The 45,405-nt window shown below is 38.4% G+C and carries 32 protein-coding genes and 1 pseudogene; 18 read left to right on the forward strand and 15 right to left on the reverse strand.

The annotated features are described in order from the left end of the window. Positions 1 to 558: 558 nt before the first annotated feature. Complete coding sequence (locus SAGCYANO_RS12595) at positions 559 to 1,134, reverse strand: hypothetical protein (protein ID WP_202220400.1); 576 nt, start codon at positions 1,132 to 1,134, stop codon at positions 559 to 561. A gap of 715 nt (positions 1,135 to 1,849) precedes the next feature. Between SAGCYANO_RS12595 and SAGCYANO_RS12600 the strand changes: the two genes are divergently transcribed. The 3 genes from SAGCYANO_RS12600 to SAGCYANO_RS12610 all read left to right on the forward strand — a co-directional run bounded on the left by SAGCYANO_RS12600 (position 1,850) and on the right by SAGCYANO_RS12610 (position 2,949). Next, complete coding sequence (locus SAGCYANO_RS12600; protein WP_202220401.1) at positions 1,850 to 2,089, forward strand: transposase family protein; 240 nt, start codon at positions 1,850 to 1,852, stop codon at positions 2,087 to 2,089. Next, entirely contained in the window at positions 2,076 to 2,303 is a 228-nt protein-coding gene (locus tag SAGCYANO_RS12605; protein WP_202220402.1) for a hypothetical protein, read from the forward strand. The genes SAGCYANO_RS12600 and SAGCYANO_RS12605 overlap by 14 nt, the downstream gene beginning before the upstream one ends. Positions 2,304 to 2,412: 109 nt before the next feature. Next, positions 2,413 to 2,949, forward strand: a complete 537-nt coding sequence (locus SAGCYANO_RS12610; protein WP_202220403.1) for an ISAs1 family transposase — start codon at positions 2,413 to 2,415, stop codon at positions 2,947 to 2,949. A gap of 58 nt (positions 2,950 to 3,007) precedes the next feature. Here the strand turns inward: SAGCYANO_RS12610 and SAGCYANO_RS12615 are convergent, their stop codons facing one another. Next, positions 3,008 to 3,169 (reverse strand): hypothetical protein, encoded by a 162-nt coding sequence (locus SAGCYANO_RS12615; protein ID WP_202220404.1) that lies wholly within the window; start codon positions 3,167 to 3,169, stop codon positions 3,008 to 3,010. A 326-nt stretch (positions 3,170 to 3,495) separates the two neighbouring features. On the opposite strand from SAGCYANO_RS12615, the gene glgB reads away from it, so the two are divergent. Then, positions 3,496 to 5,823, forward strand: a complete 2,328-nt coding sequence (gene glgB / locus SAGCYANO_RS12620) for a 1,4-alpha-glucan branching enzyme (protein ID WP_202220405.1) — start codon at positions 3,496 to 3,498, stop codon at positions 5,821 to 5,823. Positions 5,824 to 6,042: 219 nt separating this feature from the next. On the opposite strand, the gene SAGCYANO_RS44630 is transcribed toward glgB, so the two are convergent. Next, the gene (locus tag SAGCYANO_RS44630; RefSeq protein WP_307785879.1) at positions 6,043 to 6,903 is read right to left on the reverse strand and encodes a transposase; all 861 of its coding nucleotides are present in this window, start codon (positions 6,901 to 6,903) and stop codon (positions 6,043 to 6,045) included. 22 nt (positions 6,904 to 6,925) lie between these two features. Next, positions 6,926 to 7,312 carry a helix-turn-helix domain-containing protein gene (locus SAGCYANO_RS44635; RefSeq protein WP_237396111.1) on the reverse strand — a complete coding sequence of 129 codons (387 nt, stop codon included), beginning with the start codon at positions 7,310 to 7,312 and terminating at the stop codon, positions 6,926 to 6,928. 258 nt (positions 7,313 to 7,570) lie between these two features. Between SAGCYANO_RS44635 and SAGCYANO_RS12630 the strand changes: the two genes are divergently transcribed. Then, complete coding sequence (locus tag SAGCYANO_RS12630) at positions 7,571 to 8,725, forward strand: NB-ARC domain-containing protein (RefSeq protein WP_202220406.1); 1,155 nt, start codon at positions 7,571 to 7,573, stop codon at positions 8,723 to 8,725. 91 nt (positions 8,726 to 8,816) lie between these two features. Here the strand turns inward: SAGCYANO_RS12630 and ltrA are convergent, their stop codons facing one another. Beyond that, positions 8,817 to 10,505 (reverse strand): group II intron reverse transcriptase/maturase, encoded by a 1,689-nt coding sequence (gene ltrA, locus SAGCYANO_RS12635; RefSeq protein ID WP_307785878.1) that lies wholly within the window; start codon positions 10,503 to 10,505, stop codon positions 8,817 to 8,819. A 697-nt stretch (positions 10,506 to 11,202) separates the two neighbouring features. Between ltrA and SAGCYANO_RS12640 the strand changes: the two genes are divergently transcribed. Next, entirely contained in the window at positions 11,203 to 14,961 is a 3,759-nt protein-coding gene (locus tag SAGCYANO_RS12640) for a hypothetical protein (RefSeq protein ID WP_202220408.1), read from the forward strand. A gap of 657 nt (positions 14,962 to 15,618) precedes the next feature. After that, positions 15,619 to 15,768, forward strand: a pseudogene (locus tag SAGCYANO_RS44640) (UPF0175 family protein); the annotation flags it as partial. A 473-nt stretch (positions 15,769 to 16,241) separates the two neighbouring features. Here SAGCYANO_RS44640 and SAGCYANO_RS12650 read toward each other — a convergent pair. Further along, complete coding sequence (locus SAGCYANO_RS12650) at positions 16,242 to 16,382, reverse strand: hypothetical protein (RefSeq protein WP_202220409.1); 141 nt, start codon at positions 16,380 to 16,382, stop codon at positions 16,242 to 16,244. 69 nt (positions 16,383 to 16,451) lie between these two features. On the opposite strand from SAGCYANO_RS12650, the gene SAGCYANO_RS12655 reads away from it, so the two are divergent. Beyond that, complete coding sequence (locus SAGCYANO_RS12655) at positions 16,452 to 16,844, forward strand: hypothetical protein (protein ID WP_237396113.1); 393 nt, start codon at positions 16,452 to 16,454, stop codon at positions 16,842 to 16,844. Continuing rightward, positions 16,792 to 17,553, forward strand: a complete 762-nt coding sequence (locus SAGCYANO_RS12660; protein ID WP_202220410.1) for an IS4 family transposase — start codon at positions 16,792 to 16,794, stop codon at positions 17,551 to 17,553. Before SAGCYANO_RS12655 ends, SAGCYANO_RS12660 begins: the two co-directional genes overlap by 53 nt. A gap of 125 nt (positions 17,554 to 17,678) precedes the next feature. Here SAGCYANO_RS12660 and SAGCYANO_RS47525 read toward each other — a convergent pair whose 3' ends face one another. After that, a complete protein-coding gene (locus tag SAGCYANO_RS47525; protein WP_255502554.1) occupies positions 17,679 to 17,810 on the reverse strand; it encodes a hypothetical protein in 132 nt (43 codons plus the stop codon). A gap of 125 nt (positions 17,811 to 17,935) precedes the next feature. Here SAGCYANO_RS47525 and SAGCYANO_RS12665 point away from each other — a divergent pair, with 125 nt between their 5' ends. From SAGCYANO_RS12665 to SAGCYANO_RS12675, 3 genes are all read left to right on the forward strand, one after another. Continuing rightward, positions 17,936 to 21,517 carry an NB-ARC domain-containing protein gene (locus SAGCYANO_RS12665; protein ID WP_237396115.1) on the forward strand — a complete coding sequence of 1,194 codons (3,582 nt, stop codon included), beginning with the start codon at positions 17,936 to 17,938 and terminating at the stop codon, positions 21,515 to 21,517. A gap of 131 nt (positions 21,518 to 21,648) precedes the next feature. After that, positions 21,649 to 22,371: a matrixin family metalloprotease gene (locus SAGCYANO_RS12670; RefSeq protein ID WP_237396116.1), complete on the forward strand. Its 723-nt coding sequence runs from the start codon at positions 21,649 to 21,651 to the stop codon at positions 22,369 to 22,371. 987 nt (positions 22,372 to 23,358) lie between these two features. After that, positions 23,359 to 23,943: a DJ-1/PfpI family protein gene (locus SAGCYANO_RS12675; protein ID WP_202220412.1), complete on the forward strand. Its 585-nt coding sequence runs from the start codon at positions 23,359 to 23,361 to the stop codon at positions 23,941 to 23,943. A gap of 1,016 nt (positions 23,944 to 24,959) precedes the next feature. On the opposite strand, the gene rpoD is transcribed toward SAGCYANO_RS12675, so the two are convergent. After that, on the reverse strand, positions 24,960 to 26,126 hold the full coding sequence (rpoD, locus tag SAGCYANO_RS12685) for an RNA polymerase sigma factor RpoD (RefSeq protein ID WP_202220414.1): 1,167 nt from the start codon (positions 26,124 to 26,126) through the stop codon (positions 24,960 to 24,962). A 2,265-nt stretch (positions 26,127 to 28,391) separates the two neighbouring features. Beyond that, positions 28,392 to 28,973 (reverse strand): M23 family metallopeptidase, encoded by a 582-nt coding sequence (locus SAGCYANO_RS12690; protein ID WP_202220415.1) that lies wholly within the window; start codon positions 28,971 to 28,973, stop codon positions 28,392 to 28,394. Between the two features lie 1,719 nt (positions 28,974 to 30,692). Between SAGCYANO_RS12690 and SAGCYANO_RS12695 the strand changes: the two genes are divergently transcribed. After that, positions 30,693 to 30,896, forward strand: coding sequence for a hypothetical protein (locus tag SAGCYANO_RS12695; protein WP_237396117.1), 204 nt, complete (start codon positions 30,693 to 30,695; stop codon positions 30,894 to 30,896). A gap of 139 nt (positions 30,897 to 31,035) precedes the next feature. Here SAGCYANO_RS12695 and SAGCYANO_RS12700 read toward each other — a convergent pair whose 3' ends face one another. From SAGCYANO_RS12700 to SAGCYANO_RS12715, 4 genes are all read right to left on the reverse strand, one after another. Next, positions 31,036 to 31,422 carry a hypothetical protein gene (locus SAGCYANO_RS12700; RefSeq protein ID WP_202220417.1) on the reverse strand — a complete coding sequence of 129 codons (387 nt, stop codon included), beginning with the start codon at positions 31,420 to 31,422 and terminating at the stop codon, positions 31,036 to 31,038. 429 nt (positions 31,423 to 31,851) lie between these two features. Beyond that, on the reverse strand, positions 31,852 to 32,838 hold the full coding sequence (gene secF, locus SAGCYANO_RS12705; protein WP_202220418.1) for a protein translocase subunit SecF: 987 nt from the start codon (positions 32,836 to 32,838) through the stop codon (positions 31,852 to 31,854). A gap of 934 nt (positions 32,839 to 33,772) precedes the next feature. After that, positions 33,773 to 35,158 carry a protein translocase subunit SecD gene (secD, locus tag SAGCYANO_RS12710; RefSeq protein WP_202220419.1) on the reverse strand — a complete coding sequence of 462 codons (1,386 nt, stop codon included), beginning with the start codon at positions 35,156 to 35,158 and terminating at the stop codon, positions 33,773 to 33,775. 1,559 nt (positions 35,159 to 36,717) lie between these two features. Beyond that, positions 36,718 to 37,701 carry an alpha-ketoacid dehydrogenase subunit beta gene (locus tag SAGCYANO_RS12715; RefSeq protein ID WP_202220420.1) on the reverse strand — a complete coding sequence of 328 codons (984 nt, stop codon included), beginning with the start codon at positions 37,699 to 37,701 and terminating at the stop codon, positions 36,718 to 36,720. Positions 37,702 to 37,938: 237 nt separating this feature from the next. Here SAGCYANO_RS12715 and SAGCYANO_RS12720 point away from each other — a divergent pair, with 237 nt between their 5' ends. The 4 genes from SAGCYANO_RS12720 to dnaA all read left to right on the forward strand — a co-directional run bounded on the left by SAGCYANO_RS12720 (position 37,939) and on the right by dnaA (position 40,839). Next, positions 37,939 to 38,256, forward strand: coding sequence for a helix-turn-helix domain-containing protein (locus SAGCYANO_RS12720; protein WP_237396118.1), 318 nt, complete (start codon positions 37,939 to 37,941; stop codon positions 38,254 to 38,256). A gap of 218 nt (positions 38,257 to 38,474) precedes the next feature. Continuing rightward, on the forward strand, positions 38,475 to 39,017 hold the full coding sequence (locus SAGCYANO_RS12725) for an RNA-guided endonuclease TnpB family protein (protein WP_202220422.1): 543 nt from the start codon (positions 38,475 to 38,477) through the stop codon (positions 39,015 to 39,017). Further along, positions 38,995 to 39,456 carry a zinc ribbon domain-containing protein gene (locus SAGCYANO_RS12730; RefSeq protein WP_202220423.1) on the forward strand — a complete coding sequence of 154 codons (462 nt, stop codon included), beginning with the start codon at positions 38,995 to 38,997 and terminating at the stop codon, positions 39,454 to 39,456. The genes SAGCYANO_RS12725 and SAGCYANO_RS12730 overlap by 23 nt, the downstream gene beginning before the upstream one ends. An 18-nt stretch (positions 39,457 to 39,474) precedes the next feature. Next, a complete protein-coding gene (gene dnaA / locus SAGCYANO_RS12735) occupies positions 39,475 to 40,839 on the forward strand; it encodes a chromosomal replication initiator protein DnaA (protein ID WP_202220424.1) in 1,365 nt (454 codons plus the stop codon). A gap of 955 nt (positions 40,840 to 41,794) precedes the next feature. Here the strand turns inward: dnaA and SAGCYANO_RS12740 are convergent. Next, positions 41,795 to 42,325 carry a transposase gene (locus SAGCYANO_RS12740; protein ID WP_307785880.1) on the reverse strand — a complete coding sequence of 177 codons (531 nt, stop codon included), beginning with the start codon at positions 42,323 to 42,325 and terminating at the stop codon, positions 41,795 to 41,797. Next, on the reverse strand, positions 42,289 to 43,215 hold the full coding sequence (locus SAGCYANO_RS12745; RefSeq protein ID WP_202220426.1) for a helix-turn-helix domain-containing protein: 927 nt from the start codon (positions 43,213 to 43,215) through the stop codon (positions 42,289 to 42,291). The genes SAGCYANO_RS12740 and SAGCYANO_RS12745 overlap by 37 nt, the downstream gene beginning before the upstream one ends. 497 nt (positions 43,216 to 43,712) lie before the next feature. Here SAGCYANO_RS12745 and dnaN point away from each other — a divergent pair, with 497 nt between their 5' ends. Further along, entirely contained in the window at positions 43,713 to 44,867 is a 1,155-nt protein-coding gene (gene dnaN, locus SAGCYANO_RS12750) for a DNA polymerase III subunit beta (protein ID WP_202220427.1), read from the forward strand. Positions 44,868 to 45,405 lie beyond the last annotated feature (538 nt).

A 45,405-nucleotide genomic window follows, 5' to 3' on the forward strand; every position in this document is an offset into this window, starting at 1 on the left:
GTTTGCTGAAAAAGTCTTTTTGCTGGGGTAGGAGACAGGAGACAACCCATTCCCTAACCCCTCCGGTGGAGGGGAAGACAGGAGACAGGAGGAACGGGGAATGTAGAGGAGGTAGAAGTAAGAATTGTCTCTCAATTTTTCTACCATAATCATCCCAAAATACTAGCTTTATGCAGCTCTTTCCACCGAAAAGCTGGTACTTTTTTCAACTCTAAAACGCTAAAACCAATATCAGTCAATACTTTTAGAATTAATCAGTAAGCCCTAAGTAAGTAGAAAAGAAGAAGTACTAAGTTGCGTTTAAATCTCTAAATTATTGTTTTTATAAGTGCTTTAAGAAGTAATAAGTAGTAGACTGAAACCCCCAAAATGGTGCAATAGTAGGGGCGGGTTCCGCGTTAAGTTAATGGTGTCACCCACGACCAGTTTAACCCGCCCCCATCCCAATAATCTAATGCATAAAATTAGCTATGTTGGTCTAGTAGTGGACTATTTCAACTACAATGATGCAATAGAAAATTGGTGCTTAGATTGCTTTCCGAAGAAATACTATTCAATTCAATATCCCACTGGTGTTTTGAGGAGATATTTATGACTAGAAGTAGATTCTAGATAAGGTTTAGGAGGATTAGGAGCAGGACGTGGAGGTGCTGGGTCTAAAAATATCCGCTTTACAGAATTTTGTGAAACTAAACCAGTATCAGAAGTTGAAGCTTGTTCAGCTATTTGATTTTTTAATAACTCATTAGCTACACTTATCTGTCGCTCTTTTTGCCTAAGCTTTTGTAATTCTTGATATTCTGTCGTCCATTTTGACTGACCATAAATTGTCCAGCCATAAATTGCCACACTGGTACTTGCTAATAATACTGCGACCATGGATGAAGTTAGTTGTGTCGCCATCAAAGATTTTAACCACAGTGGTTTAGACTTAGGCAAGGATATGACTTGAGCCAAATTCTGTTCTGGAATTGTTTGTGAGTCCCCACTATCTTCTGAAGCATAGTTAGCATCAGATAAATTTTTTTCATCTGTTAGTTTTTGTCGGCGAGCTGATTTTTTTGAGACTACGGACAAATTCGTTTTTGGGGACTTCTTCTTTGGGGCCAAAAATGTACTTCTAACTGCAACCATATAATTTACCTATACTGACATCTCATTTATAAGAATACAAAATATAACAGTATCTAATCTTCAGTATATTTAAGCATTCAGCTATTAGCAGTCAGCTCTCAGCAATAAAAATGAATGAAGCAAGCACTTGTTTCACTTCTACTACATTTTCAAATATTAAGTAAATCAGGACTTACGCAAAATATCAATTTATAGAACCCCTAACCGTATCTTCATAAAGATGCGCGTTAGCTAGGAGACAGGAGACAGGAGACAGGAGGGAAGATGTGGGGATAAATAATACAAAAAATTCAACACTCCTTCAGATGATTTTTCCTCAAAATTGATGCGTGAAAAGGCTTAATTACCATAATTATATAGACCTCAAATGGGTTCTATACGCCACCTGTAGGGGCGCTTCGCGTTTGCGGAGCATTCCGGAAGAAAGCGCCTCTACTAGATATGGTGGTTCTGCGTAAGTCCTGTAAACAACTAATTTGTATACTTAATATTAAAAGTTTAAAATCAAACATCCTTTTATCAAACAGGATTGGGTCGCGCAACCCCGCCTTTTCAGGCGAAATATTTTTGGAGCGTAGCTCAAATCCCCTACTTCCACTCCCCTCCTGGGAGCAGGGCTAATTCATTGTCGCCAGAGAAAAATATTGAGGAGTACAATGATTGGTGTCAAGTATTGAGTTAAGCCAACTATTCTCTATTTAGGGCTTAGATAGAAATGAACTTGTTACAAATATTGGCCCAGTTACCAGATTTTCGAGCTGCCAGAGGGAGACGTTATCCATTATGGTTAGTATTACTGTTAGTAATTATGGGTACAATGAGCGGTTGTTTCTCCTATTGTGCCCTAGAAGATTTTGCTCGTCGTCATCACCAGGCCTTACACCAACAACTAGAGCTATCACCTTTGAGTTTTCCAACTGAAGTCTACATTTCGGCGAATTATGACGAGAATTGACTTTACTGAGTTGGCTCAAGTATTCAATCAATGGGCTAAACAGCAAATAACAATTCAAGAGGCCGAATGGTTAGCAGTAGATGGTAAGAGTATTAGGTCTACTGTGAGTGATTGTAATAGTTCTTACCAAAACTTTGTCAATGTTGTTTCTGTGTTCAGTAATTGCCAAGGAGTACCTGTAGCCATAGAACAATTTCACGTGGGAAGAAAGTAGTGAAATCGCTGTTGTCCAAACCATATTGACTAGCTTAAACCTCAAAGGAGTGGTTTTTACTTGTGATGCCTTACATTGTCAAAAAAAACAGTCAAGTTAATCATTGACAGTGACAATCATTACAAGGGTAGCAGTCAAAGGTAATCAAAAAAAATTGTACCAACAGGTACAACTAACGACTGAACAAACACAACCAAGTAGTGTTGATATATCAGAAGATAGATCTAGAAATCGTGTGGTTTCTAGAACAGTGTCTGTGTTTAATAATCTGTTGGGAATTAGCTCTGAGTGGGAAGGAATTAAGTCTGTGATTAGAGTTGAGCGTCAGGGTACACGAGCAAGTGTTAACTATTATCAAACAGCTTACTACATTAGCAGTCTGAAATTAAGTGCAGCAGAATTTGCAGTAGGAATTCAGGGACATTGGGGAATTGAGAATCGACTACATTGGGTTAAGGATGTAGTGTTTAGAGAGGACACAAGTCTAATTCGGCACTCTCAAGCTGCGGCTAATTTTTCTGTTATTCGTCAGCTAGCGATCGCTATCTGTCGCCTCCATGGTTATTCTTCCCTAACTACTGCAATTCGTAGCATTGCTCATGATCTGGAGCAGATTTTTCTGATGATTATAAATCCAGAACTGTAGTCATTGAGAATTGAAATTGGCCCAGACACAGAACCTCACTCCCCCCTAGTTTTCGATTTCAATAGTTCTGGTATTGGCGATCGCGACTGATATTAGCGATCACGACTGAGTCTGTGACATAAATTTTTCCTGTATAAGTATGATAATTTAGGGAAAAGACTATGAAATACTTGACAATATGGCCAAACTTGTACTCCTCAATATTTTTCTCTGGCGACAATGAATTAGCCCTGCCTCCTGGGAGGGGTTAGGGGTGGGTTGGGAGGGAGGGGCGAGGGGTGGGTTGGGAGGGGTTAAGGGTGGGTTAACTTCTGACTTCTGACTTCTGACTTCTGACTTCTGACTTCTGACTTCGTTAAAACTATTGAGCGTATCAGAAGCACTTGTCATGGTAAAAAGGTGAAAGTTGAATAATTGTTTAACCCTTAGACATTAACTGTGTACGCCCAATATTGGAGAATCTTTGCTAATCAACCACCGACTAGCATATCCTTCCCCATCCTAGAGCCTTCCTAATCAATTGTTAACAAAATTATATTGACAAAAATGACAATTTCTGTAGACCAAGTCAACCAAATAGTTTGGAACCATCACCACGACCCTTTTCAAGTCCTTGGTGCCCATCAGATAGAACAAGATGGCAAAACTGTAACAGTAATCCGAGCCTACCAACCAAGTGCTGAAGCTGTTTCAGTCATTTCACCAGTAGACCGGAAAGAATACCCAATGGAGTCAGTCCATAATCCACATTTCTTTGAATGTGTAATAGACGCTCCAGAACTGGCCAACTATCAACTCAAAATCAAAGAAGGAGAACACGAACGAGTCATCAATGACCCCTACGCTTTCCGCTCTCCGAAACTCACAGACTTCGACCTCCAACTATTTGGAGAAGGAAACCATCACCGCATCTACGAAAAACTAGGAGCGCATATCGCCGAAATTAACGGAGTCAAAGGAGTCTACTTTGCTGTATGGGCACCCAATGCTCGTAATGTTTCAATTTTAGGAAACTTCAACTATTGGGATGGTCGTAAACATCAAATGCGGAAAGGCCACACAGGTATCTGGGAATTATTCATTCCTGATATTGGCCCTGGAGAACACTATAAGTATGAGGTTAAAAACTGGGAAGGACACATCTATGAAAAAAGTGACCCTTATGGATATCAACAGGAAGTAAGACCCAAAACAGCTTCTATTGTTGTTGACTTAGACTCCTATACCTGGAACGACCAAGATTGGATGGAGAAACGTCGCCACACCGATCCTCTCACTCAACCTATTTCTGTCTATGAATGCCACCTTGGTTCCTGGATTCATGCTGCTTCTGCCGAACCTGCTAAACTACCTAATGGTGAAACTGAGCCTGTAGTTCAAGTCTCAGAACTCAGACCTGATGCTCGTTTTCTTACCTACCGAGAATTAGCAGATCGTCTAGTTCCCTATGTTAAAGATTTAGGCTACACCCATATTGAAATGTTACCTGTAGCAGAACATCCTTTTGATGGTTCTTGGGGTTATCAGGTTACAGGATTTTTTGCCCCTACCTCTCGCTACGGTAATGCTGAAGACTTCATGTATTTTGTGGACAAATGCCATGAAAATGATATTGGTGTAATTGTAGACTGGGTACCGGGACATTTTCCCAAAGATGGACATGGTTTGGCTTTCTTTGATGGTACTCATCTCTATGAACATCCAGACCCCCGCAAAGGCGAACACAAGCAATGGGGTACTTTAGTATTTGACTATGGTCGTAATGAAGTTCGTAACTTCCTAGTTTCAAATGCCCTTTTCTGGTTTGAAAAGTATCACATTGATGGTTTTAGGGTAGATGCGGTTGCTTCTATGGTCTACCACAACTATATGAGACCTGATGGTGAATGGGTTGCTAACCAATACGGAGGTGTGGAATATATCGAAGCTGCTGACTTCCTCCGTCAGGTTAATCATTTGATTTTTGGTTACTATCCTGGTACTCTCTGCATTGCAGAAGAATCTACTGCCTGGCCAATGGTAACTTGGCCTACTTATGTCGGCGGTTTGGGCTTCAACCTCAAGTGGAACATGGGTTGGATGCACGATATGCTGGACTATTTTGAAATGGACCCTTGGTTCCGACAGTTCCACCAGAACAATGTTACTTTCAGTATTTGGTATCACCACAGTGAGAACTATATGTTGGCTTTGTCTCACGATGAGGTGGTACATTGCAAGAGTAATATGTTGGGTAAGATGCCTGGAGATGATTGGCAGAAGTTTGCTAATGTTCGGGCGTTGTTTGCTTATATGTTTACTCACCCTGGTAAGAAAACTATGTTTATGGGGATGGAATTTCCTCAATGGGGTGAATGGGATGTTTGGGGCGATTTAGAATGGCATTTGCTCCAACATGATGCTCACCAAGGAATGAAGCGATTTTTCCGGGATGTGAATCACCTCTATCGTTCTCAACCTGCGTTGTATGAACAAGATTGTAATGAGGAAGGATTCCAGTGGATAGATTGTAGTGATAATAATCATAGTGTGGTGTCGTTTCTTCGTCGCGCCAAAGATGGGAAAGAATTTGTGGTAGCGGTTTGCAATTTTACTCCTCAACCTCATAGTCACTATCGCATCGGTGTACCTGAACCAGGGTTCTATACTGAAATATTTAATAGTGATGCTGGTAATTATGGTGGCAGCAATATGGGTAATTTGGGTGGTAAGTGGACTGATGATTGGTACTTCCATAATTATCAACAGTCTTTAGATTTATGTTTGCCTCCTTTGGGTATTTTGGTGTTGAAGTTAGATAAGGAGAAAACGTTAGCAGTGATGGAGCAGTCTCAGGAGGTGGAAGCTGAAACGGAAACTGTTTCTGAAGGTTAATGACTGAGAGCAATTAAGGCAAAATAGTCTTGTGGAATGGGCATCTTGCCCTTTCCCGTTCCCGTTCCCAGGAATTAAGGATGTCAAACCTGTTGCTATTCCATCAGACCACAATTCTATTGGTGACTTACCTACACAGACGCATCCGCTTTCTGTGTAAGCTTCTGATGCCTTTTAAAGACGGTCAGAACTTCCTGAGAAACAGAAGCGGTTTTAGATTTAGCTATAACCACTTTGTTTTGACGGCGGTTTATAGTCACCGAACAAGTCCAGCCCGACTCGTTTCAAATTGATAGCAGCGTTTATATCTCTATCAATTTTTAACTGTAATTCTTCATCGAAATATTCTCTGATACTGCAATCTGTAAACACTATTTCATCTCTATAACAAAGCAATTGAGATGTATAATTTGGTTTAACTTCAACAACACTGGCGTTTGCTTTTGCGGCTACCTGACCCAGCACTTCAAAGAATTGATAAGTTGCAGCATCTTGCCAAGATTTATTTAACCCCGACTTAGCAGATTGACCATTAGGCAAATATTTCCCATCTTCATCTTGTTTGGTTTGATTTCTGCGAGTTAATCCTGTGAGATTTAATTTCTCATGGAAAAAGACTTTTTTACCTGTTTTAATTAATCTGTAAGCTGTTTTGTACTGGAAATCTTTACGACTTCTGGCTATTTTTTGATGGATTTTACTTTCGCGTTTTGCTAGTTTTCGTCTTGATTTACTACCATGTTTACGTTTGTTCTTGCGTTGGGATACTTTTGTTAATTTGTATTGATTTGTTCTTAAAGGTTTGAGAGAAGATAATTTTTTCCCTTCTGATGTAGCTAGATAAATATCTTTGTCTAGGACAGCATCTAATCCTATTGAGTTTTCCCAAGTAGGTTGAATATTGTCAGTTTTCAACTCAGGGATTGACTTATCTTCTAAACTTAAATTTATCCACCAACCATCAGTTTTTTTTGTTAGTGAAATTTGTTTGATTTTGCTTCCATCAGGTATTATTCTATGAGTCCTGACTTTTATTAAACCTATTTTAGGAATTGATATATATAACCATTTACTATTAATTGATGAAAATTTTAACCAAGAATCATCGGCACTCTTGAAAGTTCAATGAACGATATCTAGATTGACTTTTAAATCTCGGTTTGCCACTACGATTACCTTTACTATCGCCTGCTATAAATCTAGAAAATGTTGCTTCTACTCTTTTACAGACATCTTGCAAAACTGTTGAATAAACTTGGGAAAAATCCAGATGCTCCCCTGAGTGTTTGACTTCTACTATAGCTTTTTTTAGCTGTGGTAATTGCTTTTTCTGGTTGTAGTAATTTGGTTTGTCTTTTAATTCAGGTAAATGAGAAATTAGAGGACAAGCGTTTATAGGACATCTGTTTTGCTCCCACCAGTTAAAACGTTCTCCTAACATTCTATTGTACCAATACCGACAAATTCTGAGCCAGTTGTTTAGTGTCAACTTCTGGCACGTTTGCTGGATATATACGATATTGGTAAGTATACTTCATAGGTGATAAGATTTGAGTATACACCAATTATAGTACAATATTTTATAAGTTAAGGCCAGAATTCATCCCACGCCGACGTTACCTTTTCCTAGGTTATTTTTCCCTACAGGATGCTACGCAAACGTAAACAGCGTAGGGCTTCTCCCGGTTGAAGCTAAACCTGGAAAAAATGATTTGGTTTATCTTTCTGTAAAAAAATTTGTGAAAAAATGTTTTCCAACTCTAGTGACAACAGAACAGTTAGAATTGATTTATTCCAAGCACCACCTCTACCAAGATACTATGTAGACCGCCCGGAATACACCGACAATTTAAAGGCTAACCTACTGACCAATTCATCGGATACGCGAGCTATTGTGGTGACAGCTATCCACGGTTTGGGTGCTGTTGGTAAATCTACTCTGGCCACAGCTTTAGCTTATGATGAGGAGGTACAATCTCGTTTTGCTGATGGTATTCTCTGGGTAACTTTGGGTCAAGAGCCTAATATTCTACCGATGCTGAGTGGTTGGGTGCAAGCATTGGGTGACTATAATTTCAAACCTACAAGTCTGGAGGCCACTGCTAATCATTTGCGGACTTTACTTTATGACAAATCTGTGCTATTGGTGGTGGATGATGCTTGGAGTCCAGACCATGCCAGAATATTTAATCTGGGTGGTCCGCGCTGTCAGGTTTTGGTGACTACTAGGGAAAAGGCGATCGCTGACATATTAGAAGCTGAAACTTACAGTCTGGATGTGATGACTTTATCCCAGTCAATGCAACTTCTAACTCAAAGGTTAGAATGTGAAATTACGGGAGAAGATGCAAAACAGGCGGAGGCTTTAGTTAAAGAGTTGGGATATTTGCCTTTAGCTTTGGAGTTAGCAGCGGCTCAAGTTGCAGATGGTATGTCTTGGGGAGTGCTGTTAGAGGATATTCAAGGGGAAATTGTTGAGTTAAAAACATTGGATAGAGAAGGTGCAGAGGATGTTACTGATGAAGGGAGTTTAAAACGCTTGAGTTTGACTGCTTCCTTGAATTTGAGTATTAAGCAACTGCCACAGGAAACCAGGGATAATTTTATTTGGTTAGGAATATTGCCGGAGGATGTGAATATTACTCAGGAGATGACGGCTGTACTTTGGGAGTTGGATGAACAGGATGCAACAGATAAATTGGCGTATTTGCGGAGTAAAGCTTTGTTGTTAGATGGTGTGGTTTTGGCTGATGACAAACCTACTTATCGTTTACATGACTTGTTTCACGATCTAGCACGTTATTTGTTGACTGCACCAATAGATGAAGGTAATTTGTCGGGATTGGGTATTGGTTTAACTGAAGCTCACGGAATATTTTTAGAGAAATACAGAAGGTGTTAAACTAAGCCAGTTTGTTACCAAACCGACTCGTCTTCAGAACCGGACGTGAGACTTTCACCTCCAAATCGGCTCCTCTCTTAAACGTCCCTTTTCATAGGTACATCCTTGCCTTTAATATCAACATATCGTCAACCCATAAATAACCTTCAGGTAAATCCTGTAACTTCGGTTGTGTGTACGTCTTTTTATCTAAGGCAGTTTTAGTATCGTGGCAATGTCGGTGTAACAGTTGTTTATTCTTTAGTTTGTTGTCACCGCCCTTAGACCTTGGAATTATATGGTCAACTTCCAGTAAGTCAGTTGGTCTAAAAGTTAGTCCACAAGATGCGCATTTATTCTTTTGCCGTTTTAACAGCGTTGTGACTTCTTTCCTTACGCCCGGGTATTTGCCGATTCTATTACTCCAATAAGTCCAATCGCCGTCATAAGGGGATTTATTACCTTTAACTTTGATGTGTCTTACAATAGGAACATCTGAGTATTGGTTTAGTATATATTCGCCATTGTTAAGAATCCAATTTCGGGTGTCCTTTACACTGGGGAAATACTTTTTCTTGACCCATTTGGCCGACTTATTTGGATGCCTTCTATTTGCCCATCTCCATAGTCTTTTCCATAAAAGGTGATCCATCTGAGTGAATGCTTCTTTACTGACTACTGTTGAGAAATAGTTAGCCCATCCTCTAATTACCGGGTTTAGTTTAGCTACTAGAGCTTCTGTTGGAGCGGTTTTGTACTTATCACATATATCCGCCAATTTCCGATAGTGAGTTTTAATGCTCTTGGAGGATGGCTTAATCAGCGTTTTAAATCCTTGTTTGGTTGACTTATGTTTCCGTTGCCTCACCGTAAACCCTAAAAAGTCAAATCCGGGTTTGTTTCCTTTATATTCTTCTAAGGTGTGGACAATTCTAGTCAATTCTAGTTTTAGTTCTAATCCTACCCGGTTTAACCATTCCTGTATTACGGTTTTTGCTTGTAATACTACTTTGATGTCTTCATGTAGGATAACGAAGTCATCAGCATAGCGTATTAGACTAAGGCTTTTTCGTTTGTCTCTTTTACTCATATTGCTCCCTGAAGGGTGTTTGAGTTGGAGATTTTCTGCAAATTGCATTAGTCTTTCTTCCATACCGTGTAAGGCGATGTTTGCTAGTAAGGGTGATATTACCCCTCCCTGCGGTGTTCCTTCCGCAGTGTCTAGGAACTGATTATTGTCAAATACTCCAGACTTTAACCATTGTTTAATTAATCGTCTGTAAGGAGATTGACCTATCTTTCCTAGCAATGCATCATGGTTAATTTGGTCAAAACATTTGGATATGTCAGCATCAAGAACGTATTTTGGTTTATTTTTGATGCTTTCAAAGATGGCCTCTATGGCATCATGTGTTGACCGTCCTGGTCTAAAACCATAACTGTTAGGTTCAAAGTGTGCCTCCCACTCTGGCTCCATTCCCAACTTAACCAATACCTGTAACGCACGGTCGTACATTGTTGGGATTCCAAGAGGTCTCTTTTCATCCCTCCCTGGCTTTGGTATATATACTCTGCGGGTGGGGCTTGCTTTGAGGTGGCGTGATGAAAGTAGGTTCACCAAGTTGAATCTTTGTATAGGTGTCAGGTTTTTGATTCCATCTACCCCAGCAGTTTTCTTCCCCTGGTTATCCTGTGTCACGCGCCGGAAAGCTAGCAACCTAGCGTAATAACTTTTTAAAAGAAGTTTTTGGTATCTGTGCATCTTGCGGAGTTCGCCACGGCTGGATGCAATGTATATCAATTTTTGTAATTGGAACACGGATTTCTCTACCTTCTTCCAATTGATATCCTTCCATTTCAGGACCGGATTGATTGAAGTTTGTGAGGGTATATCGCCTGTATCCCTTGCTACGCTTAAAAATGGCTTAGGATTCCCTAACTTTCTTTTCAGTGTCTGAGCTTTATTCATTACTATTCATTGCTTTACATTACGTCTAACAGTGGGTACGTCAGCATACTGCTTTTTACCCAATCCTACTCTCCCTAAGACCTACGTCTAAAGCGTAGATTGACCTTGAATGGCTTCCTAAGATTTCGACCTATATTCTTAGGTGTCTTAGAGAGGTTTTCTCGTTCCCTTATTCCTTTATTACGACTGATTTAGTGGGGTAAAATCTCCCGGAGGGTTCAATATGGTTGTTGATACAGACCTGAAAATATCTATATCCAGTGACCCTCTGACTTTCGTCCTACATCCCATAGCTACCTTCGAGATGGTTTTATTTCACGAGAGTTTCATTACCTTTCTGTTCGTCCACTTGTCAGCCTTTGCTTGCGGTATCGTTCCTGGTAACTGGTATTGTCCCGCTTTTAAACCAGCTTCGGAGATTGATGTTCAGTCGCTACCCCGTGGTCTATGCTGTCAGCCCAACAACAAGGCGGATGGAATTTCACCACCAAGGTAATAAGAGTTATTCACAAGTCGAGGTTTCCCTCATGTGTTGACTTGGAACGGCCATTTATACCCAGTTTCCTGGTTTAGTGGCCAACGAGTCGCACTAACAGATAATAATCTTTGGCATACCTTACCCAATGATGGTTATATTCATCAGCATCTAGTCTGGCATTTGGAAAAGGCAGGGAAAATAGAGGAAATTCATGGTTTATTGGCAGAAGAGTCGAAAAATGGGACTAATGGTTGGTATGAAACCTGTGAACGTTTGGGGCGAACGGGGATTTTTATTACTGATGTGGCTTGTGCTTGGGAGTTAGCGGAGTTTGATTGGGATGAAAGTAGGTTGGCTGAAGTTGTTGGTTTGCAGTGTCGTTATGCTTTGATAACTGCTTCTATGAATAGTTTAGCAGCGAATTTACCAGTAGATTTGTTGTTGGCTTTGGTTAAAAAGAAAGTATGGACTCCTGAGCAAGGGTTAGCTTACGCATTACAAAAAAAATTAAGGAATAAAGCATACTCTCTGGCCAAATTAGTTGATTATTTGCCGGAGAACTTAAAAAAACTAGCACTTTCAGAAGCACTGGCTACTGTTCGACAAATGGGTGGGGAATGCGCCGAAGTTCTCATAGCTCTAGCGAATAAATTGACACCAGAATTATTACCACAAGCACTGGCTGCCGCTCGACAGATTCAGTTTGACAGATATCGCATCCAAGCTCTCATAGCTCTAGCGAATAAATTGACACCAGAATTATTACCACAAGCACTGGCTGCTGCTCGAGAGATTCGGCTTGAGGATGACCGTGCCAAAGTTCTCAGAGCTTTCGCTGATAAATTACCAGAATTATTACCACAAGAACTGACTGCTGCTCTACAGATTCAGAATGAGAGAAAACGCGTCCTAGCTCTCAGAGCTTTGGCTGATAAATTGACACCAGAATTATTACCACAAGCACTGACTGCTGCTCTACAGATTCAGGATGAGAAATATCGCTCTGAAGCTCTCATAGCTCTAGCGAATAAATTGACACCAGAATTATTACCACAAGCACTGGCTGCTGTTCGAGAGATTCAGCATGAGGGAACTCGCTTCCTAGCTCTCAGAGCTTTGGCTGATAAATTGACACCAGAATTATTACCACAAGCACTGGCTACTGTTCGAGAGATTCAGCATGATGGTAATCGTGCCCCAGTTCTCAGTGCTTTGGCTGATAAATTGACACCAGAATTATTACCACAAGCACTGGCTACTGTTCGAGAGATTCAGCATGATGGTAATCGCGCCGGAGTTCTCAGTGCTTTGGCTGATAAATTGACACCAGAACTATTACCAGAAGTACTGGCTATTGTTCGACAGATTGAGAATGAGTATAGTCGCGTCTTAGCTCTCAGGGAGCTGGCTAAGAAATTACCAGAATTATTACCAGAAGCACTGACTGCTGCTCTACAGATTGAGGATGAGTATAGTCGCGCCCAAGTTCTCAGTCCTTTGGCTGATAAATTGACACCAGAACTATTGCCACAAGCTCTGGCTGCTGCTCGACAGATTCAGTCTAAGTATAAACGTGCCGAAGTTCTCAGTGCTTTGGCTGATAAATTACCAGAATTATTGCCAGAAGCACTGGCTGCTGCTCGACAGATTCAGCATGAGTATGAGCGCGCCCCAGTTCTCAGTGCTTTGGCTGATAAATTGACACCAGAATTATTACCACAAGCTCTGGCTATAGCTCGACAGATTCGGGATCATTATAATCGCGCCCGAGCTCTCAGGGATCTGGCTGATAAATTTCCCGAATTATTACCAGAAGCACTTGCTGCTGCTCTACAGATTCAGGATAATGAGAGAGATCGTGCTTCTATTTTCAGATCTCTGGCGAATAAATTGACACCAGAATTATTGCCAAAAGTACTAGCTAAATTATTGCCAGAAGCGGTGGCTACTTTTCCACAGATTCAGTATAATCAGGATAAGAAATATCGTGCCGAAATTCTCAGTGCTTTAGCGAATAAATTGACACCAGAATTATTACCACAAGCACTGGCTGCTGCTCGACAGATTCAGAATGAGGAATATCGCCCCCAAGTTCTCAGTGCTTTAGCGAATAAATTGACACCAGAATTATTACCACAAGCACTGGCTGCTGCTCAAGAGCTTCACTATGATGATAGTCGCGTCGTAGTTCTCAGTGCTTTAGCGAATAAATTGACACCAGAATTATTACCACAAGCACTGGCTGCCGTTCGACAGATTCAGGACGAGTGTAAACGCGCCGAAGTTCTCAGTGCTTTGGCTGATAAATTTCCCGAATTATTACCACAAGCTCTGGCTGCTGCTCGACAGATTCAGGATGAGAAATATCGCGCCCAAGTTCTCAGTGCTTTAGCCGATAAATTTCCCGAATTATTACCACAAGCTCTGGCTGCTGCTCAACAGATTCAGAATGAGAGAGAGCTAGCCGAAGTTCTCAGTGCTTTGACGAATAAATTGACACCAGAATTATTACTAGAAGCACTGGCTACTATTCGACAGATTCAGGATGATTATAGTCGCGTCCTAGTTCTCAGATCTCTGGCGAATAAATTGACACCAGAAGTACTGGCTACTGTTCGAGAGATTCAGAATGAGTTTTTTCACGCCCAAACTCTCACTATTTTAGCTGATAAATTACCAGAATTATTACCAGAAGCACTAGCTGCTACTCGACAGATTCAGGATGAGAGTTGTCGCACCACACTTCTCAGTAATTTGGCTCATCAATTGACACCAGAATTATTACCACAAGCTCTGGCTGCCGCTCTACAGATTCAGTTTGAGTATCATCGCGCTCAAGTTCTCAGTGCTTTGGCTCATAAATTGACACCAGAATTGTTACCACAAGCTCTGGCTGCTGCTCTACAGATTAAGACTGAGTATAAACGCGCTGAAGTCCTGAGAGATCTGGCTGATAAATTGACACCAGAATTATTACCAGAAGCTCTGGCTGCTGCTCTACAGATTCAGTACGAGAGAGATCGCGCCCAAGTTCTCAGTGCTTTGGCTGATAAATCTCCCGAATTATTACCAGAAGCTCTGGCTACTGTTCGACAAATTCAACATGAGAGAGATCGCGCCGAAGTTCTCAGAGCTTTGACGAATAAGTTGACACCAGAATTATTACCAGAAGCACTGGCGGAGGCGAGGCAGATTCAGGATGATTATAATCGCGCCGAAGTTCTCAGTGCTTTGGCTAATAAATTTCCCGAATTATTACCAGAAGCTCTGGCTGTTGCTCTACAGATTCAGGATGATGATAGTCGTGCCCGAGTTCTCAGTGCTTTGGCGAATAAATTTCCCGAATTATTACCAGAAGTTCTGGCTGCTGCTCGACAGATTCAGGATGAGAAATATCGCGCCCGAGTTCTCAGCGCTTTGGCTAAGAAATTGACAGCAGAATTATTACCACAAGCACTGGCTGCTGCTCGACAGATTCGGGATGAGAATTATCGCGCCCAAGTTCTCAGAGCTTTGGCTGATAAATTCCCAGAAATATTACCAGAAGCTCTGGCTGCTGCTCTACAGATTAAAAATGAGGGATATCGCGTCGGAGTTCTCAGAGATTTGGCCGATCAATTGATACAAATGCCAAAAACTCAACTGTACCCCCTCTGGCAAAATACCCTTCACACCCTATCTCTTCGCACTCGCCCCAACTTACTCTCAGATATAACAGCATTAACTCCCGTAATCTTCTCTTTAGGAGGTCAAGAAGCAATCAAAAACACAGCCATTGCTATTCAAGACGTTTCCCGGTGGTGGCGGTGATTTCAGTTATCAGTTATCAGTTATCAGCTATTAGTTTTCAGTTATTAGTTACAGCAAATCCGATTATCAAAAGGTACTTTTAGGCTGCGCATATGTACTTCATCCCAACGCGCAGAAACTGCTCTAACTATTGTCCAATAGATAAATAAAACATCAGTTACTCCAAAATGCTTACTTTTTGAGTTCATTCAACGTAAAACCTAGCACCATTTCAGGATTTAAAATTGCTCAAACCAATATCAGTCAATACTTTCATATTTAACAGCCACCCCTAACTATTGTCCAATAGATGAATAAAACATCAATTACTCCAAAATGCTCACTTTTTGAGTTCATTCAACGTAAAACCTAGCACCATTTCAGGATTTAAAGTTGCTCAAACCAATATCAGTCAATACTCTCATATTTAATCAGCAATCCATAACTATTGGATAAGTGGAACGGATGTTCTATCGGTACTTTCATGCAACAAAACAGTTATCAGTTATTAGTTGTCAAAAGTCCACTACTGAAGCCAGAGGATTAAAATACTGGAGTTGATTATTTTATGTCATAATTATTCCTAGATTAATATTTGAACAAAAATAGATTCTACCTATGTATCAACTAACAATTAATATACCAGAAGAAACAGCCTTAGCCTGAAAATTAACCCCTGAAGAACTTAGTCAAGAAATGAAACTAATTACCGCTATTAAACTTTATGAATTAGGTCGTCTTTCCTCCGGTGCTGCTGCAAATTTAGCTGGTATTCCCAAAGTCCTATTTTTAACAAAATTAGCTGATTATGGTGTAGATACTTTGTAAGCATTCAGCTATCAGCATTCAGCATTTCCTACGGAATGCTGCGCAAACAGATGCATGAACATATTCAAGAAATTATTAAGGTTAGCTGAAGACATTTTTTTTATAAGTTTTAATTCTCCTTGGAGACTAATTCCTCTTTTGAGCTGATCATGAGCTAATAACTCATAGCTGATAGCTGATAGCTGACGGCTGAATGCTTACGATACTTTTCAACTAACTGTAGCTGAATTAGTTGAGGAACTAAAACGTGCCTAATATTATTGTTAATACTTCACCTATTCAATATCTTTACCAATCTCATTTACTCGATTTACTCTCTAACTTATATGGTCAAATTATTGTTTTTAAATCTTCATAAATTTCTTTCTGCTAAAATATAATTTTTCACCCGAAAATAACATGACAGAACAAAATATGCCTGGTTTATCACTCAATACTAACAGGGTGACAATTTCAGCTCACGGGGTGACAAGCTAGTTGAAAGCTATATGTAGAGAAGAATTAGCCGAAAAACTTGAATAATACTTCAATAAAAAAGGAATGCTGGCTTGAGAATAGATGGGGGATGTGGTGCGATCGCCCACACCTCCCTCTAAAGTTGATTCTTTATTCAAACAAACTTGAAAACAGTTAAAAATATGATAAAAAAGGTTTGATAATTAGAAACAAAAAAAGAATAAAAAGTGAATATATTAGGCTTTTATCAAGACCATATTGAACAAAAATTGAATCAATCTCAAGTAATAACATTACAAATATTGTTATGCCTAATTTCCCGGTACAAAACTATACAAATATCAAAACTAACTAATTATTTTCCCCTGCCAATTAAAGCTGAAAGTAAGCGAAAACATATACAAAGATTTTTAACTATCAATGAATTAAGTCTACCTATTTTTTGGTTTCCTTTAGTACAAATTATGGTAGAAAAAATCTTCGGTTTTAACTCAGAATTAGTATTAATTTTAGATAGAACTGAGTGGCAAAATACTAATATATTAATGATTAGTGTAGCGACCGAAATTGAGAGGATTACCCATATATTGGAAATTTTTAACTCATCAAAGTTCGAGTAATTTAACAGAGCAACAAGCAGTAATGCGTCCGGTATTTAAACTCCTGAAAAAATACAAAATAGTCCTCATAGCAGATAGAGAATTCCACAGTATTTTCCGATCACATTGGCTGAAAAAATACCAAAAATATAACGTATATTTTGCATTGAGACGAAAAAATTCAACCATGATTAAACGAGGTCAAAAATATTGTAATATATCAGAATTAAAGGTAAATATCGGTGAAACTAAGTTATTTTTGAATCAAAAAATTACTAAAATAAAGAGAGTAGGAATGTATAACTTACTGATATATGAAAAACAGAGATATCGTCACAAATCTGTTTCAGAAAAATGGTATATTTTAAGCAATTTATCCACAGCAGGGAAAGTCAAAAAAGTATATAGCCAAAGAATGGGAATTGAGGCCATGTTTAAAGACTATAAAACTGGTGGTTATAATCTGGAATCATCAAAAGCTAACGAAAAAAGGTTGAATAATTTAATTTTATTGATAGCTATTTCATACACAATTAATTCATTGGCAGGAGAAAAAATCAAAAATAAAAGAATTCAAGAATATATCTCAAGAACTAATGAAAAAAGAAGAAAATACAGAAGACACAGTAACTTTTATCTCGGATTATCTGGTATTAACTGGATAGTAAATGATAATTTTATGTGGGAATTAGTAGGAGATTTAATGATGCTAAATCCTCATAAAACCTGATTTTATCGAAGAGGAATTAAAGCTATAAATACACTACTTAATAAAGCCGTAATTTCTGCTTAATGATCGATTAATAAAAGTAATTTTTAAGTTGTTTAATAATATTATTTAGAAGTTTACTTGAACTATTGTTCAACATAGGAGTGGGGTGTTGCGATCGCAACACACCCCCATCTATTCTCAAGCCAGCGTTCCCTTTTTTGATTGAAGTATTCTTCATCTTTTTCAGCTAATTCTTCTCTACATATAGCTTTCAACTAGCTTGTCACCCCGTGAGCAATTTCAGTTATCAGTTATCAGTTATCAGTTCTCAGTTGTTAGTTATCAGTTGTCAGTTATCAGAAATTTCTGCTAGAATATAATTTTTCACGCCAAAAATAATATGACACAACAGAATATGCCTGGTTTATCACCTAATATCTTCCAAGCCCCACCACTCCCTAGATATTATGTAGACCGCCTGGAATGCAGTCAAAACTTAAAAGCTCGCCTACTGACAAATTCATCCGATACCCAAGCTATTGTCGTGACTGCTATCCACGGTTTGGGAGCCGTCGGTAAGTCTACTCTGGCAACGGCTTTAGCTTATGATAACGACGTACAATCTCATTTTGCTGATGGTATTCTCTGGGTAACATTGGGTAAAGAACCTAATATTCTGCCGATGCTAAGTGGTTGGGTGCAAGCATTGGGTGACTATAATTTCAAACCTACAAGTGTGGAGGCCACTGCTAATCATTTGCGGACTTTACTTGATGACAAATCTGTGCTATTGGTGGTAGATGATGCTCGGAGTCCAGCTCATGCTCAAATATTTAATCTGGGAGGTAAGCGCTGTAAGGTTTTGGTGACGACTAGGGAAAAGGCGAACGCCGATTTCTTAAAAGCTGAAACTTACAGTCTGGATGTGATGACTTTACCCCAGTCAATGGAACTTCTAAGTCAAAAGTTAGGCCGTGAAATTACAGGAGAGGAAGCAAAACAAGCAGAGGCTTTGGTTAAGAAACTGAGATATCTGCCTTTAGCGTTGGAGTTGGCGGCAGCTCAAGTTGAGGATGGTATTTCTTGGCAAGTATTATTGGCAGACATTAAACGAGAAAGTTGGTTAAAAGCCAAGGATGGTAATATTTCTTGGAGAATTTTGTTGACAGATATTCTACAAGAAATGGGCTTAAAAATATTCGATCAGCCAGGAACGAGGGATGTTACTGAGGAAGCTAGCTTAAAGCAGTTGAGTTTGACTGCATTGTTAAATTCGAGCCTTAAGCGACTGACACCGAAAACGCGGGAGAATTTTATTTGGCTGGGAATATTACCAGAGAATGTAACTATTACTCAGGGGATGGCGGCTTTACTCTGGGATATGGATGATGAGAGCGATGCTAGGGATGAATTGGAGTATTTGCGGAGTAAGGCATTTTTGTTAGATGGTATTCCTTTAGCTGATGGTAAGTCTACTTATCGTTTAAATGACTTATTTCACGAGTTGGCTCGAAATTTGTTGACTGCACCCCTAAAGCCAAGGCGTAGGGAAAGTATCTCTGGTTTGGGTATTGGTATGGCTGAGGCTCATGGAATCTTTTTGGAGAAATACAGGAAGTTAACAGATAATAATCTTTGGCATACTTTACCTAATGATGGTTATATTCATCAGCATCTAGTCTGGCATTTAGAAAAGGCGGGTAAAATAGACGAAATTCATAGGTTATTGGCGGAGGAGTCGAAAAGTGGCGCTCATGGTTGGTATGAAACCTGCCAACATTTGCGAAAAACGGGGATTTTTATTAATGATGTGGCTCGTGCTTGGAAGTTAGCAGAGATTGACTCGGATGATGGTAAGTTGCCTCAAGTTGTTAGTTTGCAGTGTCGTTATGCTTTGGTAACTGCTTCTATTAATAGTTTGGCAGCGGAGTTACCAGTAGATTTGTTGGTTCCTTTGATGTATTCTCCAGAGCAAGCCTTGGCTTACGCATTACAAAAGCCCGAGCCAAGGGATAAAGTATACTATTTGGCAAAAGTAGTTGATTATTTGCCAGAAAATTTGAAAAATCAGGCTCTTTCAGAAGCACTGGCTGCGGCTCGAAAGATTCGGAAGGAGAGAGACCGGACTCCAGCTCTTATAGCCTTGGCCGATAAATTGACACCAGAAATATTACCAGAAGCTATGGCTACTGCTCTAAAGCTTCGACATACTGGAGAAGAATATCGCACTCAAGTTCTTGTTGCCTTTGCTGACAAATTGATACCACAATTATTACCAGAATTTCTGATTGCTGCTCTAGAGATATCTAATTGTACAAACCGCCTCCAACTTATTGATGCTTTAACCGAGCGATTGACACCAGAATTATTACCAGAAGTTCTAGCTACGGTTCGACAGATTCGCAACGATCACTATCGCGCTAGAGGTATTGCTCCGTTGGCTGATAAATTACCAGAGATATTACCAGAACTTTTAGCGATCGCTCGACAGATTGAATCTGAGCAACGTCGTTCTGAAGCTCTTGCTGAATTGTCTGATAAATTGACACCAGAATTATTACCAGAACTTCTGGCTGCTGTTCGACAAATTCAATCTGATATGTATCGCACCAAGACTCTTGCAGCATTGTCCGATAAATTGACATCAGAGTTATTACCAGAACTTCTGGCTGCTGCTCGACAGATTCAATCTGATATGTATCGCGCTAAGGCTCTTGCAGCATTGGCTAATAGATTACCAGAAATATTACCAGAAGCTCTGGCTGCAGCCCGACAGATTCAAGATGAGCTATCTCGCGCTCAAGCTCTTGCAGCATTGGCTAACAGATTACCAGAAATATTACCAGAAGCTCTGGCTGCTGCTCGACAGATTCAGTTTGATAAATATCGTGGCGATCATGGCGACCAATATAGGATCGGATTGCTTAAGACCTTAGTTGAGAAATTGACACCAGAAGTCTTACCAGAAGCTCTGGCTTTTGCTAGAGATATTAAGTCCGATAGGTATCGCGCTGAAGCTATGAGATATTTAGCCAAAAAATTGACACCAGAAGTATTACCTGAAGCTCTAGCTTTTACTCGACAGATTCAGGATAATAGATTTCACTTCCTAGCTCTTTATCAGATCCTAGCTTCTGATGTCTTACCTAATAACTTGACACCAGAATTATTACCAGAAGCTCTAGCTGCTGCTCAAAAAATTCAGGATGAAGCACTTCGCGCCCACGCTCTGGGTTATTCGTTGGGTGATAAATTGACACCAGAATTATTACCAGAAGCTCTAGCTGCTGCTCGACAGATTCAGTCTGAGGAAGATCGTGGTCGAGTTCTTAGTTATTTGGCTGGTAAATTACCAGAAATATTACCAGAAGCACTAGCTGCTGCTCGACAGATTCAGGATAAGTATAAACGCGTCCAAGTTCTCAAAACTTTGGCTGGTAAATTCCCAGAAATATTACCAGAAGCCCTAGCTACTGTTCGAGAGATTCAGGATGATAGATATTGCGCCGAAATTCTCAATGCTTTGACTAATAAATTGACACCAGAAATATTACCAGAAGCAGTAGCTACTGCTCGACAGATTCAGGATGAGTATAGTCGTGCTAGATATCTTAGAGCTTTGGTTGAAAAATTGACACTAGAATTATTACCAGAAGCTCTAGCTGTTGCTCGACAGATTCAGAGTAAGAAATATCGCGCTAGTGTTCTCAAGGCTTTGAGTAAAAAATTGATACAAATGCCAAAAACTAAACTCTACCCCCTATGGCAAAATCTCCTTTATACCTTATCTCTTCAGACTTGCCCTAATTTAATCTCAGACATAAAAGCATTAAATCCCACAATCCTTTTTTTAGGAGGTGAAAAAGCAAGCAACAACACAGCCATCGCTATTGAAGATGTTTTCCGATGGTGGGGTTTTCGGTTACCAAAAGAGACTGTTTCAAATTCCTTTCTAATTCTTCTACCTATTAGAGAGAAATAAAAAAATACCAACATAGTTACCACCTTTTCTCAGAGAAACTATATTGAAAAGTTTTACAGATTTCCATAATGTTTGTTAACAGAATACTATTGACTTACTTGCGCTTATTTTTTTTAGGGTTTGCTGTTTGGATGCTAGCTTTCTATTTTTTGATTTCAAATCCTAATGTAGAGGTTAATGCTCAAGATTTACCTCCTCTAAAAACTTACCCCTTACCACCAACTTTGGCACAATGGAATGACACCAGTAATAGCGGTGATTATTTCGATCGCATTGAAGTTCAGGATGTAGGTTATTTAATTTGGTCGCAGTTTCCCATTAAAGTTTATGTAGAATCTTCTCAAAAGACTGAAAAATCAGAAAATAACCTATTTTCTAGCTCTGTTAAATCAACTCCTGACTCCTTACAAAAGGTATCTCGCTCTCGTCAATGGGCTAATACTGTAATAGATGCTATCTGGGAATGGAATACTTATTTACCCTTGCAAATAGTAGACAACCCAGAAATTGCCGATATCAAAATTTTTAACAAACGACCTCCTTTAACCCCCGGAAAATTAAGAGCGCGTTCTGCGGAGACTAGCTATCAGCTACATCGAGATGAGAACGGAACTTTATCTCAGAGTTTTATAATTTTGTTAAGTCCAATGCAAGTAGGTAAATATCTCCCTGCTGCTGCTCGTCACGAATTCGGTCATGCTTTAGGTATTTGGGGTCATAGTCCTGAAAAAAGTGATGTTATGTATTATTCTCAGGTGGCAGAACCTCCTCCTATTTCCGCTAGGGACATTAATACTCTGAAACGGATTTATTTGCAAACAACTAGATTAGGGGTTCAAGAATTTAGAATTTAGAATTTAGAATTTAGAATTTAGAATTTAGAATTTAGAATTTAGAATTATATCATGTCCGGTAGCATCGGTATTGTATAGCTAAAGTAAGGAAGAAGGAAGAAGGAAGACCGAAGTTGGAAAAACCTTAAATATGGTAGATATTTCCCTAGCTTTTATAGCCCTAGGCATTAAGGTGTTTGACATGAATAGAAGCAGCAAACCCAAATGTATTTCCCTGTTGCCTATTGTTTTCCGGAGCTGTTGCCTTGCCCCTATACACCCTCCGATACTAACGGACATGATATTACCTCTTCATTATAAGTAATACCAATTCCCAAAAGTAATGCTATACTTCAGGTATACTTCAACAGTCAAATATTTACCAAGATTCAAAGTCTTTTTTTGACAATTATTAGTCGGTTAGTATAGATTTTTCCTACTTTTAACCTCTCCCCCACCTCCCCCACTTCCCACACTTCCCTCCTGGGAGGAGGGGCGAGGGTGGGTCCCACCCAATCATACATAGCATTCTTTTTGAGAAATGGTATAAGAGGATTGGGCCTTGCTGAATTGAAGTATGAATGCGCGATTGTTTGGTTCTCGCCTTCGCCCCCGCTGGTCCCCCATTCAACAAAAAGCGAAGCAACATCTGGCCTCCCCCGATCCTGCGGGGGACGGGAGGGGGATCGATAAAGGGTGACTTTTAGAGTTTTATTCCCCCAATTTTGGGGGCTAGGGGCTTGCATCATACCCAGAATCAGCAACGCCGAGGATTGGGTCAAAGGATTTTTTCTTTCTTGGTCTCATGGATATGGCGAGGGGACCCGCTCTTATCAGAGCCGCTTTCCTAGCGGAATGCTATCGCAAACGCTTTATATGTTGCGGAGCAAAACGCCACCCCTCGACCGCTTTTTCTCCATGAATGGAGAGGCTTTATACCTGAATTTTTCGGTAAAATTCATAATGGAAAAAGCTTTAATTAATCAATAATTAAGAGGAGTTAGAAATATGGCAGCAAAAAAAATTCTGATGTTGGTAGGCGACTATGTAGAAGACTATGAAGTAATGGTACCTTTTCAAGCATTACAAATGGTTGGTCACACAGTACACGCTGTTTGCCCTGACAAAACTTCCGGTCAAACTATCAAAACCGCTATTCACGACTTTGAAGGCGACCAGACCTATAGCGAAAAACCAGGTCACAACTTTACTTTAAATGCTACCTTCGATGACATAGACCCTAGTAAATATGATGCTCTAGTCATTCCTGGTGGTCGCGCTCCAGAATATATTCGCCTCAATGACAAGGTTTTGACAATATGTCAACACTTTGCCGAGCATAACAAAGCGATCGCTTCTATTTGTCATGGTCTACAAGTGCTAGCTGCTGCTGGCGTTTTAGAAGGAAAGCGTTGCACTGCTTATCCAGCTTGTAGTCCTGATGTTTTGAGAGCAGGTGGTAAATATGTAGAAGTAGCTGCAGACCAAGTAGTAGTTGATGATAACTTAGTTACAGCTCCTGCATGGCCTGCTCATCCCCAATGGTTAGCAGCATTTCTGCAAGTTTTGGGAACTAAGATTATGTTCGGTTAAATACTTATTATATAGTTGGGGGTGAGGAGTAGGGGAGTGGGGGGAGATTGAAGTAATTATAGAATTATCAACATATCAAGACTTACGCATAACTACCACATACAGCCGTTAACCCCTACAAATGGTCTATACTCAGAAAAGTAAGTATAGCACTACAAGGGCGTTGCTGAATTGAAGTATGAATGCGCGATTGTTTGGTTCTGGTAAGCCCCCGCTGGTCCCCCATTCAACAAAAAGCGCAGCAACATCTGGCTTCCCCCGATCCTGCGGGGGACGGGAGGGGATAAAACGGGGGACTTTTAGAGTTTTATTCCCCCCAAAGTTGGGGGGTTAGGGGGACTTGCATCATACCCAGAATCAGCAACGCCAGCACTACAAGAATTGGGCGCGGACATTTTTCAATGCATAAGAAGTACAGAGATTAGCAGTTTTGACTACTCCCCGGACTTAAGTCACAGGGATTCTAAGTTGATACTACGCAACACCGATAAATCCATGTTGCTTCGTTTTTTCGAGCGCTGACCAAAGATACACTCTCTGGGGACAAGTCAAAGTGCCCCTACACAGTCGGCTTAAGTAGGGGCGAACGGCCGTTTGCTTCGCATAACTATCGTTAACGCCCCTACTGCTTTCTGCTTACTTTTGTGATTATATTTGCAGCCCCATTAAAGCCTGCATTAACACACCAATTATTATCGGTTCTATACAAACCACGCTTTATTCTTTGTCCTGACGGTTTCCAATCATTGGGTTTTTCACCATAATTTAGGTAGATTGTTACCATCTAAATTTGAAACGGGCAGACCGAAAAGTTATTGTATTTAATAATAGCACAGAACAACTAAAGAAGTCTTGTCTAAACGACTCGTTTGTTTTCATCCCCCGGTTAAAACACGCTTGCTCTCAACGTCGCTTTTCGGTAATGAATGCAAGTGCGGGCATCTTGCCCGCGATGGGTGTACCTCATAACGCGCGGAAACTGCTATAATAGATAACCAACTAATTTCCTAACTTCTCTAGCGGATATATTCCTTGAGGATACTATTACGATTTGGATGTCGTAACTTCCTGAGAGCTTTTGCTTCAATTTGTCGAATTCGCTCGCGAGTCACATTAAATATTTGACCAATTTCTTCTAAAGTTTTCATCCGACCATCATCCAAACCATATCGTAAGCGTAATACATCCCTTTCTCGTGGACTTAAACTATTTAAAACACTTTCCAAATCTTCTCGTAGTAAATTTTTGGATACTTGGTCTTCAGGAGTTTCCCCATCTGACTCAATAAAATCTCCCAGTCGAGAATCTTCTTCTTTTCCGATCGGAGTTTCCAGAGATATTGGCAGTTGAGCTGACTTAGCAATAAAACGCAACTTTTCAATGGTCATTTCCATGTGAGTTGCTATTTCTTCTTCTGTGGGTTTGCGACCCATTTCTTGAGAAAGAAGTTTGGTCGTTTTCTTAATCCGAGATATAGTTTCATACAGATGAACTGGTAGACGAATAGTTCGAGATTGGTCTGCGATCGCTCTGGTAATAGCTTGACGAATCCACCAAGTTGCATAAGTACTAAATTTATACCCCTTTTCATGGTCAAATTTTTCTGCAGCTCGAATTAATCCCAAACTACCTTCTTGAATCAAATCTTGGAATGACAAACCTCGGTTCATGTACTTTTTGGCGATCGAGACCACTAGACGTAGGTTAGACTGTACCATTTTTTCTTTAGCTCTACGTCCAAGTATTAAGCGACGCTTAAACTTTAACAATTCCATGTCTACAGCATCAGCCCACTCACTAACTTGTGGTTCCCGGTCTAAATGGTACATTAGTTCTTCTCGAATTCGCTCCAATTCCAGTAAATCTGCAATTTTACGCGCTAGTTCGATTTCTTCATCAGCTCTTAATAGCCTAATTCGTCCTATTTCTTGTAGATAAAGACGAATAGAATCTTCAGTGTAATGCTTTTTTTTGCCCGCAGCCGCAGTCTTAGTACGAGACTTAGCAACTTTACCAGACTTCAGGTAGTTCTCATCAGACTGAGCATCTGTATATCCTTCTCTCTCTGTAATTAAGATTTCTAACTCATTATCTGGTTGTCTGGCTGGGGTTTGCGGAAACAATTCGCTAGGATCTAGCTCAGGCTGAATGGTGGGTTCGATTACGTTGTTAGTCTGGATCATGTCGCGTTCCTCATGCTCCTTTAATTGAAGAATAAATTACTTTACAGAAGTTTTCTGTCTATCTGAAGACAGTATAGCTAGTGACCAAACCTGTATGGTTTATGTTTGTTCTGGAAAATTAAGCAGTTCCCTAGGTAAGCTTTGAATAAATATTTATTTATTCAGGGCTTACTTTATTAATATTGAACTTTTTTCCCTCGTATTTAGAGTGTCAGATTCTGGCTGGTAGTCATGCCAACATCATTTTCTTTCTCCTCACTAAACTGTTTTTTGACTACTCCCTGGACTCAAGTCACGGGGATTCTAAGTAGATACTACGCCACAGGATCAATCCTTGTTGCTCCGTTCCTCGCTTTAAAAAATAATTGCCGAGCATAATATATTCCCATATTTAGTTAGCTTGTGAGACTGTTCGCAAAAAATGTTAAAATGGGAATTAGATGAGAGTTTTTACTTAGTGACAGCTCCCGTCGCTAAACTCTTGCGAGCTATAGCGCGGGCTTCTCGTTGACTCCCGGCAACCCGTCGGACATTTCACGTTCGCGCAGCGGCTCCGCAGGAGAAACTTTAGTTTTACTTCCCCATGCTGCCCCACCACAGAAGGAGTAGAGATTAATTTCTCGCTCTACCTACTTTCGGTGAAAGTTTTACATACAATCAAGCTGTACTTTGAATACACAATTCCTTGTAAAACCCCGCACCTTCAGTTGTCTAGGTTTATTTTGTAGGCGGCGCGAGCGCTCTTGAAATAACTTTACCTACATCATTTATTTTACCAGCATTTGGCCCACCATTCATCCCGTCGCTAATCCGGAAGGATATAGCCCGGGGCTTCTGGCGGTTGGTGCTAAAGCTTTCAGCCTATTAACAATTAAAGGAAACAGACGCAGCTAATCTCAAATTCAAGAAGCGGTCAGCACTCAACAATCATTTTTTTTTACGTTGATCGGGAGATTTTAACCCCTCCTCAACCATCCAGCTTTATAGATAGAAGCTAGGGATTTTAACCCAAAGCTGCTAAAAGCTGATAGCTAGTTAATTCATCAGCTACCCATTATTAAAAATGACAACTATTTAGACATGAAGGGTGTACTTCATAGTTATCCCCCTTTCCATCCCCACTTTAGAGTTAAGAATTTAGATGAGGGTTTTCATTTCTAATCTAACAGATGAAAAATAATATGCTAACCATAAACTTTTTACTCTATCCCAGAAAGGGACTAACTATAGCTATTATTTTTTTCTATTATACCTCCTTTTTTTCTTCGCATTTACTCTTGCTATTACATCTCCTGTTCATCTTAGGGTTTTTGCTAAGATTTCTAGGTGAATATTTTTATTAGTTTCATGCTAGCAATAATTTATACATTAATTACCTCCACTATTTATCATGTTGAATTTAGAGAAATATTGCTAGTTTTTTCATACATAGAACTTAATTTTAACTATAGATAAAATTTTTGCCAAGCTGTGGATAGTTCATATTTTCAAGACTTGGCTATCGGTATTCTTACTGATTCCTACATTATTATAATTAATTTTACTCTATCCGCCATAGTTTAAATCTAATTAGTTAGGGAAAAACTGAGTACTTCCCAGTTTAACAACTTAATTCGAGCAAAAGTCACTCTTATATTATCCTCATACTTATGATTTTTTATAGTTATGGTTATTACATATCTATTCTTCTGTAATCTAACACAGGTTAATTAATTATTTTAATTTTCATCTTAATTCTCACACTTTGGTGTCAATCTTGAGATAATACCAAATAATTTCTATATTTGTAATTTGTTAATTGTTTTATTGTAACTTTGGAGCTAACCTGTGAACAAAAAACTCTCAAGGTAGACTTCATAATCTGAAAATCTCTAAACTTAGATATTTTGCTACTCTCAATAATACTTATCCTTTAAATCAATGACTATATCAAATCTTCCCATACCCGGTATTATAACAGATACTCCTTATATTTAAGTTATCTCAAACTTGATCAATTAGGATTAAATATTACGTTAAGAGAAATTAAATTTTTGATGTTAAACAGTTACCATTGAGATTTATGAGTCAACTTTTGTAAAAACAATATTAAGATTTTGAAAATAGAAAATGTGAAATCAATTCAGTGCAAGGGCTGAATATGAAGATAGTTAATATTAACTGCTAAACATAAATAAAGTAACAAACTACAATTTTTACCAGAAATTGATATTTATTAAGATTTATTAATTTAAGTATGTCTTTCTCATATTTGCAGATTTATTATCAATAAGAACCTTTTCTCAAAAATTTGATGTAGTTTTCAACAAAAGGGCGAGTAATCTTTCTGTTAGTAATTCTTTGCCCACTATGATAGTGAATCTGAGCATGAACATGATAACCAGAAGTTCTTCCTGTAAGTCCTTGAATACCAATTGATTGTCCTTTCTTAATTCTTGTTCCTGTTCTTGGTGGAGAACCTTGAACTAAATGGCCCATCAACCAATAATAATTAGTCCCATCACACATAAGTTCAACTATCTGACCTGCACCATGGGCGGTGGTAAAACTTCCATTTTTGCCTTGAAATCTAGTTCTACGGATAGTTCCTTGACAGGGCGCTGGAATGGGAATTTTTAATTTACCATTTTGCTCTAGAGTAAAATCGTAAGCTCCAGGAGGAGTATCATCAATAAAATAGGGTGTATGAACTACATAAGGGAGAAACCGAGCGGATTTGCCATAGTATGGGGGAAACAATGGACTAATTTTGTGGAAGTTATCTTGTACCCATTCTTGAACAATGTCAATTTTTTTTATAGTTTGCTCGAAAATTTTGACTCCTGTTTTTACGAAAGGAGCTAACACTGTTATATAGATCAAAGATATAAAGATCAAAAAAACTAGAAAATTTTTAATACTGCCAGCATGGCGATTATCTTTGCGTGAAAGGCAAGTTGTTTAATTATCAAAAAAATGGTAATTGAGCGTGTATTCTTGAATTTTTAGATATTTTATTATGTTTTAATTTGAGCAGAGATTTTTTGAAAAAATTGCATAATTTAATTTTTATTATTACAATCAATTGGGAATTAAAAGACAATACGGTTGGACAAAAATCAAGATGATTTTCAAAAAATTATCTTGATGTATCAAAAACTTATAGATTATTCTATTCCTTCCTCAAGGTAAATAGAAGCAAACTATGTACCAATGGATAAATGAATAGTAATGAATAGTTTTGAAACATATTCTAACCGTAGAATTTAAAGAAGAAGATTAATTGATTTTGGTGTTTTTTTAGTTTGATATAAAATTCTTCATTCTGTATCTGCTAAATTCCAGATATTGAGAGTAAAAAATATAAATTTTTAGACTTTATTTCTATATATATTAGCAATCCTCCATCATTTGTAAAATATTCAAAACATACATAATAAGCTTGAAACTTTTCCTTCTATAACCTGTTACTTTTGTTTTCTGGATCAAAAATTGTTTGTTATACAGTAATTTCATTTGAGTTGCTCCAACAAACTGGCAGCTTTTAGGCAAAAGTTAATCATGCTAGAGGCAATAGGTCGGAAGGTTTGCCCGACTTTTTAGTTTTAGTAAATAACCAACTCTTGTTTGACATCTATACTTTAGGCCAGCTTCAATTACGTCAAACTTTAAATCGGACTAAATCTACTTTCAACAATGAATAATGAATAATGAATAATGAATAATTACCTCTCCTTGAAACAAGAGGATTGACAAAGAGATGAAAATTTTTCTTCTCTTGGTCCATTGGATATGGCGCAGGTTTCGGAGCCATCCCATCCTAACGGACTGCTCCGCAAACGACCGCTTATTATCCCCGATCAAGGGGAGGCGCATACCCACAATTTTTCGGTAAAAAATCAATTAGGTCGTCCTACTAATAGACCAACAAAACGATTGGATATTTCAATGTTTTCAGTCAATAAATGAATTGATTAATTCTGGAGTTAAGAGCATATCTAATCTAACTTATGAGCGTGGGCGAATTATTAAAGTTTTTTCCTCGAAGTTGTCAAAGATACTATCTACTCAGTTAAGAAACTTGAGATGAAAACAGGTAGAGGGCTAAAATAATCAAGGATTGAATAATAGATAGTATAATTAACCGCTGGGCAATTATTAAGACGCGATCGCTCTAGTGATAGAAGGACTTTGGCAATTCTTGGAAATGTCTACTGGTGGCTTCCGGCAACTAATATCATTCTCAAAAGCATTCATGGAGTACAGCAGGAATAACAAACAAGTTAAAACCCCAGGGCAAACCCATCTTATTTTGAAGTTCTGACAGGACAAGGATGTCAAGCTTGTGAATATTTATACTCATTAATTCTCTGAAGCTTAACGGCAGAAGGTTCCAGAATTTAGATGGGTTTACCCTGGTTAAAACCCTTTTACAATAGACTTTTTAGTCAATATCATTCCAGAAAAAATCAGGGTAGGGATTGATCGTTAACCTCTTGATTTGCGTTGGCGGAGCAAGTGCGGCAGCTACATCGCCTCCTACCTCATACTATAAGTCTAAATACTTACTCAAGTTTTCCCCTCTTTATGTACTACATTTTGTCATACGGAATGTGGGTTTTAGAAGTAGTGACATCTGGCCAGACATCATTACAACCGAAAACCAAGGTGAAAACAGCTAAAGAAGCAGTAGCAGAAAATCCTGTACAACTATCACTTTTTGCGCTCAGTCGCTGGAGGGCATTCGGAAACGTTAAACAAGACGAGGAGAAAATATCAGACTGGTCGTAAAAAACCAGCAATTTTCAGTGAATCGTCTACCCACCCGGAATCCTTCAGGCAGCTTATTCTGTTTGATTGACGGATGGGAATCCCGCGCTCTCCCGTAGAGGAGCGTCGGAAGGATGTCAATTAAAGTCCCTAATCTGAATTAATTTGAGTTATCTTTAATTACCCACTTCCACAAAATATTAGTAGGTCCTTGAGCACTAATCTGACATACTTGTTCTTCTAAACGCTTTTGTTCTTCAGGAGATAAACCCCAAAGAATATGTTTACTTTGCCAAACTAAAACAGCAGTTGTCATACCAATACACAAACCTAAACCAAGTGCCGCTAACCTATGATAAATCAAAGCGTAACGTACAGCAATCCAAGTAAAATGCTCTGCCCACAAAGAAATTTCTCTGCGTAAACTCCAGAGACTTAGGAAACCAATACTTATCCAGAGCAACCCAACTATCAGCCATCTAACATAGATGATTAGTCTGTAAAGTCTTTCGACTCGTACCTTTAATACTGGATCATCTTTGTTCATTTTGAATAAGAAATAAGCAAGAGGAAAAACTTTTATGATATACCAATCTAATTAAAGACTATGACAAAACTTTGTCGTTCGGGAAGAATTAAGTATGATAATTTTCTTTCAAATTACAGCAGTTTCCGCGCTTTATGAGGTGACTATGTTGATAGTTTTAGTAGGGACGTTGGATGCAACGTCCCTACATAGTAGGGAAGATGGGAATTAGTATAGTGAACAAGCACAAAATATTGACCAAAAAATCAGGTCTCAAGCCTCCCCTTTCAAGGGGATAAAAAAATAAAATTCAATATTTCAAGCCTCTGACTTCAGGTAGAGGTAATGATAACTGATAACTGATAACTGATAACTGAAATGACCCCGTCAGTTGTACCACATTAGTCTGAAATCTGCTGTATCATTTTCCATAGTTATTTTTAAATATTTTTAAATAGTATTTTCTTGGTCTTCTACTAATTGCAAATTTTCTACTATTGGGTTAGGGATAGATTGACCAATACGCTCACGCCACCAAGCTAAAAGAGTACTAGCAATAAAAATACTAGAATAAGAACCTGCAATAAAACCAATAATTAAAGCTAAAGCAAAATACTTTAAAGTTTCACCACCAAATAGAAGAATGCCTACTAATGGTAATAAAGTAGTCACAGTTGTATTAATCGATCTGGTCAAAGTTTGATTGACTGCATCATCAACAATACGATCTATTGACTCTCCTGGATAGCGCTTAATTACTTCCCTAACTCGGTCATAAATTACTACAGTATCGTTAACAGAAAATCCAATAATAGTTAGTAGAGCAACCAAGAATAAACTATCTACCTCAACACCAACTACTAAACTAATTATTGAAAAAATGCCCACCGTCACCAATATGTCATGGAATAGAGCGACAAAAGCAAATACTGCATAGTCCAACTGGAATCTAAAAGTTAGATAGACAGTAATGGCCAAGAAAGCAACCAGGAGAGCTGATATCCCAGAAGTAAAAATTTGTCGTCCCAAAGTAGGGCCAACAGTATCAATTTGTGTGGAACTTGGATCGAATTCACCAAACTCTGAACTTAAAGCAGCGATTAATTGAGTTCTATTATCAACATCTAGAGTTTTGGTGCGTATGTCAAGAGCTTGTCTTTCTTCTCCTACAACTTGAATCTTGCTATTACCTAAATCTTGATTGCTCATTATTTCTCTAACAGCAGCAACGTTAATAGCTTCATTACAACTGTTGGGCATATTGCAATCTAGTTCGAGTTGCAGGCGAGTACCACCAACAAAATCTAAACTTGGACGTAAAGGAGCTGCAATATCTGGCCTAGTCCAAGAAATCACCATGGAAATTAAACCACTAATGATGATGGCTCCTGAAATTGTCCACCATAGCGATCGCTTTTCAATAACACTTATTTTCATTTTTTACTGATTTTATAGCGCTACGCGCTAGGGAATAGGGAACTTTCAACAATTAATAATTAATAATTAATAATTAGGGTTTGCTTATGGAAAGTCTTTTTGCTGGGGTAGGAGACAGCTATACTGGAGACAGCTATACTGGAGAAATGGGAATGAAAGAGGAGGTAGGAGTAACAATTGTCTCTCAATTTTTCTGCCATAATCATCCCAAAATACGCTCCATGCATGAGCTTTTTCCATTCCAAAGCTGGTACTTTTTTAGACCAAAAAATGCTTTAACCAATATCAGTCAATGGGCGCGATATTTAATCAGCAAGCCCTAATTAATAATCACCTCTCCTTTAAAACAGATAGGATTGACTAATCATAAAAATTTTTCTTTATTATGCCTTTAAAAGGGGAGGCTTTACACCACAATTTTTCGGTAAAAGGGTTTTAGGATTGAAAAATGTCCCCGTCCAATTCTTGTAGTGCTATATAACTGATTTTATAGAATAGGCGATCGAGAAATAGCTCAGGTAAAGGTACAAAATGTTAATTAGGGTTTGCTTATGGAAAGTCTTCTTGCTGAGGTAGGAGACAGGAGACAGGAGAAAACCCACCCTAACCCCTCCCAGGAGGGGAAGAAATAGGAATGAGCGAGGAAGTAGGAGTAAGAATTGTCCCAAGATTTTCTGCCCAACTATGCGCCTAAAATACAGTCCTTTTTGAGCGTTTTAGACTGAAACAGGCGCACTGCAATTCGACCCCAAAAAGGCACTTATCTTTATATGTCAATGCTTTTAGATTTAATCAGCAAGCCCTAATTAAACTATTTACAGTGTTTCATCTGTAGCAGGTCAAGATGCCCGCACTGTGTAAATTTCAGCGACGGCCGTTTGCTGCCCTATACTCCGTAACACCCCTACTCCTAACCTGACTTCTAACTCCTAATTCAATTTAATTCAGGACAAAATAGTTTTGGTTTGCGGAATTGGGAAAAACCGATCGCCCAAAACATTAGAGTACGACTACAAGTAACAGCAGTAAACATACTAATAGCTACACCAATTCCCAAGGTTAAAGCAAAACCTTTGACCAAACCAGTTCCTAACCAGAATAGTGCTATACAAGCAATCAAGGTTGTGACATTACCATCTAAAATACTGGAAAAAGCCCGATAAAAGCCAGACTCTACAGAACGATATAAAGTTTTACCAGTTCGTAACTCTTCCCTTGTCCGTTCAAAAATCAAAACATTAGCATCAACTGCCATACCAATACTCAGAATAAAACCAGCAATTCCTGGCAATGTTAAAGTAACTCCCAAGATAGCAAAACTAGCAATGGTAAACAGAGAATAAATAACTAAAGCCACATCGGCAATCATACCAGGAAGTCGATAATAAACTACCATAAATATTAATACCAGAATTAGGCCACCAGCTCCTGCATAAACACTACGTTGAATACTATCTCGGCCTAAAGTCGCCCCAACAGTTCTATTTTCCACAATTTCTACTGACACAGGCAGTGCCCCACCCCGCAGTTGTACTGCCAATTCATTTGCTTGTTCGGCTGTAAATCTACCTTGAATTACTGCATTACCACCAGTAATTCCTGTTTCTGCAAATTCTACGCCGACAGTAGGAGCGCTCAAAAGTTGATTATCTAGGAAAATACCAATACTACGTCCAGTTCCTGCTAAATTTTTGGTAAGTTCCGCAAATTTCTGTCCTCCTTCAGAGGTAAAGCGCAAGGCCACATTCCAGTTATTAGAGCCAGGAGCTTCCGGTTCTGCTAAAGCATCTCTCAGGTCTTGGCCTTTAATAGTCGGTTCTTTGAATAGTCCGGCGATCGCTTGATTTGTTTTTTCTAGAGATTCTAAATTTTTAGCTATAGCCTCTGTATCTTGACTATTTTTCAGTAATTCTTGCTCTACTAAACGTTGTCTTTGTAGTTGGTATTCGATTGCTAACTGTTGCTCGGTGCCTTGTAATTGTTCGCGGAAGTCTAGTTGAGCGGTACCTCCTAAAACTCGTTCTGCTTGAGCTGGGTCATTTACTCCTGGAAGTTGGACAAGAATTTGGTCTTGTCCTAGAGATTGAACTACTGATTCTGATACACCTAGAGCATTGACTCGATTTTCTACAATTTTTAGGACTCCTTCCATTACCCGTTCGTCGATAGTGGGAACTTCTTCAGAGGTTTGTAGTTGAATAGTCAGTTGTGACCCACCTCGAAGGTCTAGTCCCAGTCGAATTGGAATTTGACCCAGTACTGTTACTGATGCTATTACTAGAACTAGAATTAAGGCTATATATGAATTTTGTCTGCGCATAATTTAACTAACTAAAACCAGTATTTTTTTAGATGATTTTAAAGAAGGAGTCAGGAGAAAGGAATCTTGGGTATGGGGATTCGACACCAATTAGTTTGTAGATAAGGTGGATGAGAGTAGGAATTTAGACCCCATAAGGGTTAAGGTCAGGAGCCTACTAATCAGATTAAAGCACAAAAAATATTCTGAGTCCTGAATCCTTGCTGTTTGTGCAATATTTCCCCTAGAAGAAGGCTGTTAATATTTTGCTTTTTGTATCTTGAGCTTTTATCAACTAATAGTTATAAAGATTTTTCGACAAGAAACATAGTCTGTCAATTTCATCATAAAACCGATGATTTTTTGTATGGGATATGTCTCTCAACTAATTTCATAAATCAAGGGGTTAAAATTATATTAGGATTCGATAATTTAGGAATTTTTATTTTTATTTAGTCTGGAATTACAAACCAATTTCATTATACTATTAAACATCTGGCCTTTGAGTTATTAAATTTTGTCAAATATAAAGGCGCTCTTTTATACAAGTAAACGGAGATATTTGACATCACTTGACTATATATGACTATATTTATGTATAACTTTTATTATACTGGAGACAGGAGACAGGAGACAGGAGAAATGGGAATTTTAGAGGAGATAGTTGGAAAAATTGTCGCTCGTGATTTTTCTGCCATAATCGTTCCAAAATACTAGCTTTATGCAGCTCAAAAAGCTGAAAAGCTGGCACTTTTTTATACCAAAAAATGCTTTAACCAATATCAGTCAATGCGCGTGATATTTAATCAGCAAGCCCTCATTATTATACAGAAATCATTGATTCTTTCCGCCTACTCCATATTTTATGGAGGTGTCTAGTATTAATGCTATATTTTTTTGTCATCTCCTGATTCACTCATATATCGTAAGCATTCAGCGGTCAGTAATCAGCAATCAGCTATTAATTCACTGCCTTTATAGCAGGAATTAGTATTGAGAAGTTTAAGGATAATTCAAAGTATTGAAAAATAATAACCTTGACCTTAACAGTGTATATTCATTATTTATGAAACAGCTAAAAGCTGAATGCGAGCTAGCTGAATACTTACCATATATCCATTACTCATCTCCTCTATCTTCATGCTATAAAGATATATAGCAAAAATTTTCAGATTTGGCATCAATTAAATTTCAATACAAGTCAATTATTTTTTAGCTATAATTATTCATACTACTAATAAATCAAATTTTCCATAAATTTATCTTAGCTTTAAATAAATATTAATCATAGAATTTTTTATTTTTATTCATTACAGAACAGAGAATTCAGCAATCCTGAAACAGGGCAATATCAAGAAAAATAAAAAACTAACTCCTGAGTGCTTTTCCTACTAATTACTATCTTTAAATAGACAATATATTTAGATACAGACGATCCTAGAAGAACGTCTATATCCACAACAAATAATAACTAATTAAAGGCAGGACTAGAACTGAAATAGGCAGCAATTTCACCTCAAAAAGTTAATATTTAGTTTAAGTCAAAAAAGTTAATCAGCTCCCTTGCTTATTCCTTCAACTTAAACTTGCATAGCTACCATTTTCTGTACTGCTTCAACAATCTGCTCTGGTTGTACAATTGTCAATCTTTCTAGCGTACCATTATAAGGTGTAGGAATATCTTGTGAAGATAAACGTAGAACTGGTGCATCTAGTTCATCAAATAATCTCTCATTAATTGAGGCAACTAACTCAGCACCAATACCACCTGTTTTCATACACTCTTCCACAATAATTACCCGGTGAGTTTTCCGAATAGAAGTACCAATGGTTTCAAAATCTAGGGGTTTGAGGGATATTAAATCTATTACCTCTGGGTCATAACCCTGTTTTTCCAAACTTTTTACTGCTTGGGTGACGTGGTGACGCATCCGAGAGTAGGTCAAAATAGTTACATCTTTTCCTGTCCGCACCACTTCCGCTTTGTCTATAGGTAACAAATATTCCTCTTCTGGCAAGTCTTCCTTCAAATTGTAAAGGAGGACGTGTTCAAAAAATAGGACCGGATTATCATCACGGATAGCTGCTTTGAGCAAGCCTTTAGCATTGTAAGGGGTTGAGCAGGCCACTATTTTCAGGCCAGGAACAGCTTGAAAGTATGCTTCTAATCTTTGGGAATGCTCCGCACCTAACTGACGACCTACACCACCAGGACCACGAATAACTAATGGTATTTTGAAATTACCACCAGAGGTATAGCGCAACATTCCAGCATTATTAGAAATTTGGTTGAAGGCTAATAGTAAAAAGCCCATATTCATACCTTCAATAATGGGCCTTAACCCAGTCAGAGCTGAACCTATGGCCATTCCTGTGAAGCTATTTTCTGCAATGGGAGTATCAAGAACACGCAGTTCCCCATATTTTGCATAAAGGTCTTTGGTAACTTTGTACGAGCCTCCATATTGACCCACATCTTCACCAAGAACATATACAGCCTGGTCACGGGCCATTTCTTCATCAATGGCTGCACGGAGAGCATTAAATAATAAAGTTTGTGCCATCTAAGGGTTTGATTATATAAATTTGAGGTAACAGTTCCCACACTGGTTACAAGAATCAGATGTGGGCTTCTCAATGACTCGACGTAATTGGTTAGGACATAACATAGAGCTTTGTCGATAAAATTCTGCTCTAGGCAGTAAGCCTACTTTCAGTGCCGGGTTTTGAGTTAGCTAAATTGTCGAGAAGCCTCGCGCCAAATCAGAGATTATGGCGCGAGATGAATCGGCGGTAAATTAATGGAGTTCAATGCCCCATTAATTTACAAATATTGCTTTTTGCTCAAGACTTCAATTGTTGATGTTATCATAACAATGATCGAACTAATGTTGATAGTAATGCGGACGGCTTATCAGTACAAATTAAAGCCTAATAAAGAACAAGTGTCTACCATAGAACTATGGCTGGACTTGTTGCGTCGGCAGTACAACTATCGGTTGAGTGAGCGGTTTTCGTGGTGGTCAGAAAATCGCTGTCCGCTTAGTGCTTGTCCTTTAATAATGCCAATTCCTCAACTAAGAAATAACCCGGATTATTATTCTCAGAAAAAGATTTAGTCAATACTAAAGATAAATTTCCTGACTACAAGCTAATTCATTCTCAAGTATTGCAAGATTGTATTAAACGGGTCATTTCAGTTATCAGTTATCAGTTATCAGTTATCAGTACCTCTACAATAAGGAGGCTTAAAATAGGTGATTTTATTTTTTTTATCCCCTTAAAAAGGGAGGCGCATACCTACAATTGCTCGGTAAAACTTACCTTTGAAAGATGGTTGAAAGCAGATAAAAATGGGCAGAAATTAGGAAAACCAAGGTTTAATGGAATAGGTCGTTATCGTAGCTTGATTTACCCTCAAATCAAGCAAGAATGTTTTGAGGTAAATAAGATGAATTTACCTACTTTTGGTAAAGTAAAGTTGATTCAACATCGACCATTGCCGTCAGGTTTTAAAATTAAAACCGTTACTATTAGCCGTAAAGCTGATGGCTATTATCTCACACTATCCTTAGAATATAAATCGGTTCCTAAATTTAATTCTGATGTCGAACCGACAACAGAAAATACTCTCTTAATCGATATGGGATTGAAAGATTTTTTGGTAACAAGTGATGGAGATACAATCCTAATACCTCAATATTATCGCTCTCCTCAGAAGCGATTAAAGACTCTAAAAAAACGTTTATCCCGGAAAAAGAAAGGCAGCAAAAGATGGTTAAAAGCTGTAAAAGCTGTAGCTAAACAACATAAAAAGGTTGCCGATAAACGTAAATATTTTCATTTTAAAACAGCCAATGAATTGTTATCACTCATCTGAAGTTATCCAATACGAAAACTTAAATATTAAAGATCTAGCAAAGACCCGTTTGAGTAAATCAATTAATGATGCTGGATGGGGTCAATTTCTGTCTATTCTTGCTGTCAAAGCCGTTAGCGCAGCTCCTCTGTTTGCGTTTGCGCAGCATCCCGTAGGGAAGCATGACCTAGGAAAAGAGGCAAATTCTGGACAAAAAACTATAGCTGTGAATCCTCAAAATACCAGCCAAGATTGCTCGAATTGCGGTGAAAAAGTCCTGAAAGAATTATCTCAAAGAACTCATTCTTACCCACACTGCGGTATCGTCATAGACCGCGACTTGAATGCAGCAATAAATATAAAAAATAGGGCGGCGGGGCATCCCGTCCTTAAAGCTCGTGAAGTCCGATGCAGTGGCAGGACTGCGAAACGAGAAGCCCACACTAAGCTGACGCTATAGTGTGGGAGTATGTAACCAGTGGAAATTTCTCTTGATAATTTGTGGAACCAAGTTTTAGAAAGATTGCAACTACAATTAAGCCGACCTACTTTTGAAACATGGATTAAAACAGCCAATGCCCAACAACTAGAAAATAACTGTTTGGTAATTTGTACACCTAACCCTTTTGCCAGAAATTGGTTACAGAAATACTATATAAAAACTATTGCTGATGTTGTACATGATATTCTCGGTCATCCTGTAGAAATTTACCTAACTACAGCGGGAGAAATTACGGGTAAAGATAATTCAGAACCTATATGGTCGGAAAATAAGGTTGCCGATCTTTCAGAAAGTTTATCTAGTCAAAAGCCTAAACCAGCAAATCTAAATCCGAAATATATGTTTTCTAGGTTTGTGGTTGGTCCTAATAATCGTATGGCTCATGCAGCTTCTTTAGCAGTAGCTGAGTCTCCTGGACGAGAGTTTAATCCTTTATTTTTATGTGGTGGAGTGGGTTTAGGAAAAACTCATTTGATGCAAGCTATCGGTCATTATCGTTTGGAGATTTTGCCTGAATCTCAAATTTTTTATGTTTCTACGGAAAAGTTTACTAATGATTTAATTGTCGCTATTCGTAAAGATAGCCTCCAAAGTTTTAGAGAACATTATCGAACCGCTGATGTTTTGTTGGTAGATGATATTCAATTTATTGAGGGTAAAGAATATACTCAAGAAGAGTTTTTTCATACTTTTAATACTTTGCATGAAGCTGGCAAACAAGTAGTCTTAGCTTCTGATAGACCTCCTAATCAAATTCCTAGTTTACAAGAACGTCTTTGCTCTCGGTTTTCTATGGGATTAATTGCTGATATTCAAGCTCCTGATCTGGAAACTAGGATGGCAATTTTGCTGAAAAAATCTGAGTATGAAAATATGGTTTTGCCTAGGGATGTAATTGAGTATATTGCCTCTAGATATACTTCAAATATTCGGGAGTTGGAAGGTGCTTTGACTAGGGTTGTTACTTATATTTCTATTTCAGGTTTGCCGATGACTGTGGAGAATGTCGCACCTATTTTAAATCCACAAAATGAAAAATTAGAGGCATCTCCAGAAGCAGTTATTAAGGCTGTTTCAGAAGTTTTTAATGTGTCTATAGAGGATTTAAAAGGAAGTTCTAGAAAACGAGAAATTAGTTTGGCAAGACAAGTGGGAATGTTTTTGATGCGACAACATACTGATTTAAGTCTGCCAAAAATTGGGGAGGTTTTTGGTGGAAAGGACCATACAACTGTTATATATAGTTGCGATAAGATTGCCCAGCTACAAAATAATGATTTAAACTTAGGTCAAACTCTCAGACAGTTGAGCGATCGGATTAATTTTGCCAGTCGTCGTTAGTCAAAATTCAAAATTCAAAATTCAAAATTCAAAAGTAATATCTGACTGAGTTTGAGCATTTATAGAACCCCTAAGTGTATCTTTAATTTTCTCTTTTTTGTCAGGAATGTGATCGCCAATCATCCAAAAGTAGTTTCACGCCTCAAAATTAGACAAGAAGGAAAACTATAGATTTCACTTATCACGTCAGTAATTAAAATTATTTATTTTAATCAAACAAGTTCCGATTTTCCCCAAATTATTACAAAATATTTCACGCACTTGCGTTATTTTGAGGCATTTGGTATCATAGTTTGTACATAAGGTATTGTGCCAATGTTGCGTTTAAAAGTAAAAATTCTGTCTTGAATAAAGCTACAAGCAAGTATTTACGTTAATATCATCCAGAATATTTACATTTTTGGCAAAGGTGAATCATCTCAAAACGAGAAATTTTAGACAAGTAGAAATGCTTAAGTAATTATGGCTATTGACAGATAACAAGTTAATAGAGTAATAAGTTGCGACAGCATGTGAATAGTCCTAAGTTCATAATTTTTCGGTTTCCAGCAACCCTTATAGTTGTTAGGCTGCGTGAAAACGGCTTTCTGTCAGCCTTTGTATTTCAAGATAAAGCTCCGGTTAGGGGTTCTATAAATGTCCTAACCTATTTGCGTAATGCTATAACTATGAAATTTGAACTTTAGACTTGTGGAAAACTTGTGGAAAACTTGTGGAAAACTTGTGGAAAAATATAGAATCTGGACGATAATTGGATGGAAACAACTATAGTGCTACACAAATGTTTTAGGACATTCCTCTATTCCCTGTTCCCAGGTCTGGTGTTTCCTTGCAACTAAAATTTATTGTTCTAACCAAAAGAGGTAGTCAGGACTTACGCGGAGATTCTACATATAGGAAGGGCAAATGCCATTCACCCCTACAAGTGGTGATTTGACATACTCCCGACGCTCCCCTACGGGAGAGCGCGGGATTCTTCAGCCAGAGAAAAACTGACCGCAGTTTTAACAGAAGTGATGTCCTCCTCCTGTGTTGAAAACAATCCTATTTTTTGTATTAGGAGTGCTGAGTTATAGTCTCTGTCTAATTCCTGTCCACATTTAGCACAGGAATGCCAGCGTTCTGATAAACTTTTAGAGACTTTATTCAGACATTTCCAACAATGTTGGGATGTACCTTTTGGGTCTACTTTGATAATTTTTTTGCCTAGTTTCCAGGCTACATACTCCAAAACCTGAACAAACTGCCCAAAAGCTGCATCTTGCAAAGATTTATTTAATCCTGACTTAGCTGATTGACCATTGGGCAAAAACTGACCATTATCACCCAATTTAGCTTTGCAACGTCTGATTAAATTTGCTATTTGCAGGTCTTCTAAAAATATCACCTGACAGTCACTAAATAAATGATAAGCCAGTTTGAATTGCCAATCCAAACGTTGTCTAGCTATTAATTGATGCAGTCTAGATATTTTACCTTTGAGAATTTTCCAACTCTTTGAATGTTTGTGTTTTTAGCTAATCTCGCCTGAAGTTTAGACAAGCGATGCTCAGAACACCTGAAAAACTTCGGGACTTCTATAAATTCACCATCACTGGTAACAGCATAGTACAATAATCCTAAATCAATACCTTTTGAGTTATCTTCGGTGGGTTGAATTTCTGCACGCCTCAAAGGTACAGCTTGATCTTCTATCGTTAAGCTGATATACCATCCATCTGCCGCCCGTATCACTGTACCTGTTTTCACCTTGAATCCTATTGGTATTGAACGATTGTAGACAAAGGGGACTAAACCAATCTTTGGTAGATTTATACAAAAACGACCGTTGGCATTTTTGACTATGTTGGCATTTGATAGCTGAGGATAACTGAAAGAATTATAATAATGCCGACCTTTAAATTTAGGTCTACCACTGGTTTTACCCTTGTGATCAGGTTTGGTAAAGTTATCCATTGTTGTTTGCACACGCTGGATAACATCTTGCAACACCTGAGAGTGCATCAACTTATACTCAGGGAAAAGTTTTTTAGTCCGTGCTAAATCTGCTAGTTGAACAGTCTCCCAAACAACATATCCATTAACTGTGTTCGGATGCTTATCTCCTTTCCTTGTTATCGGATTACCAAAAATGTCCTTTTTTCTACCATCTCGTGTTTGTACCCTAAATTCAGGGATATTCTGATAAATCTGGTCTACTGGCACCACTGAAACATTAAGAGGACAAGCATTTACTGGTGTGCGTGTTGCTTCAAACCAGTTTAGCCTTTCAGCTAAACGGTAATTATATTGCTTTCTGGCCATTTCTAACCAATTGGCTATAATTACCGTTTGACTTTTATGGGGTTTTAGCTTGTACTTGTATTTCAGTAACATGGCAGAATCTACCAGGATTTCTATATTAGTTATTATAATGGCTATGTTAGAAATTTTCAATAGCTATAGCAAACAGGATCTTATGAAAACCACACACCCTGGCCCGGCTCTCATCCCGACGCTCCCCTACGGGAGAGCGCGGGACTTCCCGCCGGGGAAGTTAAAAGTCAATTTCCGTAAGTCCTGGTAGTGCTACTGAAACCGAAAAGGTTGCATAACCTCAAAAATACAAGCTAATCCAAAATTTTATTTCAAACCAACAGTGATTTTTTCCACAGGTTTTCCACAAGCTATTTATTTCTGAAAGCATTGATGTGGTTAAGAGTTTTTTAGAGTTTTCCACATTTTCCACAGATATTAATTTGATATTTTATTACTGATATTTTTTATCCAATGCTAGATATCTAGATTCCTCAAGTTAAGAATGTTAGGATTTCAGTCTGAGGTAAGTTTTCTCAAAAAAGCCTCTTGTTCCTTATATAACTAGCTAAACTCTAATGAAATTAACTTGTACTCAAAGTGACTTAAATAGTAATCTTTCTCTAGTCAGTCGCGCAGTTCCTTCTCGACCTACTCACCCAGTATTGGCAAATGTTTTATTAATAGCAGATGTAGAAAATCAGTGCTTAGAATTAACAGGGTTTGACTTAAGTTTAGGTATTCGTTCAAATTTTCCAGCAGTTGTAGAAACAGGTGGGAGTTTTACTTTACCTGCCAAATTATTTAATGATATTGTCTCCAGATTACCAGACGGTAATATTACTATTGATGATGATGAAGGGGAAGCGATCGCTACTCTTACTTCTACGTCTGGACGTTATGAAGTCCGAGGTATGGGAGGGGAGGAATATCCAGAGTTACCAAAGGTGGAAGATGGGGAGGTTATACATTTACCATCGGAAGCTTTAATTAATGGTTTAAAGGGAACTTTGTTTGCCACGAGTCCTGATGAAACAAAACAAGTTTTAACAGGGGTACATTTAAAGGTACAAAAAGATGGTTTGGAATTTGCAGCAACTGATGGTCATAGATTAGCAATTGTTAAGACTGAAAGTGTGGCACCAGAGGGTGAGTTAGAAGTAGAAGAAATTGAGGAGTTTGAAGTAACAATTCCTGCAAAAGCTTTACGAGAAGTTGAACGAATGATTGGAATGGATCAATCATCTGAAGCTGTTGCTTTGAGATTTGATGAAGGTCAGGTAATTTTTGAGCTAGGAGAACAATGTTTAACTAGCAGAAAATTGGAGGGTCAATATCCAGCTTACGGACAATTATTACCTGATAAGTTTACTAATCAAATTAATGTAGATAGGAAAGAATTTTTAGGAGCGGTGGAAAGAATTGCTGTTTTGGCTGACCAGAAAAATAATATTTTGAAGTGTTCTATTGATAGTGTTAATCAGGAGATTTATTTGTCTGTAGATGCTCAAGATGTTGGTAGTGGTAGAGAGTCTATGGCAGCACAAATTTCTGCTGATGAGCCGAATGAAATTGCTTTTAATGTTAAGTATTTGATTGAAGGTTTGAAGGCTATTCCTTCAGCTTCGGAGATTTCTATTCAGTTAAATACTGCTACAAGTCCGGTGGTTTTAAATCCATTGGGTGGGGTGAAAATGACTTATTTAATTATGCCTGTTCAGTTGAGAAATTAGTTGCTTCAAGTGATTTTTAAATCGTAAGTTGTAAGCATTTAGCCGTCAGCTATTAGCTAGCCTCCTACGGAGGAACTACGTTAACAGCTATTAATTTTGGGGAAGGTAAAAATAATTGAGAAATTGAGACAAAATGAGACAAAATAAAAATTACTGTTAAAGTTCCTTTCCTAAACCTTAGAAGTAATTGTTCATTACTAATTGCTGTTTGCGTAGCATGACCTAGGAATAGCGGACTGCTAATAGCTGTTTGCGCAGCAGTCCGCAGGAAATGCTTACCCTAAGTTTATCGTGGCAGATTGGATGATTTTATATGTCTAAATTTGCCCGATTTTTTTTAAGGGAGTATCTGCTAAATATAGTCATATTATGTAAGCATTCAGCCGTCAGCTATCAGCTATCAGCTATTTATTTTAGCTTGAAAGAAAACCTTTATTAATGAGGTGAATTGAATTTTACTATAAAAGCCGATTTTTAAAGGCTATATTCATTTAAAACCCCTCCTTAAGATTTAGATAGGGTTTGCTGTTTGCGTAGC

The organism is Okeania sp. KiyG1 (assembly GCF_014132355.1).
GTDB lineage: Bacteria > Cyanobacteriota > Cyanobacteriia > Cyanobacteriales > Microcoleaceae > Okeania.

Bases quoted from the DNA above. Each gene is read 5' to 3' on its own strand.
- SAGCYANO_RS12595 (WP_202220400.1), bottom strand. From the start codon at position 1,134: ATGGTTGCAGTTAGAAGTACATTTTTGGCCCCAAAGAAGAAGTCCCCA.
- SAGCYANO_RS12600 (WP_202220401.1), top strand. From the start codon at position 1,850: ATGAACTTGTTACAAATATTGGCCCAGTTACCAGATTTTCGAGCTGCC.
- SAGCYANO_RS12605 (WP_202220402.1), top strand. From the start codon at position 2,076: ATGACGAGAATTGACTTTACTGAGTTGGCTCAAGTATTCAATCAATGG.
- glgB (WP_202220405.1), top strand. From the start codon at position 3,496: ATGACAATTTCTGTAGACCAAGTCAACCAAATAGTTTGGAACCATCAC.
- SAGCYANO_RS12630 (WP_202220406.1), top strand. From the start codon at position 7,571: ATGTTTTCCAACTCTAGTGACAACAGAACAGTTAGAATTGATTTATTC.
- SAGCYANO_RS12665 (WP_237396115.1), top strand. From the start codon at position 17,936: ATGACACAACAGAATATGCCTGGTTTATCACCTAATATCTTCCAAGCC.
- SAGCYANO_RS12670 (WP_237396116.1), top strand. From the start codon at position 21,649: ATGCTAGCTTTCTATTTTTTGATTTCAAATCCTAATGTAGAGGTTAAT.
- SAGCYANO_RS12675 (WP_202220412.1), top strand. From the start codon at position 23,359: ATGGCAGCAAAAAAAATTCTGATGTTGGTAGGCGACTATGTAGAAGAC.
- rpoD (WP_202220414.1), bottom strand. From the start codon at position 26,126: ATGATCCAGACTAACAACGTAATCGAACCCACCATTCAGCCTGAGCTA.
- SAGCYANO_RS12695 (WP_237396117.1), top strand. From the start codon at position 30,693: ATGTACTACATTTTGTCATACGGAATGTGGGTTTTAGAAGTAGTGACA.
- SAGCYANO_RS12700 (WP_202220417.1), bottom strand. From the start codon at position 31,422: ATGAACAAAGATGATCCAGTATTAAAGGTACGAGTCGAAAGACTTTAC.
- secF (WP_202220418.1), bottom strand. From the start codon at position 32,838: ATGAAAATAAGTGTTATTGAAAAGCGATCGCTATGGTGGACAATTTCA.
- secD (WP_202220419.1), bottom strand. From the start codon at position 35,158: ATGCGCAGACAAAATTCATATATAGCCTTAATTCTAGTTCTAGTAATA.
- SAGCYANO_RS12715 (WP_202220420.1), bottom strand. From the start codon at position 37,701: ATGGCACAAACTTTATTATTTAATGCTCTCCGTGCAGCCATTGATGAA.
- SAGCYANO_RS12720 (WP_237396118.1), top strand. From the start codon at position 37,939: ATGGAGTTCAATGCCCCATTAATTTACAAATATTGCTTTTTGCTCAAG.
- SAGCYANO_RS12730 (WP_202220423.1), top strand. From the start codon at position 38,995: ATGAATTGTTATCACTCATCTGAAGTTATCCAATACGAAAACTTAAAT.
- SAGCYANO_RS12745 (WP_202220426.1), bottom strand. From the start codon at position 43,215: ATGTTACTGAAATACAAGTACAAGCTAAAACCCCATAAAAGTCAAACG.
- dnaN (WP_202220427.1), top strand. From the start codon at position 43,713: ATGAAATTAACTTGTACTCAAAGTGACTTAAATAGTAATCTTTCTCTA.